Raw genomic sequence first — 56,953 nt, 5'->3', positions numbered from 1 at the left:
AGGCCAGCACGTCGAGCGAGGCGAAGCCGGTGGTCTGCGCGAGCAGCGCGCCCGCCGCGCCGGCAATGCCCGCCGCCACCGTGTAGATGACCGCGAGCCGCGACACCACCGGAATGCCGATGGCCATCGCGCGCAGCCGGTTGTCGCGGATCGCCTTCAACGTCGCGCCGAACGGCGAATGCACCAGCCGGCGCATCACGAGGAACAGCACCAGCATCACCGCGAGCGAATACCAGGCGGCGGTGCGGCCGTAGAGGTCGAACTCGAAGAGACCGAGCACGGGCCCCATCACCACGCCCTGCAGGCCGTCCGCACCGCCGGTGAGCCAGTCGAGCTTGTTGGCCAGTTCGAGCAGCAGCAGCGCGGTGCCCAGCGTGACCATGAGCCGCGTGAGGTCGCTGCCGCGCAGGATCGTCACGCTGGCCACGAGGCCGAGCAGCGCCGAGAGCACGGTCGCGAACACCAGACCCACGGTCGGGTCCGGCATCACCAGCTTGGCGAACAGCGCCGCCGCGTACGCGCCGAAGCCGAAGAACGCGGCATGCCCGAGCGAGACGATGCCGGTGTAGCCGAGGATCAGGTCCAGCGACATCGCGAACAGCGCGACGATGGCGATCTCGTTGACCAGCAGCGAGTGCGAGGGCACCACCAGCGGCAGCGCGAACGCCACCGCCCAGACCACGAACTCCCATGGCCGCCAGCGCGCGGTGCGCAGCAGGGCCGACTCGTAGGTTGCGGTGGTGGAGGAAGAAGGCGTGCTCATCTCAACGCCCTCCCTTGCGCGTGAACAGCCCTTGCGGCCGCCACATCAGGATCAGGATCATCAGCAGGTAGACCGTGAACGCGCCCATCTTCGGAATGAAGTACTTGCCCGCCACATCGGCAATGCCGAGCAGCAGCGCGGCCGCGAGCGGCCCGGTGATCGACGAGGTGCCGCCCACCGATACCACGATCAGGAAATAGATCATGTACTTGAGCGGAAAGGTCGGATCGAGCCCGAGGATCTCCGCGCCCAGCGCACCGCCCAGGCCCGCCAGGCCCGAGCCGACGGCGAAGGTCATGAGAAACACGATGTTCACGTTGATGCCCAGGCCCGCGGCCACGCGCGGGTCGTCCACCGCGGCGCGCAGACGGCTGCCGAAGCGCGTCTTCGAGAGGATGAGCTGCAGCACGACGGTGAGCACCGCGCACACGCCGATGATGAAGAGCCGGTAGTGCCCCATGCCCAGCAGCAGCGCGCCGTCGCCGATCTCGGTGCGGCCGCGCAGCCACTCGGGCAGCTGCACGTTCTGCTGCGAGGAGCCGACGAAGTAGTCGATGGCGGCCACCGCCATGAACGCGAGGCCGATGGAAAAGAGCACCTGGTCCAGGTGCGGCTTGCCGTACATCGGCCGGTAGAGCGTGCGCTCGAGCAGCGCGCCAGCCAGCGCGACGACGATGAACGCGAACGGCAGGCAGGCCAGGAACGGCATGCCGAGCTTCTGCATCGCGAACACGGTGAGGTAGCCGCCCGCCATGGCGAATGCGCCGTGCGCGAGGTTGATGAAGTTCATCAGCCCGAGCGTCACGGCCAGGCCGACGGCGAGAACGAAGAGCAGCATGCCGTAGGCGATGCCGTCAAAAAGAATGGTCAACATATTTGTTTGTTCGGGTGCTGGCGTTCAGGGCACATGCGCAGGGCATCGGGTACTCCCCTCCGCGAATGTCCCCCGGAGCTTCGCCCCTCCTCCTTGATTTCGCTGCGGGGAGCACCCGATGCCCTGCGCATGCAGAGCGCTGTCGTGGTGCTGGCCAATCAACGACTGCACTGGATAACGAGCACGCCGACGGGGTGCCTTGCGCAGCGAAATCAAGGAGGAGCCCGAAGGGCGGGGGACATTCGCGGAGCAAGGTACCCCGTCGGCGGGATCGCACCCTGAACAACGATGCACCTCATGCCCCCGGGAAGCGCCTTACTTCGCCTTGCCCGGGTCCTTCACGCCCTTGATCACATCGAACTCGATGTTGTAGAGCTGCCCATCCTTCTTCTCGACCTTGCGCAGGTACACGTCCTGCACGATGTCGCGCGTCTGCGCATCGATCAGCACCTGGCCGCGCGGGCTCTCGAAGACCTGGCCCTTCATGGCCGCCAGCAGCGCTTCGCCGCCGCCCTGGCCCTTGGTGGTCTTGAGCGCTTCGTAGATCACGCGCATGCCGTCATAGCCGCCGACGGCCATGAAGTTGGGGCGCATCTTGGGGTTGGCCTTCTGGAAAGCGTCGACGAACTTCTTGTTCGCGGCCGAGGGGTGCGCGGCCGAGTAGTGGTGCGAGGTGACCACGCCGAGCGCGCCGTCGCCCATGTCGTTCAGTTGATCGTCATCGGTCACGTCGCCGGTGGCGATCATGCGGATGCCGGCCTTGTCCATGCCGCGTTCGAGAAACTGCTTCATCACCGCCGCGCCCGCGCCCGAGGGCACGAAGACGAACAGCGCATCGGGCTTGGCGTCGCGCACCTTCTGCAGGAACGGCGCGAAGTCGGGGTTGCGCAGCGGCACGCGCAGTTTTTCGATCACCTTGCCGCCATTGAGCTGGAAGCGCTCGCTGAAGAACTTCTCGGCATCGTTGCCGGGGCCGTAGTCGGCCACCAGCGTGACGACCGTCTTCACGCCGTTCTTGGGCGCCCAGTCGCCCATGGCGACCGACACCTGCGGCAGCGTGAAGCTCGAACGCACGATGTAGGGCGAGGCCTCGGTGATGCTGGAGGTGGCCGCGGCCATCACCACTTCGGGGGTCTTGGACTGCGTGGCGATCGGAGCCACGGCCAGGGCCAGCGGCGTGAGGCCGAAGCCGGCCAGCACGTTGACCTTGTCGTTCACCACCAGCTCCTGCGCGAGGCGCTTGGTCACGTCGGGCAGGCCCGTGTCGTCCTTGACGATGAGCTCGACCTTCTTGCCGGCCACGGTGTCGCCGTTCTGCGCCATGTACAGGCGCGCGGCGGCTTCGATCTGGCGGCCGGTGGAGGCCGACTGGCCCGTCATCGGGAGGATCAGGCCGATCTTGAACTTGTTGTCTTGTGCGCTGGCCAGCGGCAGCGTGAGCGCGGTTGCGAGCGCAATTGCCGAGAGGCCCGCGGTCTGGATGAGATGGCGTCTTTGCATGAGGTTTTCCTTGGAGGGACGGAATGCGAAACCGGGGCTATTTTCAACACTTTGCAACATTCGGCGGAGCAGGCAATCACCTAGCCGGCCCCTGTCGCGGGGCTTTGTTGCGCGATCAATAAATGAACTGCGCGATCATCGCGCAAGGCGCCTCAGCTGTCGGCGCGGTAGGCGGAATCGAGCGTGAGCGTACCCACGGCGCGTGACACGCAGGCGCAGATGCGGGTGGTGGCTGCTTTCTCGTGGGCGCTCAGGAACACGTCGCGGTGATCGACTTCGCCATCGACCGCGAGCACGTCCATGGCGCAGAGGCCGCATTCGCCGCGCTTGCAGTCCGAGAGGGTCTGCACGCCGGCAGCGTCGAGCGCCTCGAGCAACGTGCAGTCGGCGGGCACGGTGATCGCCAGGTCGTGCCGGGGAATGCGCACCGTGAAGGCCTGCGTCGCGAGGCGGCCGCTGCTGCCGAAGGTTTCGAAGCGCAGGTCGGCCGGGGCGCGGCCGGCAGCCTCCCAGGCGCGCTTGACGGCTTCAAGCATCGGCACCGGGCCGCAGGTGTAGAGCTGGCCGCCGGGCGGCAGCGCGGCAATGGCGCCAGCGAAGTCGATGGGCGCCGAGCCTTCGTGGGCGACGACGCTCTCGCCCAACGCCGCCTGCAAGTGCGGGAGGTAACCGAACTCGCCGGCATGGCGGGCGCCGTAGAGCATATTCACGGGCACGCCGCTGCGCTTGGCATGCGCGCCCAGGCGCTGCGCCATCAGCACCAGCGGCGTGATGCCGATGCCGCCCGCCACCAGCAGGTAGCCGGGCGCCGAAAGGTCGAGCGCAAAGTGGTTCTGCGGCGCGCTCACCTGCAGCCGGTCGCCGGTCGCCAGTTGCCACATCGCGAGCGAGCCGCCGCGGCCGTCGTCCAGGCGCTTGACCGCGATGCGCCAGCACTGGTCATCGCCCTCGCCGACCAGCGAGTACGAGCGCGTCTGCAGCCTGCCCTGCGCGGTCATCACCTGCACCTGCAGGTGGGAGCCGGGTTCATACGGCGCGGCAAAGCCCGATTCGGGCCGCAGTTCGAACTCGCGCACCGTGGGCGTGACACCGCGCAGCGCAACCACCTGCGCCTGCATCCATTGAAGATCGCTTTTCATCGGGGAACACCAACAAGGAAAAAGAGAAGTCGATCAGCCGCGTCGGCGGATCAATTGCACGCCGGGCAGCGCGCGCTGCTCGGCGCTCGGCGTGCCATGCAGCGCCTCGCGCAGGTTGCGGCGCGCGATGCGGCTGTGCTCGCGCATCAGCGCCTCGGCGCGCGAGCCCTCGCCGGATTCGATGGCGTCGAGCACCTGCAGGTGCTGGTCCTGCGCGATCACCAGCATGTCGCGCGCGGCCGGCGAATTGGCCTGCACGATGACGAAGCCCGAGGGCGATGCGAACGGCAGGTTGACCACGCGCTCCAGCTGCTGCGCGATGACCGGGCTGCCGGCCATCTCGCACAGCAGCGCATGGAATTTCTCGTTGTGCGTGACGTAGCGCGAGAACGCCGCGTCGTCGAGCGCGGGCTCGCGCAGCAACTCGTCGATGCGCGCGAGACAGGCGCGCGCTTCGCGCAGCACCACGGGTGCGGCGCCGCGCTCGGCCGCCAGGCGCGCGACCAGCCCTTCGAGCGTGCCGCGCAGCTCGATCGCATCGGCCACGTCGCGCTCGGAAAACGTGCGCACCGCGTAGCCGCCGTTGGGCAGCGCTTCGAGCAGGCCTTCTTGCTCGAGCCGCATCAGCGCGCTGCGCACGGGCGTGCGCGAGACGCCGAGCTGTTCGGAGATCGCGACCTCGGCGATGCGCGCGCCACCGGGCAGTTCGCCCGCGAGGATCATTTCGCGCAGCCGCAGCTGCGCCTTCACGGCCTGCGAGCTGCCGGTGTCGCCGGGCTCGAGGGGGGAAACCACCGCGGCCTTCATGCGGCCCGCTTTTCTTCGACGGGACGGATCGGGATCGCGGCGCGCGCGGGCTTTTCCTTCTCGACCATGCGGTCGATCAGCCGTCGCGCCCACATCGAGCCGGCGTCGATGTTGAGGTTGTAGAACTGGTGGTCGGGGTGGTCGTCCATCGCCTTCTGCTGGGCTTCGAGCACGAGCTCGTCCTCGCGGAAGATGCCGGCCACGCCCTCGCGCAACTCGTGCGTGAGGCGCTGCTCGCCGAGGCAATAGTTGCGCGCGAACGCCCAGAAGTACAGGCACGTCTTGTCGGTCTCGGGCGTGATGGTGTTGAGCACGTAGCCGTTGACGCCCTTGCTGCGGTCGCCGGGGTTCTCGCCATGGGGCACCGCGCCGCTGCCCGCCTCGGCCACGCCCACGTCGATGTTCACCGTGCACGGGCCCTCGAAGCGAATGATCTGCCAGCGATCGACCTTGCCCGTGTAGCCGCGTGCATGGCGGATCTGGCCGCCCCAGAACGGCGGTGCGTCGATGCCTTCCATCCAGCGCGTGACGGTGGCCGAGCGGTCGCCGTGCGTGGCGACGAAGGGCGCCTCGGCCACTTCGCGGTTGCCGATCGAGGAGCCGTGCACGAAGGTCTCGTGCGTCAGGTCCATGAGGTTGTCGACCACGAGCCGGTAGTCGCAGTTGACGCGGATCATCTTGCCGTCGCCGGCCCAGGCGGAGTCGTCGTTCCAGTGCATGTCGGGCACGAGCGCGGGGTCGGCCTTGGCCGGATCGCCGGGCCAGATCCAGATGAAGCGGTGCTTCTCGACCACCGGAAAGTTGCGAACGCACGCCGACGGGTTGAGCGTTTCCTGGCTCGGCATGTGGGTGCAGCGGCCCTGGCTGTTGTAGACCAGGCCGTGGTAGCCGCAGACCAGCTCATCTCCTTCGAGGCGGCCGAGCGAGAGCGGCATGAGGCGGTGCCAGCAGGCGTCTTCGAGCACGGCCACCTGGCCGTCGGTTCGGCGGAACAGCACCACCTTCTGGTTGCAGATCGTGCGGGGCAAGAGGGCGTGGCGCACTTCGACGTCGTAGGCGGCGGCGTACCAGGCGTTCAGGGGAAAAGCGGTCGTGGGCGTTTTCATGAATACCCAATGTATACAGAAATCAGGAAATATCCAGATCAAAGCGACTGAATCAAGGGTAAATACCGACGTCAACGTATACAAACAAGCCGCTTTCGAAGGCGCTAGGATGCTCCGTTCGTTATCAGCCAAGACGGAGTTCACCCCATGTCCCAGCACGCCGCCCTGCCCGCACGCTACGACCACGTCGGCAGTTTCCTGCGCCCCAAGTACCTGCTCGAAGCGCGCGAGCAGAAGGCCAAGGGCGAGATCACGCCCGAGCAACTGCGCACGGTCGAAGACAAGGCCATCACCGAGATCGTCCGCTTCCAGGAAGACATTGGCCTGAAAAGCATCACCGACGGCGAATTCCGCCGCACGTACTTCCACATCGACTTTCTCGACCAGCTCGGCGGCGTGAAGACCGACATTCCGGTCACCATCCGCAAGCCCGACGGCACCGAGGAACTGGCGCCGCCCGCGATGCGCGTGATCGACAAGGTGCGCCACGTCAAGGACATCCAGCTGGCCGATTTCCAGTATTTGAAGAGCCAGGTCTCCGCGGGCCGCACACCCAAGGTGACGATCCCTTCGCCGACGATGCTGCACTTTCGCGGCGGCCGCGCCGGCATCAGCAAGGACGCGTACCCCGAGCTCGACCCGGTGTTCTACGACGACGTGGCCAAGGCCTACGGCGACGAGCTGCGCTCGCTCGCTGCCGCCGGCTGCACCTATGTGCAGATGGACGACACCAACCTCGCGTACCTGTGCGACGAGCACATGCGCGAAGCCGCCCGCAAGCGCGGCGACGACCCGAACGAGCTGCCCCACCGCTATGCGGCCTTCATCAACAAGGTGGTCGCGCAGAAGCCGCCGGGCATGCTGCTGGCGATGCACCTGTGCCGCGGCAACTTCAAGAGCACGCACGCCGCGGCCGGCAACTACGAGCCGGTGGCCGAGGCGCTCCTGAAGGAGATGGACCTGGACGCCTACTTCATGGAATACGACGACGCCCGCTCGGGCGACTTCAAGCCGCTGCGCTACCTGCCCAAGGGCAAGACGGTGGTGCTCGGCCTGGTGACCACCAAGTTCGGCGAGATGGAAGACAAGGACGAGCTCAAGCGCCGCATCGAGGAGGCCGCCAAGTACGCGCCGCTCGAGCAGCTCGCGCTCTCGCCGCAGTGCGGCTTCTCCAGCACCGTGCACGGCAACAACATCGCGGTGGAAGCGCAGCGCAACAAGCTGCGCCTGGTGGTCGAGACGGCGCAGGAGGTCTGGGGCTCGACCTGACGCGCCGTTTCTGGTGAAGTCGGGGGCATGACGACTCACATCTATTCCGGCCCCCTCAGCATGTTCGGCGCCAAGGTCGAGATCGCGGCACGCGAAAAAGGCATCGCCTTCGACCTCGTCATGGTGCCGTTCACCAAGGACGACGCCTACGACCCGAAGCACCCCGAGGTGCTTCGGGTCAATGCCGTCAAGCAGCAGGTGCCCGTGCTGGTCGACGACGCGGTGGCGCTGTTCGACTCGACGCAGATCTTCGAGTACCTCGAAGACCGTTATCCCCCACCCACATCGCTTGCCCTGTGGCCCGAGGGCATCGCCGAGCGGGCGCGGGCGCGGCAGCTGGAGCAGAAGTCCGACGAGGTGTTCTTTCCGAACGTGATCAAGCTCTTCGGCCTGCAGAACGCCATGCAGAGCGCTCCGGCGGTCGCGGCATGCGCCGCCTGCGCGCGCTTCTACGAAGAGATCGACGGCCTGCTGGCCACGCGCGATTACCTCGCGGGCCCCTATTCCTTCGCGGACATCGCCTTCTACATGGCCCACGTGTTCGCCGACCGCAAGGGCGCCGGCATGACCGATGCCACGCCGCGTCTGGTGGCCTGGCGCGACCGCGTGCGCGACCGGCCCGCCGTGCATGCGGTGGTCGATCCGATGATGAAATTCCTCGCCTCCGAGGGCCGGGGCGTGCCGGCCTTCCTGCAGCGCTGACCGCACGCAGACGCGCTGAGGCATCATCAGCCCCATGCCGACTCCTGCGTTCGACTGGCTGCCCTCTCCTTCGCAGCATTTCCTCGTCGTCACTTTTGCGCTGCTCGTCTACGTCCTCACCACGCGCGCACGCCGCGAGCAGCGCGCCCCCACCACCGCCATCGCGTGGGTGATGGGGCTGGTGCTGATGCCCTACCTGATCCTTCCGATGTACCTGCTGTTCGGGCAGCGCAAGCTCCGCCCGGCCGGCTCGCCGCGGCCGCCGCGCTCGGTGCCGCCGGGGCACTGGGCGGCCGACCTGATCGAGAGCTTCGGCCTCGCGCCGCCCGGGCGCTGCGCGGTGCGCCTGCATGCCGACGGCGAGGCCGCGCGCGAGGCGCTGTGGCAGGTGATCGACGGTGCGCGCGAGCGCATCGACGTGTGCACCTTCATCATTGGCGACGACGCGCTCGGCCATGCGGTGATCGCGCGGCTCGCGCAGCGCGCGCGCGAAGGCATCAAGGTGCGCGTGCTGCTCGACGGCTTCGGCGCGCTGTCGCTCCCGCGCCATCACTTCGACCTGCTGCGCGCGGCGGGCGGCGAGGTGGCGGTGTTCCGCCCCTTCTTCAGCCTGCGCCGCACCGGGCCGCGCAACCTGCGCAACCACCGCAAGTTCACCATCGCCGACGACGGCTGGCTCTGGTCGGGCGGGCGCAACCTCGCGGGCGAGTACTTCACCGGCAACGACAAGCACCCCGAGGCGTGGCGCGATCTCTCGTTCGACCTGCGCGGCAACGTGGCGGCCGCCGCGGCCCGCCAGTTCGACCACGACTGGAGCTCGGTGCGCTCGCGCAAGGCGCGCGCCATCAATTGCGACGACGTGCTCGAAGGCCCCGGCACCGCGATGGCCCAGTTCCTGCCGAGCGGCCCCGACCAGACCGAGGACACCGCGCACGCGCTCCTCATCGACGCGTGCTTTCGCGCCGAGCACCGCATCCTCGCAATCACGCCCTACTTCGTGCCCGGCGACGGCCTGCGCGATGCGCTGCGCCTGGCCGCGCGGCGCGGCGTGCAGGTGACGATCGCGATGCCCGCGCAGTCGAACCACCGCCTGGCCGACTTCGTGCGCGCCCGCGCCATGCGCGACCTGGCGCGCGCGGGCGTGAGCTTTCGCATGCTGCCCTTCATGGCGCACGCCAAGGCGGTGGTGGTCGACCACGAACTGGCGATCTGCGGCTCGATCAACCTGGACCTGCGCAGCCTGCTGCTGAACCACGAGGCGGCCGTGGTGTTCTACGGCCCGCACGAGATCGACTGGCTCGCCGAGTGGATCGACACCACCGCCTCGGCCGGCGAGCCCTACCGCGCGCGGCGCCCGGGGTTGATGCGCGACGTGGCCGAGGGGCTGCTGCTGACGGTGGCCTTCCAGCTCTAGCCGCCGACCGGTTTGAAGGCGGCCGTCATCGCACGTTGAAGCCGATCACCGTCAACAGCACGAAAACCGCGCCCAGAAAGCCGAAGGCGAAGGCCCCGATCCAGTAGGGCGACGTCTGCCAGCCATCGGCCTTGATGGCGGGTCCGGTTGCGGGCTGGGTCGCCTGGTCGTCCTGCAATTCGCCGCATGCCTTGGCAAAGGACAGCGCGCTGCCGATGACCGCCGCCACGACGAAACAGATGCGCAAGCGGTGTTCCTGTACGGCTTCGAGCGAAAACGCCGACATGGCGAAACCGCCGATCAATGTGTAGAAGCCGCCGAAGATCGCAGCGGCCGAAAACCAGACGCCCCACAGGCCCACGACACGCCACAGCATCTTGTTGTTCTTGTCCTTTCGCAATGCGACTTCGCTGCGCGATTCCGCAATGGCGGCATAAAAGAATCCGCCGAGCATGATGAACGTCATCAGGGGCGTCACCGAAATTTCGGAATTCAACGCCGGCGAATTCGAATACACATGACCGACCAAGAAGAAAAGAACCAAGCCGGCCAGGAGCCGCGCCCATCTTCCGGCCAAATGCTTCTTCTCTCCAAAGGCGATGGCGAGCAGCACGAATACCGCGGCGTCCATGACGATAGGAATCGCGCCGTATATCGTGGCTTCCGTCAGGCTCATGCTCATGATCACCACGCCGAAAGTGGCGAGGTAATAACTGATTGACAAAGGATTTCCCGCGTGAGCAATGAATCCTGTCCAGAATAGATTGGCGCCGCTTTGTTTGGCAATTTCCCGGTCATCCCGGTGCGTGATGAATTGAACCACCGCGGACAGCAATCGCCTCGAAGCCAGATAAACGAGATAGGCGGCGCCGAAATACTTGATGAACGGACCAATCCATTCGCCGAACCATTTCGCGTCGGCCAGGAAAAGAAGCAGGACACAGGCGACCCAGACGATATTCGCGACCGTGATTCCCGCCACCGTCAGCAACGCACCTCGTATGCCGGCGCTGGTGCGCGTCTCCAGGACAAGCGCCATCGTGGGCCCGGGCGTGACGGCTTCGAAGAAAGCCGCGAGGGCAAAGATCAGGATCAGTTTCGAGTCCATGAAATCACGCCTTTCGGATTAGAATCGCCGCCCGCCCGTCTGGAGCGTGCCGCAGCAAACCGCTTATTTACATCCACGTATGTACGCCACTGCAGACAATTTCCCATCGCCACTTTGGGAGCGCGCCAATTGCATCGATCCTTCGTTGCACATCCATCCAGGAAATCTTGCGAGCCTGGCGGCCAAAAGAGTAGGGTCGATTTCCTTTTCCCGCGCCCGCCTGTTTTCGCGAATGCTCGCCGGCGAGCCCGGCCTGTACACCGGATTTCCCATTTCGGTTCGCAAGTCCAATTCTCGCAATCGCCCCGATGCAGCGGTAATTTTGGGCGAAATACGCGCCGGTTTTCCGGCCGCCAAACGTGCCCGGGTGCGCAACCGGAACTCCATCGTTTATTTATCCGTCCCCCAGGTTGCGGATAAATGGGCGGGAGGCAGATCCAATTTCGGTGTTCCGGATCTTCACTATGTCGGTACGCGCTTCGACCGGCGGCTCGACACCACTGCGCTAAACGATTTCAACCTGCTGCCCCGCGGCGTGCACCCTTTTCAGTCGCAGGATTCACTGGTCATCAGTTCCTGCGGCACATTCACCGACTCCCATTCCGACGACCACGCCGGCAGCAATCATTGTTTTGCCGGCAGCAAGCTCTGGCTGATGTGGGACACCCTCGAAGGATTCAGGCACGGCCTGGAAGACGTGGAACGCTGCGAGGTGACCGACCGCGCGAAATTCGACATGCCGCAATTCCTTCGGATGAAGTCGTCGCGCTGGCTGGTGATCGGCCCCGGGCAGACCATGTTCATTCCCGCGAATCTGACACACAAAGTCATCACGCTGGAACATTATTTGGGGCTGGGCAGTTTCCACGCCGGATTTCCCAGCCTTGTCGATGCATTGCTGCATTGGGCGCGGCTCCCGCCACTGTGGGCCCGTAATGCAGCGAGCCCATCCGAATCCTCGGTCGAACACCTGGCGCGCCGGGCCGCGCGCAAATTGCGCGCCCTCGGGAACGCCGACGCTGCCGAGCGCGCGCGCTGGGGGGTGCCGTCGCTCGGAATCCGGCTGGCGCGCTTGGGCGCCAGCAAGGAAGCCGCATCCACCGCGGCGCGGGACCCCAACGTCCAGCGCCTGGTGCGCGCGCTCGAGCGTTTTTAGCGCTGCCGCTTCGCAGCCTTGGCCGACACGGGAGGCGCGGGTGGCGCGGGTGGCGCGGGTGGCACGGGTGGTGCAGGTGAAGCCGCATCCTTCGCGATGGCATCCAGCCCCGCGAGCACATAGCGCATCAGGTCGTCCGCCAGCGCCTTCGTGTCCTTCAACGCCGGCAGCACCTTGTTGCCCAGGTCCTTGGGCGCGACCATCATCACGATGCACGGCAACACGGTGAACAGCAGCGCGCGCTGCACCGAAGGGTGGTCGTCGGGCAGCCCCACGATCGCGCCGATCAGCCCGCGCAGCAGCTTGGTCTTGGGCAGCACCGCGCGCTTGATCATCATCGGCATCGCCGGCGACGGCGACAGCGCCTCGCGCAGCACCACGCGAAATCCCCAGGGCGCCTTGGGCTGGCCGCCGACCTCGATCAGGTGCGTCAGCAGCGCGCGCAGCTTCTGCCGCGGATCGTTCGACACGCTGGCCAGGCCGACCAATTCGTCGATGCTGACCAGCTGGCTGTGCGCCTCGATCAGCACCGCCTCGTAAAGCCCGTCGCGCCCGTTGAAGTGGTAGTTGATCGCGGCCATGTTGGTGCCCGCGCGGGTGCAGATTTCCTTGCTCGTGGCTTCGGCGAAACCGCGCTCGGCGAACAGCCGGCCCGCGGTCTCCAGGATGTGCAGGCGCGTGGCGTTGCCGTCGGTGCGCTGGGTGCGCACCGAAGCGCTGGAGGGAGCGGAGGTACTGGAAGAGCGGGTGGCCATGGGCCAAGGTTAATCGAATTGAAAAATTACTTCAAATTCAAATTTCAATTTGATATCATCCGGCCGAACCCCGTTCTGGAAACCGCCAGGAAACCCGCCCATGAACAAGAAACCCCTCATCGCCGTGGCCGTCGTCGCGCTCCTCGCCGCGGCCGGCGGCTGGTGGTACGTCAGCCGCTCGGCGGCGCCCACCGACCAGATCGTGCTCTACGGCAACGTCGATGTGCGCCAGGTCTCGCTCGCCTTCAATGCCAATGACCGCGTGGCCGAACTCGCGGTGCGCGAAGGCGACCACGTGCGGGCCGGGCAACTGCTCGGCAAACTGGACACCCGCACGCTCGCGCTGCGGGTGGCGCAGTCGCAGGCGCGCATCGGCGTGCAGGAGCAGGCCCTGCTGCGCCTGAAGACCGGCAGCCGCCCCGAGGAAGTGGCCCAGGCCGGCGCGCAGGTGGCCGCCGCGCGGGCCGATGCCGACCTCGCGCAGCAGCAGCTCGCGCGCCTGCAGGGCATCAGCCAGACCACCGCAGGCCGCGCGGTGAGCCAGCAGGACCTGGACAGCGCGCAGGCCCGGCGCAAGGTCGCGCTCGCGCAGCTGGACAACGCGCGCAAGGCGCAGCAGCTGGTCGTCAGCGGCCCGCGCAAGGAAGACATCGCGCAGGCGCAGGCCCAGCTCGAATCGGCGCGCGCCGACCTCGCGCTCATGAACCACCAGCTCACCGAGGCCGAGCTGAAGGCGCCCATCGACGCCGTGGTGCGCGCCCGCCTGCTCGAGCCCGGCGACATGGCCTCGCCGCAGCGCCCGGCCTTCACGCTCGCGATCACCGATCCCAAGTGGGTGCGCGCCTATGTGGCCGAGGCCGACCTCGGCCGCGTGAAGCCGGGCCAGGCCGCGCGCGTGACCACCGACAGCCGGCCCGGCGAAGCCATCGCCGGCAAGGTCGGCTACATCGCGTCGGTGGCCGAGTTCACGCCCAAGACCGTGCAGACCGAAGAGCTGCGCAGCAGCCTCGTCTACGAGATCCGCGTGATGGTCGACGACAAGGAGGATCGCCTGCGCCTGGGCATGCCGGCCACCGTGCGGCTGCAGCTTTCCGACACCAACGGCAAGCGCTGATGGCCACCTCCGAGCCGGCCGTGGCCGGACGCTCCCTGCGCAAGCGCTTCACGCTCAAGTCGTCGAAGCAGCCGGTGCACGCGCTCGACGGCGTGTCGCTCGAGATCCCCGCGGGCACGCTCACCGCGCTGGTCGGGCCGGACGGCGCGGGCAAGACCACGCTGCTGCGCCTCATGGCGGGCCTCATGCGCGCCGACGAAGGCGAGCTGCGCGTGCTCGGCATCGACGTCTCGGCCGACCCGCAGGCGGTGCAGGACCGCATCAGCTACATGCCCCAGCGCTTCGGCCTCTACGACGACCTGAGCGTGCAGGAGAACCTCGACCTCTACGCCGACCTGCACGGCGTGTCGAAAGACAAGCGCCGCGAGCGCTACGCGCGGCTCATGGAGATGACCGACCTCGGCCGCTTCACCGACCGCCCCGCGGGCAAGCTCTCGGGCGGCATGAAGCAGAAGCTCGGCCTCGCGTGCACGCTGGTGCGCTCGCCCGACCTGCTGCTGCTGGACGAGCCGACCGTGGGCGTCGATCCGCTCTCGCGGCGCGAGCTCTGGCAGATCGTGCAGCAGCTGGTGGACGACGAAAAGCTCTCGGTCATCGTGAGCACCGCCTACCTGGACGAGGCCGAGCGCTGCAGCCATGTGTTCGTGCTGCGCGAGGGCAAGCTGCTCGCGGAGGGCGCGCCGGCCGAGATCCGCGACCATGCACAAGGCCTGTGCTTCGTCGCCGCGCCGCCGGAGGGCGAGCCGCCGCGCCTGATGCAGGCGCGCCTGCTCGATGCGCAGCAGGACATCGTCGATGCCGTGCCGCAAGGCGGCGAGGTGCACTTCATCCGCCGCAAGGACACCGACGATGCAACGCTCGCCGCGCTGCTGGCCGGCGCGCACGCGGAGCCGGTGCCACCACGGCTCGAAGACGGCTTCATGACGCTGCTGCGCACGCAGCAAGCAACCGCAACGAACACCACCGCGGCCACGGCCTCCAGTCCCGCCAAAGGCGACCCCGACGAAGTCGTCATCGAAGTGAAGGACCTCGTGCGCCGCTTCGGCGATTTCGTCGCCGTCGCGAGCACCAGCTTCTCGGTGCGGCGCGGCGAGATCTTCGGGCTGCTCGGACCCAACGGCGCGGGCAAGACCACCACCTTCCGCATGCTCTGCGGCCTCCTGCCCGCAAGCGGCGGCCAGCTGCGCGTGGCCGGCGTGGACTTGCGCCATGCGCGCGCGCAGGCCCGCCAGCGCATCGGCTACGTCTCGCAGAAGTTCGCGCTCTACGGCAACCTTACGGTGCGCGAGAACCTGTCGTTCTTCGGCGGCGCCTACGGCCTGCGCGGAGAGCGGCTGCAGGCGCGCATGCAGACGGTGCTGCGCCAGTTCGACCTCGAACGCGAGCTCGACACGCCCAGCGGCCAGCTGCCCGGCGGCTACCGCCAGCGCCTGGCGATGGCCACGGGTCTCCTGCACGAGCCCGAGATCCTGTTCCTGGACGAGCCCACGAGCGGCGCCGACCCGCTCGCGCGCCGCGAGTTCTGGCGCCGCATCACCGCGCTGGCCGAAGGCGGCACCACCATCGTCATCACCACGCACTTCATGGAAGAGGCCGAGTACTGCGACCGCATCGTGATCCAGGACGCGGGCAAGGTGCTCGCCATCGGCACGCCGCAGGAAGTGCGCGCGCAGGCGCTCGACGGCGAAGACAGTGGCAAGCGCATCGACATGGAGCAGGCCTTCATCGGCATCGTGGAGAAGGCGCGGCGCAAAGGGAGAGACGCGGCATGAGCGGCTTCTGGTCCCGGTTGATCTCCCTCACGCGCAAGGAATTCCGCCAGCTGCTGCGCGACCGCAGCAACCTGGCGATCGGCATCCTGCTGCCGATGGTGCTGATCCTGATCTTCGGCTACGGCATGTCGCTCGACGTGAAGAACGCGCCGGTGGCCGTGGTGATGGAAGACGCCTCGCCCACGGCGCACGAAGCCATCGCGGGCCTGCAGCTCTCGCCCACCATCGCGCCGGTGCTGCTGGGCTCCATGCACGACGCCGAAGAACTGATGCGCGAGCGCAAGGTCGACGGCATCGTGCGCATCCCGAGCGATTTCTCGCGCGCGCTGGCCGCGGGAAACGCGCGCGTGCAACTGATCGTGCACGGCGCCGATGCGGGCCGCGCGACCATCATCCAGGCCTACGTGAGCGGCGCCCTGGCCCAGACGGCCGTGCGGCAGGCCGATCGCCTGGGCAGCACCTCGGGCGCCGACGCGCCGCCCGTGGGCCGCGTCACCGTCGAGCAGCGCATGTGGTTCAACGCCGCGAACACCAGCACCTGGTACCTCGTGCCGGGGCTCATCGTGCTGATCATGACGCTGGTCGGCGCCTTCCTCACCGCGCTGGTGATGGCGCGCGAATGGGAGCGCGGCACGCTCGAGGCGCTGTTCGTCACCCCGGTGCGGCCCGTCGAGATCCTGCTGGCCAAGATCATTCCGTACTTCGGTGTCGGCATGCTGGGCCTGGCGCTGTGCCTGCTGGCCGCGCGCTTCCTGTTCGCGGTGCCGATGTACGGCTCGCTCGCCGTGGTGGTGTTCAGCTCGATGCTCTACCTGATCGTGGCGGTGAGCCTGGGCCTCGTGATCTCGTCGGTCACGCGCAACCAGTTCCTCGCGAGCCAGATCGCGCTGATCGCGACCTTCATGCCCTCGATGATGCTGTCGGGCTTTCTGTTCGACCTGCGCAACGTGCCGACGGCCGTTCGCGTCATCGGGCATGTGCTGCCGGCCACCTACTTCATGGACCTGATCAAGACGCTGTTCCTCGCGGGCGACGTCTGGCCGCTCGTCTGGCGCAACTGCGCCATCCTGCTGTGCTACGCCGTCGGCCTGCTGCTGGTCGCGCGCGCGGTCACGCGCAAGAGCCTCGATTGAGACGCGAAGGAACCAGACCATGATCGACTTCCTGCTGCGCATCGCCAACCTCTGCAAGAAGGAGCTGCTCGCGATCCTGAAGGACCCGGCCACGCGCACCATCCTTTTTGCGCCTGCGCTGCTGCAGAGCCTGATCTTCGGCTACGGCGCGACCTACGACCTGGCGAACGTGCCCTATGCGCTGCTCGACCAGAGCCGCACGGGCGCCGCGACCGAACTCATCGCGCACCTGGACAGCACGGGCGTCTTCCACCGCGTGGCCACGCTGCGCACGCAGGCCGACATCCGCGAGGTGATCGACACCGAAAAGGCGCTGCTCGTGATCCAGATCGCGCCCGACTTCGAGCGGCAATTGAGCGCCGGGCAGCCCGCGGCGATCCAGCTGATTCTGGATGCCCGCAACTCCAACACCGCGGGCTCGGCCGCAGGCTACGTGGGCGCGGTGGTCGAGCGCTACAACGCCGAACTGCGCACCCGCGCGGGCGCACCGCCGGCGCCGCTGGTCATCGAATCGCGCGCCTGGTTCAACCCGAACCTGGAGACGCGCTGGAACCTTCTGCCCGGCATGATCGCCGCGCTCAGCATGCTGCAGACGCTGCTGCTCACCGCGCTCTCGGTGGCGCGCGAGCGCGAGCAAGGCACCTTCGACCAGCTGCTGGTGACGCCGATGTCGCCGCTCGAAATCATGATCGGCAAGGCGCTGCCGCCCGTGCTCGTGGGCCTTGCGCAGTCGTCGCTGATCCTCGTGGTGGCGATGTTCTGGTTCGGCATTCCGATGGCGGGCTCGCTCGTCACGCTCTACACCGGGCTCATCTTCTTTACGGTCGCGAGCGTGGGCATCGGCCTGTCGATCTCGGCCGTGTCGGCCAACATGCAGCAGGCCATGCTCTACACCTTCGTGCTGCTGATGCCGATGATGCTGCTGTCGGGCCTGACCACGCCGGTGCGCAACATGCCGCACGTGCTGCAGGTGATCACCATGGCCAATCCGCTGCGCTTTGCCATCGACCTGGTGCAGCGCGTGTACCTCGAAGGCGTGGGGCTGGGCACGGTGTGGCACAACCTCATTCCGCTCTCGATCATCGCGGTCGTCACGCTGCCGCTGGCGGCGTGGCTCTTTCGCAATCGTCTTGTCTGATACGGGAGCACCTCATGCCTCTCACTTTCCATTTCACATGCAACGCGGTGGCCGCTGCCGCGCTCGCACTTCTCGTCGGCGGTTGCGCCGTGGGCCCCGACCACAAGCCCACGGAACCGCGCACGCCCGCCGACTGGTCCACATGGCACGGCGGCTCGCCCGCGTTGCTCGGTGCCGAGCGCAGTGCCGCGCCCGCGACGGCCTCCCTCGCGCCCGGCGACTGGAAGGCCTTCAACGACCCGATGCTCGACCGGCTGCAGTCCATGGTGCGCGCCGCCAACCCCGACCTGCAGACCGCCGCGCTGCGCTTCGCGCAGAGCCGCGTGCAGCGCGCCACCGCGGCCGCCCAGCGCGGCCCGCAGGTCAACGCCAGCGCGGGCGTCACGCGGCAACGGCAAAGCGAGAGCGGCGCGGCCACGCGGATGATCGATGCGCTCGGCTCCTCGGTTGCCAACAAGGACCAGCTGATCCGCACGCTCAGCGAACCCTACAACCTCTACCAGGCCGGCTTCGACGCGTCGTGGGAAATAGACCTCTGGGGCCGCGTGCGGCGCGCCGTGGAAGCGGCCGATGCCGATGCGGCCGCCTCCGCCGCGATGCTGCAGCAGGCCGAGCTCAGCGTGCAGGCCGAGCTCGCGCGCAACTACTTCGAGCTGCGCGGCACGCAGCGCGAACTGCGCATCGCGCGCGCCGACATCGCGGCCGCCGCCGAATCGCTCGAACTCGTGCAGGCGCGCGCCGATGGCGGGCTCGTCACGGACCTCGACCCCGTGCGCCAGCGCACCCTGCTGGCCGAGCTGCGCGCGCGCGTCCCGTCGCTGCTGCAGCAGGAGGCCGATGCGATGAACCGCATCACGCTGCTGATCGGTGCGGCGCCCGGCGCGCTCAACGCCGAACTGGCCGATGCGACCACCGACAGCGCAACCGATGCGCCGCCGCTGCCCGACCTCGCGCTCGGTCTCCCCGCGGACCTCGCGCGGCGCCGCCCCGACATCGCCGCGGCCGAGGCGCAGTTGCATGCCGCCACCGCGCGCGTCGGCGTGGCCGTGGCCGATCTCTATCCGCGCGTCACGCTGGGCGCGGGCTTCGGCTACGAGTCGGTGGGGAGCGATCGCTTCGGCGATTGGGGCAGCCGGCAATGGCATGTCGGCCCGTCCCTGAGCCTGCCGATCTTCGACAACGGCCGCCGGCGCAGCACCGTGGACCTGCGCGAGCTGCAGCAGCAGGAGGCGGCCGTCGCCTTCCAGCAGACGGTGCTCAAGGCCTGGCACGAAATAGACGGCGCGCTCAACGCGTACAGCGCCGAACGCCAGCGCCATGTCGAACTCATCGAGCGCGAGCGCCAGAGCCGCGATGCGCTCACGCTCGCGCATGCACGCTATGCCAACGGGCTCACCGATTTCGGCGTCGAACTCGATGCGCGGCGCGCGCTCTTGCAGGCCCGCCGCGACCACGCGCAGAGCACGAGCCGGCTGTCGGTGAGCCTGGTCGGTGTCTACAAGGCGCTTGCGGGCGGCGTGCCGCCCCGTGAACTCAGGGCAGGTTCGTGAAACTCGCGTTGCCCAACCCGGTGCCGATGGTCAGCACGCCCCAGTGCTTCACGTCGCGCATGAAGGGCAGTTCGCTCAGGCCCTGCACCACCGCATCGTTGTGCATCAGCACCAGCGTCGGCCCCGAGCCGATCATCGGCATGCGGCGCCACACTTCGCTCGGCAGATGGAAGGCATGGCTCTCCCAGTCGCCCGGCAGGTTCTGCGCGCCGCGCGCGATGGAGCCGTCCTGGCGGATGAGGCCCGGGCAGCCGATGCCGATGAAGGGCGCGAGGCGGATCTTCTTGCGCTCGCTGTAGAGCACCATCTCTTCCAGCATCTGGGCGATGTGCTCGACGATGCTGCCGCGGTTCGGGCCGTCGTCGGCGTGACGCCACTTCATGCGCCGCACCACCTTCGCGAGCGAGAAGTCGCGTGCCTTGCGGTGGCGCGTCTTGACGATGCCGCAGCGGATGTTGGTGCCGCCGATGTCCACCGCAAGGATGGCATCGTGCCCCTTGAGCATCTCCGGCGGCGTGAGGTGCACCCAGCCGATGAGGCCGCCGTCGTCCACGTTGTGCGAGAGGCGGCCCAGCTGCGCGTGCACGCCCATCTCCTCGAGGATGGCGCTGGCCTGCAGGATGGCCCGCTCGCCCACGTCGCTCTCGGGAAAGCCACCGCCGATCACGATCCGCTGCACCTTCTCCCACGAAGGCTGGCGGGTGAAGCGCTGGATCACATAGGCCAGCTCCTCGGCGAATTCCTCGATGGCGCCATGCATCACGTCGGCGGCTTCGGAGGCCTTCTTGGCCTGCAGCGCGTGGTCGAGTTCCTTCTTGCTGAGGTTGCGCGAGTGCGAGAGGCCCAGCGGGTCGCGTCCTTCCTTGCGGCGGCGCTTGCGCCAGCGTTCGAGCAGTTCCCTGAAGGCGGTCTGGCTGGCCTGGTCGCCGACGAAGCCGTCTTTGTCGCGCAGCTGGAGGCTGTAGCCGTCGACCTGCAGGCCCGGGAGTTCGCGCAGGCCGTGGACTTCGGAGCCGGGCAGGCCGCCCCTGGCGTCCTTGGTGTCCTTGGCGGTGACGGAGGAGGATTTCTTCTTCGAGGGCTTGGTCTTCATGGCGCTCGACTATGAGGCTCGCCGCACCCCGACTGCATCGGCTCCGCGCACCATGCCGTGTAGGAGATTGGCGGGTACGCCGAACGAAGCGTTGTCTATACACTGGCCCGGATGCACCTGCTCCGCAGCCTCTGGCGCGCCGCCCTGTTGGTCTCGATGGCCTGGCTTGCCGCCGCCCCCGCGCAGGCCGCGGACGAGGCGCTGCGCATCGGCTCCAAGCGTTTCACCGAGTCGTACATCCTGGCCGAGCTGCTCGCGCAGACGGCCGCGCCGCACACCGCGTCGCCGCCCGTCGTGCGGCAGGGCCTGGGCAACACGGCCATCGTCTACGAGGCGCTGCGCTCGGGGGCCATCGATCTCTATGCCGAGTACACCGGCACCATCGCGCTGGAAATCCTCAAGGGCTCGCCCGCGGACACGCGCGAGGCGATGAACGCGGCGCTCGCGCCGATGGGCCTGGGCATGGCCATTCCGCTCGGCTTCAACGACGGCTATGCGCTGGCGGTGCGCGCGGCCGACGCGGAGCGGCTCGGGCTTCGCACGCTGAGCGATCTGGCCAAGCACCCCGAGCTCAAGCTGGGCCTCTCGAACGAATTCCTCGGCCGCGCCGATGGCTGGAAGGGCCTGGCCGCGCGCTACGGCTTCACGCAGACGCCCACCGGCCTGGACCACGGCCTGGCCTACGAAGCGGTGGCCGCCAAGCAGATCGATGCGATCGACATCTACACCACCGACGCGAAGATCGACCACCTCGGCCTGCGCGTGCTCGAGGACGACAGGAAGTTCTTCCCGCGCTACGACGCGGTGGTGCTCTACAAGCTGGACCTGCCCACGCGCTTGCCCAAGGCGTGGGCCGCGCTGCAGGCGCTCGAAGGCAAGGTGGACGAGCACGCCATGATCGCGATGAATGCGCGCGCCGAGTTGCAGAGCGTGCCCTTCGATGTCATTGCGCGCGACTTCATCGCCAGCACCGGTGCATCCGGCATATCCGGCACGGCGGGCGCCGCGCAGCCGCAGGAGGCCCGGCGCGGCTTCACCGCCAAGCTCTTCGGCCCCGACCTCTGGAAGCTCGCGCGCCAGCACCTGCTGCTGGTGGCGGTGTCGGTGGGCATCGCGATATTGATCGGCGTGCCGATCGCGATCCTGGTGTTCTCGCATGTGCGCCTGCGCGCCGTGGTGCTGGGCATCGCGAGCCTGATGCAGACGGTGCCCTCGCTCGCGTTGCTGGCGGTGCTGATCTCGATGCTCGGCGCGATCGGGGCGCTGCCCGCGCTCATCGCGCTCACGCTCTACTCGCTGCTGCCGATCATGCGCAACACGGTGACGGGCCTGGCCGAAGTGCCGAACGGGCTGCGCCTGGCGGGCACCGCGCTCGGCATGACGCCGCCGCAGAGCCTGCGGCTCGTGCTGCTGCCGCTCGCGCTGCCCACGCTGCTGGCGGGCGTGCGCACGGCCACGGCGATCGCCATCGGCACGGCGACGATTGCAGCATTCATCGGCGCGGGTGGATTCGGCGAACGCATCGTGACCGGCCTTGCGTTGAACGACCGCGAACTGCTGCTGGCCGGCGCGCTGCCGGCCGCGGCGATGGCGCTCGTCAGCGAAGGGATCTTCGAGCTGATCGAGTGGACGATGCGCCGCCGCCGCAGCACACCGCCATCTTCGCTTTCGCCATGAAGCAGTCGCGCCGCCAGTAGCCGTTCACGCTGAGCCTGTCGAAGCGCCGCGCGAGGCTTCGACAGGCTCAGCCCGAACGGTTTTGCGGATCAGGCCAATGTGTAGGCCGTCTTCACCGTGGTGAAGAACTCCTGCGCGTACTTGCCCTGCTCGCGCGGACCGTAGCTCGAGCCCTTGCGGCCGCCGAACGGCACGTGGTAATCGACACCCGCCGTCGGCAGGTTCACCATCACCATGCCGGCCTGGCTGTGGCGCTTGAAGTGCGTCGCATACTTGAGCGACGTGGTGGCGATGCCGGCCGAGAGGCCGAACTCGGTGTCGTTGGCCGTGGCCAGCGCTTCCTCGTAGTTCTTCACGCGGATCACGCTCGCGACCGGGCCGAAGATTTCTTCCTTGTTGATGCGCATCGCGGCGGCCGATTCGCTGAAGAGTGCGGGCGACATGTAGTAGCCGTCGGTCTCCAGCTTCAGCAGCTCGCCGCCGGCGGCCAGCGTGGCGCCTTCGCCCTTGCCGATGGCGATGTATTCCATGTCCTGGTTCAGCTGCGACTTCGAGGAGACCGGGCCCACGTCGGTGCCCTGCGCGAGCGCGTCGCCGACCTTGATCTTCGCCATGCGCACCTTCATCGCCTCGATGAACTTCGGGTAGATGCCTTCGGTGACGATCAGGCGGCTCGATGCGGTGCAGCGCTGGCCGGTCGAATAGAACGCGCTCTGCACGCTGAGCTCCACGGCCTGCGCGAGGTCGGCATCGTCGAGGACGACTTGCGGGTTCTTGCCGCCCATCTCCAGCTGCACCTTCTTGTGGTTGGTGACGCACTGGATCGCGATGTTGCGGCCCACGCCCACCGAGCCGGTGAAGCTGATCGCATGGATGCCGGGGTGGTTGACCAGCGCCTCGCCGATCACGCTGCCGCGGCCCATCACCAGGTTGAACACGCCCGCCGGAATGCCCGAGCGGCTGATGATTTCACTCAATGCCCAGGCACTGCCCGGCACGAGGTCCGCGGGCTTCAGGACCACGCAGTTGCCGAAGGCGAGCGCGGGCGCGATCTTCCACGCGGGAATGGCGATCGGGAAGTTCCATGGCGTGATGAGGCCGACCACGCCGACCGGCTCGCGCGTGATTTCCACGCCGATGTTCGGGCGCACCGAGGGCAGCAGCTCGCCCGACAGGCGCAGGCACTCGCCCGCGAAGAACTTGAAGATCTGGCCCGCGCGCGTGGCTTCGCCGATGCCTTCGGCTTTCGTCTTGCCTTCTTCGCGCGCGAGCAGCGTGCCGAGCTCTTCCTTGCGCGCGAGGATCTCGGTGCCGATCTTGTCGAGCGCATCCGAGCGCGCCTGGATGCTGCCCGTCGCCCAAGCCGGGAAGGCGGCGGTGGCGGCGGCCACGGCGGCATCGACATGCGCCGCGTCGCCCTGCGCGTACTGGCCCAGCACGTCGGCCAGGTTGCTGGGGTTGACGTTGGGGCTGTAGCTCTTGCCGGCCAGCCATTCGCCATTGATGAGGTTGTTGAATTCAGTCATCGTCGATGTCCTTCGTTTGCCTGTTGCGGTGATGGGGATTTGGAGAATCAAAAGGCTAGGTTGCGCCTTCGGACTCCACGTAGAGGGCGTACAGCGAGTGGCTGGCCGCCATGTAGAGGCGATTGTTCTTGGGGCCGCCGAACGTGAGGTTGGCACAGCGTTCGGGCAGGCGGATGAAACCGATGGGCAAGCCTTGCGAATTGAAGATCTTGACGCCATCCATGTCTTCGGACTTCGCCTGCGGCTGATAGACCTTCATGCCGTTGCCGGCATCGGTGGGCTCGGCGGCCAGCGCGCCGTTCCAGCCCCAGCCCATCCAGAGGTTGCCGTCGCGGTCGACGCGAAAGCCGTCCAGCGCCGCGGCACCCACGCCGTCGATCAGCTTGGCCTTGTTCGACACGCTGCCGTCGGCCGCCACGTCGTAGCTCCAGAGGCTGCGGTTGGGCGTGCCCTTCCATTCGATGACGTAGAGCTTCTTCTCGTCCGGCGAGAAGGCCAGGCCGTTCGGGTTCACCAGGTCGGTGATCACCGCCGAGAGCTGGCCGTCGGGCGTGAGGCGGTACACGTTGGTGGTCGCCTGCTCGGGCGTGGCCCGCTCGCCTTCCCAGGTGCCCGAGATGCCGAAGAGCGGATCGGTGAACCACACGGTGTCGTCCGACTTCACCACCACGTCGTTCGGTGAATTCAGGCGCTTGCCCTGGAAGCGGTCGGCCAGCACGGTCACGCGGCCGTCGTGCTCGGTGCGCACCACGCGCCGCGTCAGCGAGTGCTCGCAGCTCACCAGGCGGCCCTGCCGGTCGCGCGTGTTGCCGTTGCAGTGGTTCACGTTCGACTTGTGGACCTTGAACTCGCCGGTCTTTTCCTCGTAGCGCATCAGCCGGTTGTTGGGGATGTCGCTGCACACGAGGTAACCCTCGCGCGGCAGGTACACCGGCCCTTCGGCCCAGCGCATGCCCGTGCCGACCTGCTCCAGCGTGCTGCTGTAGAGGCGGTATTTGGCAAAGCTGGGGTCGAGGATCAGCACCGCGGGGTCGGGGTAGCGCTGCTGCGGCTTGTAGGGGAACGATTGCGCGCCGGCAGCTGCGGCCATTGCGCCGAGTGCCGAGCCGGCCGCCGCCTGGAGCAGGCGACGACGGTCCATGTGGTTGTTCATGCAGTCTCCTTGACGATGTCTGTGCTTGCAGCGGGCCCCGCCCGTTCACGCTGAGCTTGTCGATGCGCCGCGCGAGGCTTCGACAAGCTCAGCCCGAACGGTGGTTGCCCATCAGCGGACCATGCAGGGCCGCTTGTTGTCGAAGGTCCAGTCGGGAATCAGGTACTGCATCGCCTGCGCATCGTTGCGCGCGCCCAGGCCGTGCTTGAGGTACAGCTGGTGCGCCTTCTCGACCTCGGCCATGTCCAGCTCGATGCCCAGGCCCCCGCGCGTGGGCACCTTCACGAAGCCCTCTTCGATCTGCAGCGGCGACTTCGTCAGGCGCTGGCCGTCCTGCCAGATCCAGTGCGTGTCGATGGCCGTCACCTTGCCGGGCGCGGCGGCGGCCACGTGCGTGAACATCGCGAGCGACACGTCGAAGTGGTTGTTCGAATGCGAGCCCCAGGTGAGGCCCCAGGCCTGGCACAGCTGCGCCACGCGCACCGAGCCCTGCATGGTCCAGAAGTGCGGATCGGCCAGCGGAATATCGACCGACTGCAGCGAGAGGCTGTGCACCATCTCGCGCCAGTCGGTGGCGACCATGTTGGTGGCGGTGGGCAGGCCCGTCGCGCGGCGGAACTCGGCCATCACCTCGCGGCCCGAGAACACGCCTTCGGCGCCGCACGGGTCTTCGGCATAGGCCATCACGCCGTGCAGGTCGCGGCACAGGCGTATCGCATCGGCCAGCAGCCAGCCGCCGTTCGGATCGAGCGTGACGCGCGCCTTCGGAAAGCGCTCGTGCAGCGCGCGGATCGCCTCGACCTCTTCTTCGCCGCGCAGCACGCCGCCCTTCAACTTGAAGTCGGTGAAGCCGTAGCGTGCATGCGTTGCTTCGGCCAGGCGCACGATCGCCTCGGGCGTCATGGCTTCTTCGTGGCGCAGGCGAAACCAGTCGTTGTCCGCGCCGGGGTCGGTCTCGTACGCCAGGTCGGTCTTCGTGCGGTCGCCCACGTAGAAGAGGTAGCCGAGCATCTGCACCGCATCGCGCTGCTGGCCTTCGCCGAGCAGGGCCGCGACCGGCACTTCGAGGAACTGGCCCAGCAGGTCGAGCAGCGCGGCCTCCACGGCCGTGACCGCATGGATGGTCACGCGCAGGTCGAAGGTCTGCTGGCCGCGGCCGCCGCTGTCGCGGCCCGCGAAGGCGCTGCGCAGGCTGTTGAGCACGGCGTTGTGGCGGCCGATGGGCTGGCCCACGATGAGATCGCGCGCGTCTTCCAGCGTCTGGCGGATCTTCTCGCCGCCCGGCACTTCGCCCACGCCGGTGTGGCCGGCGCTGTCGGTCAGGATCAGGAGGTTGCGCGTGAAGAACGGGCCGTGCGCGCCGCTCAGGTTCATCAGCATGCTGTCGTGGCCCGCGACGGGGACCACGCGCATGCCGGTGACGACGGGCGCGCCCGACACGACTTTGGAAACGGATTCAGGACTTGTCATCTTCGGGCTGGAGCCTCAGTCGGCGGTGATGTGGCGGGTGTCGATGAGCGTCTTCCATCGCGTCCACTCGCGCAACTGGAAAGCGGTGAAATCCTCGGGCGTGCTCGCGACGATCTCCAGGCCCTGGTCGAGCATGCGCTTCTTCGTCTCGGGGTCCTGCATCGCGGCGATGACGGCGTCGCCGAGCTTCTTCTTGAGCGCGGGCGGCAGGCCCTTCGGCGCAGCCACGCCTTGCCACGAGTAGACCTCCGCACCCTTCACGCCGGCCTCGGCGAGCGTGGGCACGTCGGGTAGCACAGGCGAGCGCTTGTCGCCGGTGACGGCGATCGCGCGCAGCTTGCCCGCGCGGATGTGCGGCAGCACGGCATTGACGTTCTGGAACGAGAAGTCGACCTGGTTGCCCAGGAGGTCGTTCACCGCGGGCGCGCCGCCCTTGTAGGGCACGTGCACGCCTTCGGTCTTGGTCTGCTGCCAGAAGAGTTCGGCCGACAGGTGGTCGGACGAGCCGTTGCCCGAACTCGCGAACGAGACCTTGCCCGGCGTCTTGCGCAAGAGCGCGAGCACGTCGGCCACCGTGTGCTCGGGGCGCGCGACATTCGCGACCAGCACGTTGGGCGCCTGCACGGGCACGCTGATGTAGTCGAAGTCTTTCGTCGCGTCGTAGGGCACGCTCTTCTGCAGGTGCGGCGTGACGACGAATGCGCCCAGCGACGACACCAGCAGCGTGTAGCCGTCGGGCGCTGCGCGCTTGACGAAGCCGGTGCCGATGGTGCCCGTGGCACCGGGACGGTTGTCCACGACGAAGCTGCCGCCCAGCTTGGTCTGCAGCTGCAGCGCCAGCGCGCGCGCCACCATGTCGGTGGAGCCGCCGGCGGGGAACGGCACGATGATCGTCACGGGTTTCTGCTGCGGCCATGCGTCGGCTTGCGCCGAGGCATGCAGGGGCAGCATCGCGGTGGCGGCGAGCACGAGGCCCGTCGCAAGAAGCGCTCGTCTCTGCATCCGTGCTCCAGATCAGGGGTTGACGCGAACCGCCTGGCGCGCGAGCAGCTTCCAGTTGCCGCCCTGCTTTTGCCAGACGCCCAGGATCTTCAGCGCGACCTTGCCGGGCTTGCCCGAGTCGTTGGTGTCGGCCGCGAGCGTGTGGCGCACGATGGCGGTGTTGGCATCGACCACCTTGATGGTCTGCTCGGTGATCGTGATGGTCACGAAGTCCGACTTGCCGTCCAGCAGGTCGCTGATGAAGCTGGCCTTGGTGTCCACCTTGCCGCCCGAGTGGCCGTAGCTCAGGTCGTCGGCCACCAGCGCGCCGAGCGCGGCGGCGGTCGGATCGACCATCGCGATGCGCAGGCGCTCAGCGGCCGCGGCCACCGCGGGCTGGTCCGATGCGCCGCCGCCCGCCGGCACCATCGCGCAGCCGGAGAACACGGCGGCCGAAGCGGCGATGAGGAAGAGTTTCTTGATGAGCATGTCGTTGCCTGCGTTGTTGTTGATTGATGTTGTCGACTGCGAGACTGCGAGACCGCGGAACGCGGCGCCGTTTACTGCGGGCCGAGCGTGGCGATCAGCGCCTTGAGCTCTTCCATCTCTGCGGGCTTCAGATCGGTCAGCGGTGCGCGCACCGGGCCCGCGTCGTGGCCGACGATCTTGGCGCCGGCCTTGACGATGCTCACGGCGTAGCCCGGCGTGCGGTTGCGCAGCTCCAGGTAGGGCATGAAGAAGTTCTTCAGCAGGCGGTGCTGCGTGGCGAGGTCGTCGTTGGCCACCGCGTGATAGAAGTCCATCGCCGTCTTGGGGATGAAGTTGAAGACGGCCGACGAGTACACCGGCGTGCCCATGGCCTTGTAGGCCGCGGCATAGACCTCGGCGGTCGGAAGGCCCCCCAGGTACGCGAAGCGGTCGCCCATCTTCTGGTAGATCGCGACCATCGCCTCGATGTCGCCCACGCCGTCCTTGAAGCCGACGAGGTTCGGGTTGCGTTCGGCCAGGCCGGCGAGCGTGTCGGGCTTCAGGCGGCTCGAGGCACGGTTGTAGACGATCACGCCGAACTTCACGCTCTTGCACACCGCTTCCACGTGCGCGGCCAGGCCTTCCTGCCCGGCTTCGGTGAGGTAGTGCGGCAGCAGCAGGATGCCGTGCGCGCCGGCCTTCTCTGCCGCCTGCGCGCACTGGATGGCAAAGCGCGTCGGACCGCCGGCGCCGGCAATGATCGGCACCACCCCGCGGCAGGTGTCCACGGCGGTCTTGATGATGCCGGGGTACTCGTCGCCCGTCAGCGAGAAGAACTCGCCCGTGCCGCCCGCGGCGAACAGCGCGCTCGCGCCGTAGGGCTGCAGCCATTCGAGGCGCTTGATGTAGCCCTGCGCGTTGAAGTCGCCGTTGCTGTCGAAGTCGGTCAACGGGAACGAGAGCAGGCCGGAGCCCATGATGGTCTTGAGTTCTTGCGGGTTCATCGGGAAACGTCCAGTGAAAATTTGAGAAAGAAAAATGAGGGTGGATGAGCCGCCGGTCAGTCGAGCTTGACGCTGGCCTCTTTGATCACTTGCGCCCAGCGCGCGCGCTCCTTGGCGAAGAACTGGTCCTGCTCGGGCGCGGTCATGGTCACGACCTCGGCGCCCTGCCCTGCGAGGCGGGCGCGGATGTCGGGGGTGCGGATGATGCGGGTGAGCTCGCGGTTCAGGCGCGCGATCACCGCATCGGGCACGCCGCGTCCGGCGACCACGCCCTGCCAGGTTCCCGACTCGTAGCCGGGCGCGCCCTGCTCCGCGATGGTCGGCACGCTGCCGATCAGCGGCATGCGCGTGGCCTTGGACACGGCGATCAGCTTGAGCTTGCCGGCCTGCACCTGCGGGTAGGTGGCCAGCATGCCGTTCATCAGCACCTGCGTCTGGCCCGAGACGGTGTCCAGCACGGCCTGCACGCCGCCCTTGTAGGGCACGTATTCCCACTTCGCGCCGACCTTGCGCTGCAGCTCGATGCCGGCCAGGTGCGCGGTGCTGCCGCTGGCGGTGACGGCGAAGTTGAGATCGCTTTTCCTGGAGAGCTCGACCAGTTCCTTGAGCGTGCTCGCCTGCACCGAGGGATGCACCACCAAGAGGTGCGGCGAATAGGCCAGCATGCCCACGCTGCGCAGGTCCTTGGACGGATCGAACGGCAGCTTGGGATAGAGCGAGGGGCTGATGGCCAGCGCGCCCAGGTCGCACAGCATCAGCGTGTAGCCGTCGGCCGGCGCCTTGGCCAGCAGGTCGGCGCCCAGGTTGCCGTTGGCGCCCGCGCGGTTGTCGATGATGACCGACTGCCCCAGCGCTTCCGACAGCGGCTGGCTGATGGCACGCGCAATGATGTCGGACGAGCCGCCCGGCGGGTACGGAACGATGATCTTGATCGGCTTGGACGGCCAGTTGCCGCTGCCGCTGGCGCCCTGTGCGAACGCGCGCACCGGCAGGCTGGCGGCCAGGGTCGTGGCCAGGGCGGCGCCGAGTGCGCCGCGTCGGTTGATGGTCATGCGGATGCCTCCAGTTGTTCGATGTGCCCCATGGCTTCGCCCGGATGCCCGAGCGAGTGATCAGTCATCGTACAACTACAAAAACAACTTGTCCAGACTTGGACCCAAAAAATTCGACGAAGGGGTTAGTTGTCGGACGAAGCGGCGCCCGCGCCGCCGCCCTTGCCCGCCGCGCCCGCACCCGCGCCACCATCGGCTTTCGCCTTCTGCTGCTGCGCGGCCTCCTGCGCGATGCGCAGGCGCTCGCGGCTGTTGGTCAGGTGGATGCGCATGGCGGCGCGCGCCGACTCGGGGTCGCGACGCGCGATGGCCGCATAGATCTCTTCATGCTCGCGGTTCACGCGGCTCAGGTACGCCCCGCCGTCCTGGATGCGGATGGCGCTGATGCGCGTGCGCGGAATGATCGTGGTGCCCAGGTGCCGCATGATGTCGGCGAAATACGGGTTGCCGGTCGACTGCGCGATCTGAAGGTGAAAACGGAAATCGGGCGCAACGGTGTCACCGGCGATCGTCACGTTGTGCTCGAAGTCGTCCAGCGCCTGGCGCATGGCCACCAACTGCTCCTCGGTGCGCCGGCTCGCGGCGAGCCCGGCCGATTCGGTCTCCAGGCTGATGCGCAGCTCCAGCACGGCCAGCACGTCGACCGACGCGGCGATCTCGCCCGGATCGAGGCGAAACACCCCGCCCGGCCGCGGCTGCAGCACGAAGGTGCCGACGCCGTGCAGCGTTTCGACCAGCCCGCCGGCCTGCAGCTTGGAGAGCGCCTCGCGCACCACGGTGCGGCTCACGCCGTAGGCCTGCATGATGGCCGACTCGGTGGGCAGCTTGTCGCCCGGGCGCAGCGACTGGCTGCGGATCTTGTCGCCCAGGTCTTCCACCAACCCGTGCGCCAGGCCCCGGGCACGCTGGCGCGGCCGCCCCACGAAGGCCGCGGGGCCGGCTGCCGGACCGGCTTTCGCCGGCGCATCTGGAACCAAGGGATTACCCGCAGTCGTCTGAACCATGGCCACGATGATAATCTCCAATTAGTTGTACGACAACCGATAACTTAACACTCTGACATCTTCTGAAGCCGCTTCGCAAGCCTCTTGAGGGCATTGCGGTCTCTTCGGCACTCACATGAAGTATTCCCTCGACTTCGCTCCGCTGGCATCGTACTGGCCCGTTTTCATCAACGGCGCATGGCTCACGCTCAAGATGACCGCTTTGGCGGTCGTTGTCGGCGTTTGCGTCGGAACACTGGTCGCGTTCGCCAAGCGCAGCCAGATCAAGCCCCTCGCCCGTGCCTGCACGGTCTACATCGAGATCGTGCGCAACACGCCTTTCCTGGTGCAGATCTTCCTCCTGTACTTTGGGCTGGCGAGCTTCGGCGTTCGCATGCCGACCTTCGCGGCCGCGGTGCTGGCGATGGTGATCAACATCGCGGCCTATGCCGCGGAGATCATCCGCGCGGGCCTCGAATCGGTGCCGCGCGGGCAGATCGAGGCGGCCGAGTGCCTGGGTCTTTCGAAGTGGCGCATCGGCTGGCATGTGATGCTGCAGCCGTCCATCGAGAAGGTGTACCCCGCCCTCACGAGCCAGTTCCTCTTGATGATGCAGGCCTCGGCCATGGCCTCGCAGATCTCGGCCGAAGAGCTCACCGCCATCGCCAACACCGTGCAGTCGGACACCTTTCGCTCGCTGGAGACCTACATCGTGGTCGCGGCGCTGTACCTGGTGCTCTCGCTCTTCATCAAGCTGGTGACCTGGGCGCTCGGCGAGTACATGTTCCGCCGCCGCCGCGTGGTGCGCCGCGCGGCCGCGCAGGCCGGCAAGGCGCAGCCGGTTGCATCGACGGCGGCCGTCGCGATCCACGGGGGCGCGGCATGAGCCTCGGCCATTTCACCTTCACGCACCTGATGTACCTGGTGCAGTCGATCGGCTGGACGCTGCTGCTTTCCGCGCTCGCCTTCGTGCTGGGCGCCATCGGCGGCTTCGGGCTGATGCTCGCGCGCATCTCGCCGCGCGCGTGGCTGCGCTGGTTCGCGGTGGTCTACATCGAATGCATCCAGGGCATTCCGCTGCTGATCCTGCTGTTCATCGTGTACTTCGGGCTCTCGGTGTACGGCCTCTCGCTGCCCTCGCTGGTGGCCGCGGGCATCGCGATGATGATCTACGTGAGCGCGTACCTGGGCGACATCTGGCGCGGCTGCATCGAGGCCATGCCCAAGCCGCAGTGGGAAGCCTCCGAGTGCCTGGCGTTCTCGCGCTGGCAGACGCTGCGCCTGGTGATCATTCCGCAGGCCGTGCGCCTCTCGCTGCCGCCCACGGTGGGCTTCCTGGTGCAGATCATCAAGATGACATCGCTCGCCTCGGTGATCGGCTTCGTGGAGCTCACGCGCGCCGGCCAGATCATCAACAACACCATCTTCCAGCCCTTCCTGGTCTTCTTCCTGGTCGGTGCTTTCTATTTCGCCTTGTGCTATCCGCTGTCGCGTTGGAGCGAAGCGATGGAGAAGAAACTCAATGTCGCCAATCGATAAGCCGTCGCCGAGCCGTTCTCAAGTCGGCTTTGCCGCCCCCTCGGGGGGTGGCGAAGCACACGAAGTGGCAAGCCGGGGGGCCATAGTGAAGCTGGACCACGTCTACAAGAGCTTCGGGGCCAACCAGGTCTTGAAGGGCGTGTCCTTCGAAGTCGCCAAGGGCGAGATGATCGCCATCATCGGCGCCAGCGGCTCGGGCAAGAGCACCGCGCTGCGCTGCATCGACCGGCTCGAGGTGATCGACAAGGGCACCATCGAGGTCTGCGGCATCCGCGTGGACAGCCCCAACGTCGACCTGAAGCGGCTGCGCCTCGAAGTGGGCATCGTGTTCCAGAGCTACAACCTGTTCCCCCACCTCACGGTGCAGGAGAACATCATGCTGGCGCTGCGCCACGTGAAGAAGCAGTCGCGCGGCGAAGCGGCCGACGTGGCGATCCGCGTGCTCGACCAGGTGGGCCTCAAGGCCAAGGCCGACGCCTATCCCGAACAACTCTCCGGCGGCCAGCAGCAGCGCGTGGCCATCGCGCGTTCGCTCGCGATGTCGCCCAAGGTCATGCTGTTCGACGAGGTGACCTCCGCGCTCGATCCGCAACTGACCGGCGAAGTGCTGCGCGTGATGGAAGACCTCGCGGCCGGCGGCATGACCATGCTGCTGGTCACGCACGAAATGGCTTTCGCCAAGCGCGTGGCCGACCGGATCATCTACATGCACCAGGGCACCGTGTGGGAAACCGGCCCCGGCGAAATGCTCGACGCGCCCAAGACGCCGGAGCTGCATGCCTTCCTGAACAACGGGCTGTAAGCAGGCAGCCCGGGCCCCTTTTCTCGCTACTCCCATACCAACTTACACCAGGAGACATTCATGAAACTCGGCACCACCTTCACCCGCACCTGCATCGCGCTGGCCCTCGTGGCCGGCGTTGCGCAGGCCGCCATGGCCGACCAGCTGGACGACATCAAGAAGGCCGGCAAGATCCGCGTGGCCATCGCGATGGGCACGCCCCTGTTCAGCTTCGCCGACGCCAACCTGCAGCCCACCGGCTCCGACGTGGACACCGCCACGCAACTGGCCAAGGACCTGGGCGTGAAGCTGGAGATCGTCTCCATCACCAACGCCGCCCGCGTGCCCACGCTGCAGGCCCAGCGCGCGGACCTGGTGATTGCCGACCTCTCGATCACGCCCGAGCGCGAGAAGGTCGTCGACTTCTCTACGCCCTACGCGGTCATCAGCATCATCGTGGGCGGCCCCAAGAGCATCAAGGTGGCCGACTACGCCGACCTGAACGGCAAGCGCATCGGCTTGACGCGCGCGACCGTGAACGACTCGCTCACCACGCAGCAGGCCAAGGGCGCTGAGATCGTGCGCTACGAGGACGACGCCACGCTCATCACCTCGATGGTCACGGGCCAGATCGACCTCTTTTCCAGCACGCCCTCGAACCTGAGCGAAATGATCAAGCAGGCCCCGGCCAAGAACCTGGAGCTGAAGTTCTCGCAGAAGGATTTCGACCTGGGCATCGCGCTGAACAAGGAGCAGCCCAAGCTCAAGGAATGGGTCAACAACTGGGTCGTGGCCAACCAGAAGAGCGGCAAGCTCAACGCCATCTACAAGAAATACCACGGCCGCGACCTGCCGGAACGCATCACCAAACTGTGAATGGACGAGTGACGATGGAAGCTTCGAACAAGAAACTCAACCGGCTGCTGCTGACCGGCGCGGCCGGGGGCCTGGGCAAAGTGCTGCGCGAACGGCTCAAGCCCTGTGCGAACGTGCTGCGCCTCTCGGACATCGCATCGCTGGCGCCAGCCACCGATGCGAGCGAAGAGGTGGTGCCCTGCGACCTCTCGGACAAGGCCGCGGTGCATGCGCTGCTGCAGGATTGCGACGCGATCGTGCACCTGGGCGGCGTGTCGGTCGAGCGGCCGTTCGAGGAGATTCTCGAAGCTAACATTTTGGGCATCTTCAACGTCTACGAAGCGGCGCGCCGCCACGGCGTCAAGCGCGTGGTGTTCGCGAGCTCCAACCACGTGATCGGCTTCTACAAGCAGAGCGAGCACATCGATGCGCACGCGGCGCGCCGGCCCGACGGGTATTACGGCCTCTCGAAATCGTTCGGCGAGGACATGGCGCAGTTCTACTTCGACCGCTGGGGCATCGAGACGGTGAGCATCCGCATCGGCTCCTCGTTCCCCGAGCCGCTCAACCGCCGGATGATGAGCACGTGGCTGAGCTACCGCGACCTCACGACGCTGATCGAGAAGTCGCTCTTCACGCCCGACGTGAAGCACACCGTCGTCTACGGCAGGTCGGCCAACCGCGACGTGTGGTGGGACAACAGCGCCGCCGCGCACCTGGGCTTCGTGCCGCAGGACAGCTCGGAGGTGTTCCGCGACAAGGTCGAGGCGCAGCCGCCCGTTGCGCCCACCGACCCGAACGCCATCTACCAAGGCGGCGCCTTCACCGCTCAGGGCCCCTTCGGCGATGAAGGCTGAGCTCGTTCTCGACGCGCGCAACGGCACCGGCGAAAGCCCGGTGTGGCACGCCGGGGAGCAGGCGCTCTACTGGGTGGACATTCCCGCGCGCACGCTCAACAGCTGGCACGCAAGCGAGGGCCACACGCATTGGCAGGCCGATGAAATGATCGCCTGCATCGCACCGCGCGCCGACATTCCCGGCGCATGGATCGCGGGCATGGAAAGCGGCCTCTTCTCGCTGCTGCCGCAGGCCGACGGAACGCTGGCGAGCACGCTAATCGCGCCCGTCGCGCACGCGGCGCCGGCCATGCGCTTCAACGACGGCCGCTGCGACCGCCGGGGCCGCTTCTGGGCCGGCACGATGCTGCTGGACATGGCCGCGGGCGCACGCGTGGGCCGCCTGTACAGCTACGGCAAGGACAGCGACACCGCCACCCTGCAGCTGGACGATCTCATCGTGCCCAACGGCCTGGCCTTCAGCCCCGACGGCCGCACGATGTACCTCTCGGATTCGCACCCGAGCGTGCAGGCGATCTGGGCCTTCGACTACGACACCGACAGCGGCACGCCGAGCAACCGCCGCCTCTTCGCCGACATGAAGCCCCTGCCCGGCCGCCCCGACGGCGCGGCGATCGACGTCGATGGCTGCTACTGGATCTGCGGCAACGACGCGGGCCTGGTGCACCGCTTCACGCCCGACGGCCGCCTGGACCGCTCGCTCGAAGTGCCGGTGAAAAAGCCCGCGATGTGCGCCTTCGGCGGCCCCGCGCTCGACACGCTCTTCGTCACCTCGATCCGCCCCGGCGGCATCGATCTCTCGGACCAGCCGCTGGCCGGCGGCGTGTTTGCCCTCCGGCCCGGCGTGGCGGGCATGCCCGAGCCGGCGTTCGGCGGCTGAGCTTTTCTTTTCACGTTTTCGATAACCACCAAGCAGAGGAAGAGACAAATGAAACTCCACAAGACCCTGATCGCACTTGCCGTCGGCGCCGCAGCCGCGCTGTCCTCACTGGCTGCCAGTGCCACCGAGTTCCGCTCGGCCGACATCCACCCCGACGACTACCCGACCGTGACCGCGGTCAAGTTCATGAGCGAACGCCTGAAGGCGCTGTCGGGCGGCAAGCACACCATCAAGGTGTTCAACAACAGCTCGCTCGGCAGCGAGAAGGACACCATCGAGCAGACCAAGATCGGCGCGCTGCAGATGGTGCGCGTGAACATCGCCCCCATGAACAACATCTGCGCCGAGACGCAGGTGCCGACCATGCCCTTCCTGTTCCGCTCGGTCGATCACCTGCACAAGGTGCTGGACGGCCCGATCGGCGAGGAGATCCTCAAGTCGTGCGAGAAGCAGGGCTTCATTGGCCTCGCGTACTACGACAGCGGCGCGCGCTCGATGTTCACCGCCAAGAAGCCGGTGCGCACCTTCGCCGACATGAAGGGCCTGAAGGTCCGCGTGCAGCAGTCGGACCTGTGGGTATCGATGCTCGAAGCCATGGGCGCCAACGCCACGCCGATGCCCATGGGCGAGGTGTACACGGGCCTGAAGACCGGCCTGATCGACGCGGCCGAGAACAACTACCCCACCTATGAAAGCGCCCGCGCCTTCGAAGTGGCCAAGTACTACAGCAAGACCGAGCACTCGATGGCGCCCGAGATGCTGCTGTTCTCCAAGCGCGCGTGGGACAAGCTCTCGCCCGAAGAGCAAGGCTGGATCCGCCAGGCCGCCAAGGAATCGGTGCCCTACATGCGCAAGCAGTGGGAAGAGCGCGAAGTGAAGTCGCTCGCCACGGTGAAGGCCGGCGGCGCCGAGATCATCGAAGTGGACAAGGCCCCGTTCCAGGCCGCGATGAAGCCGGTGTACGACAAGTTCATCACCGACGCGAAGCTCAAGGACCTGGTCAAGCGCGTCCAGGAAACGAAGTAACGCAAGCAAGTCAGTTGCATTGGCTCCTTCCCCTCTGCGGGAAGGTCGGGATGGGGGCACGACGGCGCGGGAGCAGATACGCCGCTGGCCCCCACCCCCGCCCTCCCCCGGAAGGGGAGGGAGAAAGACAAAGAGAAGAACTCACATGTACACCAAACTTTGCCGCACCCTCGCCCGTGCCTGCATGTGGTTGGGCATCCTCGGTCTCGTCGCGGTAATCTGCGCGGTGAGCTGGCAGGTGTTCGGCCGCTACGTGCTCAACAACACCCCGACCTGGGCCGAGAGCCTGGCGCTGCTGCTGGTGCTCTACGTCACGATGTTCGGCGTGGCCGTCGGCGTGCGGGACGCGGGCCACATCGGCCTGGAATCGTTCCTCGTGCTCGCGCCCGACTGGCTGCGCCTGAAGATGGAATACCTCATCCACGCACTGATCCTCGTCTTCGGCCTGGCCATGGCGTGGAATTGCGCCTCGCTCGCCGAATCGGTGTGGGACTACCGACTGCCCACGCTGTGGATTTCGGAAGGCTGGAAATACGTGCCCGCGTCGATTGCCGGCGTGCTCATCGTGATGTTCTCCATCGAACACATCATCGCCCTGGCCCAAGGCCGCGAAGTCGAACCCGCCTGGGGCTGAAACCGCATCATGACGATCCCTCTCCTCATTCTCTGCATCTCGTTCACGGTCTTCCTGCTCCTGGGCGTGCCGGTCGCTTTCTCGATCGGGCTGTCGGCCCTGGCCACGCTCCTGTATGAAGGCCTGCCGCTTGCGGTGGGCTTCCAGCAGATGACCTCGGGCATGGGCATCTTCTCGTTCCTTGCGATTCCGTTCTTCATCTTCGCCGGCGAGCTGATGCTCTACGGCGGCATCGCGGACCGCATCGTCAACTTCGCGCGCAACCTGGTGGGCCATGTGCGCGGGGGCCTGGGCATGTCGAACGTGGTGGCCTGCACGCTCTTTGGCGGTGTCTCGGGCTCGCCCGTGGCGGACGTCTCGGCCATGGGCGCCGTGATGATCCCGATGATGAAGAAGGAGGGCTACCACGCCGACTACGCAGTCAACGTGACGACCCACGCGGCCCTGGTCGGCGCGCTGATGCCGACCAGCCACAACCTCATCATCTATTCGCTGGCGGCGGGCGGCAAGGTGTCGATCGCGGCGCTGATCCTGGCGGCGCTGCTGCCGGCGGCCGTGCTCACCATCAGCAACCTCGCGGCCGCCTACCTGGTAGCGGTGAAGCGCGGCTATCCGGCCGGCAAGTTCCCGGGCTGGGACATCGTGGCGCGCTCGTTCGCGGCGGCGCTGCCGGGCCTCTTCATCGTGGTGCTGATCCTCGGCGGCATCCTGTCGGGCATCTTCACGGCGACCGAATCGGCCGCGGTGGCGGTGCTCTATGCGCTGGCGCTCACCATCTTCGTGTACCGCACGCTGAAGTGGGAGCACTTCATCAAGGCCGCCTCGAAGGCGGTGCGCACCACGGGCGTGATCCTGCTTTTGATCGGCATCTCGAGCACCTTCGGCTACCTCATCAGCCTGTACGGCGTGGCCGAGCTCACGGGCCAGATGTTGTCGCAGGTGACCACCACGCCGTGGATGATCTTCCTGCTCATCAACATCATCCTGTTCGTGCTGGGCACCTTCCTGGACATGGCCGCGACGATCCTCCTGTGCACGCCGATCTTCCTGCCGATCGCCCAGCACTACGGCATGACCTCGGTGCAGTTCGGCGTGGTGATGCTGATCAACTGCGCGCTGGGCCTGAACACCCCGCCGGTGGGCACCACGCAATTCGTGGGCTGCGCGATCGGCGGCGTCTCGGTGGGCACGGTGATGAAGACCATCTGGCCGTTCTACGGCGCACTGATCTTCGCGCTCGGCGTGGTCACCTTCGTGCCCGCGTTCTCGACCTGGCTGCCCGGCCTGTTCATGGTCGTGAAGTAAGCAAAGAAGCCAAGAAGGAAAGGGCCCCGCGATGGCCGATACGAACACCCGCCCCCCGCTCTACATCCGCATCCACGCGGCCGACAACGTCGCCATCGTCGCGAACGACGGCGGCCTGAAAACGGGCGCGGCGTTCGCCGACGGCCTGGTGCTGGTGGACAACGTGCCGCAAGGCCACAAGGTGGCGCTCGCCGACTTGGCCGAAGGCGACGCCATCGTTCGCTACAACGTGGTGATCGGCTATGCGCAGAAGGCGTTGCCGCGCGGCAGCTGGGTGCACGAGCGCGTGATGCGCATGCCCACGGCGCCCGAGCTCGAAGGCCTGCCCATCGCGACCGTGAAGCCGCCCGCCATGCCGCCGCTGGAGGGCTACACCTTCGAGGGCTACCGCAATGCCGACGGCTCGGTGGGCTCGCGCAACATCCTGGCCATCACGCAGACCGTGCAGTGCGTGGCCGGCGTGACCGAGTTCGCGGTGCAGCGCATCAAGTCCGAGCTGCTGCCGAAGTATCCCAACGTCGACGACGTGGTGGCGCTGGAGCACAGCTACGGCTGCGGCGTCGCCATCGACGCGCCCGACGCGATCGTGCCGATCCGCACGCTGCGCAACATCAGCCTCAACCCCAATTTCGGCGGCGAGGTCATGGTGGTGAGCCTGGGCTGCGAGAAGCTGCAGCCCGAGCGCCTGCTGCCGCCCGGCACCATTCCCATCGCCGACCAGCGCGGCGAAGGCGCCGCGTCCAATGCGGCCGATGCGGCGCTCGACGTGGTGTGCCTGCAGGACGACGCGCATGTCGGCTTCATGTCGATGATCGATTCGGTGATGCGGCAGGCCGAGGTGCATCTCGCGCGGCTGAACGCGCGCCGCCGCGAGACCGTGCCCGCGAGCGAGCTGGTGGTGGGCGTGCAGTGCGGCGGCAGCGATGCCTTTTCCGGCGTGACCGCGAACCCGGCCGTCGGCTTTGCCACCGACCTGCTGGTGCGCGCGGGCGCCACCGTGATGTTCTCGGAGACCACCGAGGTGCGCGATGGCATCGATCAACTCACCTCGCGCGCGTCGTCGCCCGAAGTGGCCGAGGCCATGATCCGCGAGATGGCCTGGTACGACGCCTACCTGCAGAAGGGGCGCGTGGACCGCAGCGCCAACACCACGCCGGGCAACAAGAAGGGCGGCCTCTCCAACATCGTGGAGAAGGCGATGGGCTCGATCGTGAAGTCGGGCTCCGCGCCGATCTCGGGCGTGCTCTCGCCGGGCGAGAAGGTCAGGCAGAAGGGCCTGATCTACGCGGCGACGCCCGCCAGCGATTTCATCTGCGGCACGCTGCAACTGGCCGCGGGCATCAACCTGCACATCTTCACGACCGGCCGCGGCACGCCCTACGGCCTGGCCGAAGTGCCGGTCATCAAGGTCGCCACGCGCAGCGACCTTGCGCGCCGCTGGCACGACCTGATGGACGTGAACGCGGGCCGCATCGCCGACGGCGACGCCACCATCGAGGACGTGGGCTGGGAGCTCTTCCGGCTGATGCTCGACGTGGCCAGCGGCAAGAAAAAGACCTGGGCGGAGCACTGGAAGCTGCACAACGCGCTCGTGCTCTTCAACCCCGCACCCGTGACCTGATGAGGAGGTGACGGCGGCAACCTGATCCGGATGGCGCGGCGGAGGAGCCGGGCCTGGTTTTTTTCTTACAACAGAAGGAGATAGAGGATGCAGAAACCCAAGCTGGTAGTGAGCCTGATCGCGGGTGCCGCCCTGCTCGCCGCGTGCGGCGGCGGAGGTGGTGGGGGCGGCGTGTCTTTCCCGCCCATCGCGGTGAATCCGTCGGCCCCTGCGCCGGCGCCGCCCGCCGAGACGCCCGTGGACCCCGAAGTGCTCGCGGCCCAGCCGAAGTTGTCGAACAAGCCGATGGACGACATCGTGCGCGAGAACCTGCTGCCCACCATCGACCGCCTCTTCGAGCAGGTGCGCGCGCAGGGCATCAAGACCGTGATCCAGGGACAGGAGGTGTTCGCGCCCACGAGCGGCGACAAGTTTCTTCCGGGCAAGGTCGCCATCGGTTTCTCGTACCTGCTGCTGAACACCCCGCCCTCGGACCCGAAGTACCAGACCTACCTGGACGGCTACCGCGAGATCGCGGACATCACCATCGATTCGACCAACGACAGCTGGGGCATCTACTACTACATGTCGGCGCTGTGGAAGCTCAAGAAGGCGGGCCTCCTGGACGGCGCGAGCCCCGCGATCAACGCGGGCACGCTCGACAAGCTCAAGGTCAAGCTGGACTGGCGCGCCTTCGTCAACCCGGCCGACTATTCGCTGATCAACCTGCCCACCAACTACTACGGCGTGGCCTTCAGCATCGCGCGCCTGCGCTTCCTCATGGGCTGGGAAGGCCCCGAGGCCAGCGAGGCGCTGCTGCAGAAGATGATCAACCACTACAAGACCTTCTCGGCCTTCGGCTTCTCCGACGAGACCGACGGCAGCGGGCGCTTCGACCGCTACAGCATCTTGCTGATCGGCGAGATCATGCAGCGCCTGATCGAGACCGGCATGACGGTCTCGGCCGAGGACGAGGCGTCGCTCAAGGGGTGGCTGCGCCAGTCGGTGGACGTGATCAAGGCCCGGCTCAACCCGGCCGGCAACGGCGTGGACTTCGGCCGCAGCCTCGCGGGCTACGCCGACACGGCCTTCGCCGAAGTGCTCTCGGCCGCCGAGCACGAGAACGTGCTCAGCGCCGAGGAAAAAGACATCGCCTACGCCTTCGCCACGCGCATCACGGCCAAGTACGTGGAGTTCTGGTACGACGCCGAGGCGGGCTCGCTCAACATGTGGAACAAGGGCCGGCGCGTGGACAGCTACCGCGGCATCGCGCGCATCCTGGGCGAGAACCTGAGCCTGTCGCACCAGCTCATCTACACCAACAACCTGTGGAAGAGCGCGGGCTATGCGCAGAAGCCGCCGGTCTCGACGCAGACATTCCTCGCCTACCTGGACAAGCTGCCGCGCTCGACGCTCACCAAATTCGCCGGCTTCGACGGCCAGCCCGCCACTTATGACCGCGGCCTGGTCACCTACCGCGACGGCCTGCGCGTGATCAGCCTGCCGGTGGTGAACGGCGCGGCCACCTACCACCGCACCAACCCGTACTTCGCGGTGCCCTTCTCGTACAACATGCTCTCGGGCGTGGCCGACACCCGCTGGCCGCAACTGCAGCCGCAATTCACCTTCGTGAATGCCGGCACGCCGCAGGTGCTGATTCCGGCGTCCTACCAGAAGAACCTGAAAGTGCTCGATGCCGGCAAGGTGCTGGTGGTGAACTACGAGCAGGACGCGATGGACCGGGTGGTGGGCACCAGCAGCGGCGGCAATCCGTTCAAGGACGCACGCATCACCTCCTCCACCGCCTACACCTTCGAGCCGGGCCGGATCACCCGCGTCGATACCTACACGCCCGTGGGCACGCTGGACATCGGCAAGGTCGAGATGGAGTTCGGCTCGTACTCGGACGGCGTGACCGCGCTGGGCAACAACAGGTTCAGCTACGCCAACGGCGACGTGCAGGGCTTCGAGGTCGAGGGCCTGCAGGACTGCGCGCCGGTCGACGTGAGCGCCAACGCGGACTACAACACGCCCACCGGCGCGCTCAAGACCAGCATCCGCTGCAGCGCGCCGGCCTTCAGCTTCAGCACGCCGCTCACCATCAAGTGGGTGCTGAAGTACCGCTCGCCCAGCGTGGCGTCCATATCGCCGCGCTGACCTTCTTCTTTCGCTCTCATCAACGGAACCCCTCATGGAAGACCTCAAGGACAAGACCGCGCTCGTCACCGGCGCCAGCACCGGCATCGGCGCCGCTGTGGCCATCGCCTTCGCCGCGCGCGGCATGCGCGTGGCGGTGCACTACAACAGCTCGGCCGATGCGGCGAACCAGGTCGTCGCGACGATCCGCGCCGCCGGCGGCACTGCGTTCGCAGTGAAGGCCGACGTGCGCGACACCGGCGCGATCCGCGATTGCGTGAAGCAAACCCAGGCGGAGTTCGGCCGCATCGACGTGCTGGTGAACAACGCGGGTAGCCTGGTCAAGCGCGTGCCCATTGCCGAGTTCGACGATGCGCTCTTCGACGAGGTGATGCACATCAACGCGCGCTCGGTGCTCGCGTTCTGCCGGGAGGTGGTTCCCCTGATGCGCACGCAAGGCGGGGGCAACATCATCAACGTGACCTCGGTCGCGGCGCGCACCGGCGGCGGTCCGGCCGCGTACCTGTACGCGGGCTCCAAGGGCTTCGTGAGCACCGCGACGCACGGCCTCGCGAAAGAGCTGGTGGGCGACCGCATCCGCGTGAACGCGGTGGCGCCGGGCGTGATCCAGACGCCCTTCCAGGACCGCTTCTCGACGCCCGCGATGCTTGAGAACTTCAGGGCGAGCATTCCGATGGGGCGCATCGGCGAGCCCGAGGAATGCGTCGGTGCGTTTCTTTACCTGGCCTCGAAGCAGCTCTCGGGCTATGTGACGGGCCAGGTCATCGAGGTGAATGGCGGGCAGTACATGCCCTGACATTTTTTGGAGAGACGGCCCCGTCGCGGGGCCGTTCGTGGATCAGATCAACAAACGGAGACAAGAGACATCATGAAAAGAAGCGCATTCATCCGCGGCCTCACGGCCCTCTCGGCCACAGCCACCCTTTCGCTCGGGTTGGCCTCGACGGCCTTCGCGCAGGCGGCCAACGACTTTCCGAACCGCTCGATCGAACTGCTGGTGCCCTACCAGCCGGGCGGCGGCACCGACGGCCTGGCGCGCGCGTTCTCGGAAGCCAGCCGCAAGCACATCTCGCAGAGCATCGTGATCGTCAACCGCCCCGGCGCGGGCGGTGCCATCGGCTGGACCGAGGTGATCAACGCCAAGCCCGACGGCTACAAGCTCGCGGTGCTCACGGTCGAGCTGCTCACGCTGCCGCACCTGGGTCTTGCGAAATTCAACTACGACGACTTCCAGCCGATCGCGCAGCTCAACGCCGATCCGGCCGCGATCACGGTGAAGGCCGATGCGCCGTGGAACACCATCGAGGAGTTCCTCGCCGCCGCGAAGAAGTCGCCCGAGGGCATCCGCGTGGGCAACTCGGGCAACGGCTCGATCTGGCACCTGGCGGCCGCCGCGCTGGAAGACAAGACCGGCACGAAGTTCGGCCACATTCCGTTCCAGGGCGCGGCGCCCGCGGTGCTCGCGCTCCTGGGCGGCCACATCGAGGCCGTGGCGGTGAGCCCGGCCGAAGTGACGACGCACGTGCAGGGCGGCAAGCTCAAGGTGCTGATGGTGATGGCCGACAAGCGCGTGAAGGGCTTCGAGAAGGTGCCCACCGCCAAGGAGCGCGGCATCGACCTGTCGATCGGCACCTGGCGCGGCATCGGCGCGCCGAAGAACACGCCGCCCGAAGTGATGGCCAAGCTGCGCGAGATGACCGCCAAGACGGCCGCCGAGCCGCTGATGCACGAAGTGATGGACAAGCAGAACCTGGGCTACGTCTACACCGACGGCGCCGTGTTCAAGGAGACGCTGGCCAAGGACAACGTGTACTTCAAGCAGCTGATCACCAAGCTGAACATCAAGCCATGACCCGGCCCTCGGAGACCCACGACATGCAACGCCGAACACTGATCCGAACCGCCCTCGCCGCTTCGCTGGCGACCGCCCTGCCCGCGTTCGCGCAGAGCAGCAACGCCTGGCCCACGGGCAAGGCCATCACCTACCTCGTGCCCTTTCCCGCGGGCGGCACCACCGACGTGCTGGGCCGGCTGATCGGCCAGAAGCTGGGCACCGTGCTGGGCACGAGCGTGATCATCGACAACAAGGGCGGCGCCGGCGGCAGCGTGGGCTCGGAGATCGGCGCGCGCGCCGCGCCCGACGGCTTCACGCTGGTGGGCGGCACGATCAGCTCGCACGCGATCAACGTGAGCCTGTATCCCAAGATCGGCTACGACCCGCAGAAGTCGTTCGCGCCGGTCACGCTCATCGGCACCAACCCGGTGGTGCTGGTGGTGAACCAGGCGAGCCCCTACAAGACGCTCAAGGACGTGCTGGATGCGAGCAAGGCCAAGTCGGGCGGGCTCTCGTCGGCCTCGGCCGGCACGGGCACCTCGCAGCACCTGGCGCTGGAGCTGCTGGCGTTCAAGTCGGGCGTGAAGTTCACGCACATCCCGTACAAGGGCAGCGGCCCGGCGATCCAGGACGTGATCGGCGGCCAGGTCGACATGATGTTCGACACCACGGTGGTCGCGGGTCCGCACATCCAGAGCGGCAAGCTGCGCGCCATCGCCGTCACCTCGGCCAAGCGCCTGGCCTCGATGCCCGACGTGCCGACGGTGGCCGAATCGGGCATCGCGGGGCTGAAGGATTTCGAGGTGGTGTCGTGGCAGGCGATCTTCGTGCCCGCGGGCACGCCGGCGCCGGTAGTCGAACGCCTCCACACCGAGATCCGCAAGGTCCTCGCGACGCCCGAGATGCAGGACAAGCTCAAGGGCTTCGGCATGGAGCCGGCCGATCTGTCGACCGCGCAAATTGCCGCGTTCCAGAAGGCCGAGGTGGAGAAATGGGCCGCGGTGATCAAGGCGGCGGGCATCAAGGCAGAGTAGCCGGCCGGTCGAGCCTCGGGGCCAACTTGAACCGAGGGAAGCTTCCTACGTCTCGCGAGGAAGGCGCTTTATAGAATGCCCTTCCGACCCCCATTCGAGGCTTCCCCCAACGTGTCCGACCGCTCCGCAGTTCTGCCCCAATACCTGTTCCCCAAGCAGGCCCTGACCAATTTCGCCGGCTGGGTCGCGGGGAAGGAACGCGGTGCCGTCACCACATGGATCATTCGCCGCTTCGTCGCCAAGTACGGCGTGGACATGGGCGAGGCGCTCGAGTCGGACATCGAGCACTACAAAAGCTTTAACCAGTTCTTCACGCGCGCGCTCAAGCCGGGCATGCGCCCGCTTGCGCAGGCCGACCTGGTGTGCCCGGTGGACGGCGCGATCAGCCAGTTCGGCGCGATCGAGGGCGACCAGATCTTCCAGGCCAAGGGCCACAACTACACGACCACCGCGCTGGTCGGCGGCGACGCCGCGCTGGCCGCGAAGTTCGCGCACGGCAGCTTCGCCACGCTCTACCTGAGCCCCAAGGACTACCACCGCATCCACATGCCGTGCGACGGGCGGCTCGTGCGCATGATCCACGTGCCCGGCGACCTGTTCTCAGTGAACCCGACCACCGCGCGCGGCGTGCCCGGGCTCTTTGCGCGCAACGAGCGTGTGGTGTGCGTTTTCGAATCGGCGCGCGGGCCCTTCGTGCTGGTGCTGGTGGGCGCCACCATCGTCGGCAGCATGGCCACCGTGTGGCACGGCGTGGTCAATCCGCCGCGCGTGGGCGAACTGCGCGAGTGGCACTACAACGACCAGCAGATCGACATCAAGAAGGGCGACGAGATGGGCCGTTTCTTGCTCGGCTCCACCGTCGTCATGCTGTTCCCGGCGCCTGCGCTGGCGTTCAACCCCGACTGGTCGCCCACCCGCGCAATCCGTCTGGGCGAAGCCATGGCCGACTACACGAATTTGTGAGGCTTTGTCTCACAGCCCGCATGCAGCATGCCCTTATAGCTATAAAACTAGTAGCATCCACATCGTTTGCGCTATAGTCGCCGGCCGGCAGGACGGTCCATAACCGATCACAAACAAGAGCGCGCGGCATCGGCCACCCACAGGCCCGCAGCCCGCCCAGCTTCGAGGAGATGATGTCGATGAGTACCAAGGAAAACGCAGCCGTCAGCCAGTTGCTCGCACTGCTGGAAGCCCGCTATGCGCTGCGTGTGCTCTGGGCCCTGCGCGACGGCCATGCCCAGACCTTTCGCCTGCTGCAGGACAGCGTGGGCGGCATCACTCCCAACACCCTGAACACCCGCATCAAGGAACTGCGCGAAGCCGGCATCGTGAGCCATGGCAGCGACGGTTATTGCCTCACCTTGAGCGGGCAGGACCTGCTCAAGCGGCTGTCCGACCTGCAGGCCTTTGCCGGCAAATGGCAGTTGGGCCAGTTGAAGAAAGCGGCCGCGCCGGCGGCAGTTGCGGCCAGTGCGCCAACTGTGCCCGTCGCGCCTCCGGCCCCTTCCTCGCCGCCTCCGCCGCCCCCTGCGCCGCCTGCCGATACGACGGGCTGAGCGGGCCGCCATCCGGCATCGGTAAACTTCGCGCCTTCGATCCAATTCACCATTCATCGACGCAAGGAGCGTTTCCCATGCCTACCACCCCCTCCGGCCTGCAGTACGAAGACACCGAAGTCGGCACCGGCGCCGAAGCCAAGGCTGGCCAGCACGTGCATGTGCACTACACCGGCTGGCTCTACAACGACGGCGTGCAAGGCGCCAAGTTCGATTCGAGCCGCGACCGCAACGACCCCTTCGCGTTCTCGCTGGGCGCCGGCCAGGTCATCAAGGGCTGGGACGAAGGCGTCGCCGGCATGAAGATCGGCGGCAAGCGCACGCTGATCATTCCCGCATCGCTGGGCTATGGCGCCCGCGGCGCCGGCGGCGTGATCCCCCCGAACGCCACCCTCAAGTTCGACGTCGAATTGCTCGACGCGCACTGATCGCTCCCCAGCCAAGTCTTGGCACACAGGCCCGGTTTCGGGCCTTTTTCATGCCTCGACGGGCCCTTTTTCCGCATTTTTTCGCTTGAAATGCCCCTGGCCAGCCCCAAGTGGCTGGCTATCGTTTGTTTTCCGGCGCACGCCGTTCTTTGAAAAATGTCTGACCCGCAACAATCCGCACAGAATTCGCAAATGCTGCAAGGCGAGCCCAGTCCCGAAGAACTGGAGGCCGCGCAGGCCGCCAATGAAGCCGACGCATTGGCCGCGGCGCAAGGCGAGTTGGCCGCGCTGCAGGCCAAGAACGCCGAATTGGCCGATCAATACCTGCGCGCCCAGGCCGACGTTCAAAACGCCCGCCGCCGCGCCGACGACGAAATCACCAAGGCCCGCAAATTCGCGGTCGAGGCGTTCGCCGAAAGCCTGCTGCCGGTGACCGACAGCCTGGAAGCCGGCCTGGCCATCAAGGACGCCACGCCCGAGCAGATCCGCGAAGGCGCCGAAGCCACGCTGCGGCAGTTGAAGAGCGCGCTGGAGCGCAACAAGGTGATCGAAGTGGCCCCGGCCGCCGGCACCAAGTTCGATCCGCACCAGCACCAGGCCATCTCGGTGGTGCCCGCGCCCGATCAGGAACCCAACACCGTGGTGAGCGTGCTCCAGAAGGGCTACACCATCAACGAGCGCGTGCTGCGCCCGGCGCTGGTCACGGTCAGCGCGCCGAAGTGACCACGGTCCATCGGCACACAAGATTCCCACAGGAAATCCCCGCTTCTTCCCTTGAATCGAGCTGGGTTATCCACAAGTTCATAACAACATATTTTTCAGGCTTTCAGGAGTAAAGAACATGGCAAAGATCATCGGCATCGACCTCGGCACCACCAACTCGTGCGTGTCGATCATGGAAGGCAACACCACGCGTGTGATCGAGAACTCGGAAGGTGCCCGCACCACGCCGTCGATCGTCGCGTACCAGGAAGACGGTGAAGTCCTGGTCGGTGCCTCGGCCAAGCGCCAGGCCGTGACCAACCCCAAGAACACGCTGTACGCGATCAAGCGTTTGATCGGCCGCAAGTTCGAGGAAAAGGAAGTGCAGAAGGACATCGACCTGATGCCCTACACCATCGCCAAGGCCGACAACGGCGACGCATGGGTCGAAGTGCGCGGCAAGAAGATGGCGCCCCAGCAAGTCAGCGCCGACATCCTGCGCAAGATGAAGAAGACCGCCGAAGACTATCTGGGCGAACCGGTGACCGAAGCCGTGATCACGGTGCCGGCCTACTTCAACGACGCCCAGCGCCAGGCCACCAAGGACGCCGGCCGCATCGCGGGCCTGGACGTCAAGCGCATCATCAACGAGCCCACCGCTGCGGCCCTGGCCTTCGGCCTGGACAAGCAGGACAAGGCCGACCGCAAGATCGCCGTGTATGACCTGGGCGGCGGCACCTTCGACGTGTCGATCATCGAAATCGCGGACGTGGACGGCGAGAAGCAGTTCGAAGTGCTGTCGACCAACGGCGACACGTTCCTGGGCGGCGAAGACTTCGACCAGCGCATCATCGACTACATCATTGCCGAGTTCAAAAAGGAACAGGGCGTCGACCTGAGCAAGGACGTGCTCGCGCTGCAGCGCCTGAAGGAAGCGGCTGAAAAGGCCAAGATCGAACTGTCGAACAGCGCGCAGACCGACATCAACCTGCCCTACATCACGGCCGATGCCTCGGGTCCGAAGCACCTGAACATCAAGCTCACCCGCGCCAAGCTGGAGAGCCTGGTGGACGAGCTGGTCGAGCGCACCATCGCGCCCTGCCGCCTGGCCATCAAGGATGCCGGCATCAGCGTGAGCGACATCAACGACGTGATCCTGGTCGGCGGCATGACCCGCATGCCCAAGGTGCAGGAAAAGGTGAAGGCCTTCTTCGGCAAGGAACCGCGCAAGGACGTGAACCCGGACGAAGCCGTGGCCGTCGGCGCCGCCATCCAGGGCCAGGTGCTCTCGGGCGACCGCAAGGACGTGCTGCTCTTGGACGTGACCCCGCTGTCTCTGGGCATCGAGACCATGGGCGGCGTGATGACCAAGATGATCACCAAGAACACCACGATCCCGACGAAGTTCGCGCAGACCTTCTCGACCGCCGAGGACAACCAGCCGGCCGTGACGATCAAGGTGTTCCAGGGCGAGCGCGACATCGCCTCGGGCAACAAGGCGCTGGGCGAGTTCAACCTGGAAGGCATTCCGCCGGCATCGCGCGGCACGCCGCAGATCGAGGTGAGCTTCGACATCGACGCCAACGGCATCCTGCACGTGGGCGCCAAGGACAAGGGCACCGGCAAGGAAAACAAGATCACCATCAAGGCGAACTCGGGCCTCTCCGAAGACGAGATCCAGAAGATGGTGAAGGACGCCGAGCTCAACGCCGAAGACGACAAGAAGAAGCTCGAGATCGTGCAGGCCCGCAACCAGGGCGAGGCCATGGTGCACAGCGTGAAGAAGTCGCTGGACGAACATGGTGCGAGCCTGGAAGCCGCCGAGAAGGAAGCGATCGAGGCCGCGATCAAGGACGTCGAGGAAGCCCTCAAGGGTGAAGACAAGACCGTGATCGAGGAAAAGACCAACACGCTGATGACCGCAAGCCAGAAGCTGGGCGAGAAGATGTACGCCGAATCGCAGGCTGCGGCAGGCGCCTCGGCGGCGAGCGGCCCGGCTGGCGCGGAAGCTGCTGCGCATGCGCAGGCCGACGACAACGTGGTCGACGCCGAAGTCAAGGAAGTCAAGAAGGGCTGATCGCCAGCCGCTTGACCAAGGCTGGAACACCTGAAAGGGTGCTCCAGCCTTTCTCGCTTCCAGTCACCCGAGTTCCCGCTGCCTCCCGAGCCTCCTGATCGACCTGCCATGGCCACCAAACGCGACTATTACGAAACCCTCGGCGTCCCCAAGAACGCGAGCGAGGAAGAAATCAAGAAGTCTTATCGCAAGCTTGCGATGAAGCACCACCCCGACCGCAACCACGGCGACACCAGCAAGGACGCCGAGGCCAAGTTCAAGGAGGTGAAGGAGGCCTACGAGATGCTCTCTGACAGCCAGAAGCGCGCGGCCTACGACCAGTACGGCCACGCCGGCGTCGACCCCAACATGCGCGGCGGCCCGGGCGCGGAAGGCTTCGGCGGTTTCGCGGAGGCCTTCGGCGACATCTTCGGCGACGTGTTCGGCGGCGCGCGCGGTGGCCGCCAGGGCGGCGGGCGCCAGGTGTTCCGCGGCAGCGACCTGAGCTACGCGATGGAAGTCACGCTCGAGGAAGCGGCCGAGGGCAAGGAAGCCCAGATCCGCATTCCCAGCTGGGACAACTGCGACACCTGCAAGGGCTCGGGCGCCAAGCCCGGCACCAAGCCGATCACCTGCACCACCTGCCACGGCGCGGGCGCGGTGCAGATGCGCCAGGGCTTCTTCAGCGTGCAGCAGACCTGCCCCACCTGCCACGGCAGCGGCAAGATCATTCCCGAGCCCTGCACCGTGTGCCATGGCCAGGGCAGGATCAAGAACAACAAGACGCTCGAGGTGAAGATCCCCGCCGGCATCGACGACGGCATGCGCATCCGCAGCACCGGCAACGGCGAGCCGGGCACCAACGGCGGGCCGCCGGGCGACCTGTACATCGAGATCCGCCTGAAGAAGCACGAGCTCTTCGAGCGCGACGGCGACGACCTGCACTGCGTGGTGCCGGTCAGCGTGACGACGGCCGCGCTCGGCGGCGAGATCAGCGTGCCCACGCTCAAGGGCGCCGCGGCCATCGACATTCCCGACGGCACGCAGAGCGGCAAGCAGTTTCGCCTCCGCGGCAAGGGCATCAAGGGCGTGCGCTCGAGCTATCCGGGCGACCTGTACTGCCACGTGCGCGTGGAGACGCCGGTCAAGCTCACCGAGCACCAGCGCAAGCTGCTCAAGGAGCTGGACGAATCGCTCAAGAAGGGCGGCGACAAGCACAGCCCGACCGACAAGGGCTGGTTCGACAAGGCCAAAGAATTTTTCAGCTGAGCTGAGTCGAGCTGAAAGACGATCATCCCGCCGGGCACCAAAGACGTGCGGGAACGTGCAAGGCCCCGAGCCTCTGCGTGCACCGGTTGCCGCAGGGCCTCGGGGCTTTTCTTCGCCTGGGGCCGAAGCAGGAGCGCCAGCGCCTTCCATTCGACGCTCGGCCCCCGCTCCTCGGGCCGGTGCATCCAAGCCTCTGCGAGCGCCGTAAAGCACTGAGCCGGTGCCCGCCGCACCGTGCCGGTACGCACCGACTGGCGCCTGCGCTGCTTTCCCACGCGCACACGCGCCAGCCGCTCATGAAAAAGTGGCGCGAGGATTGCTTTTAGATATTTTTCGGATGTGCAATAAACCAAACGACAGATCGCGCGTTATTGCAGAGGAGCGTATGTTTTTATTGAGCCGAGGTGCTCAATAGGCGCGGTGTTCTCGGGAAAACACCAATGCCGTTCGATATAGGCATTTCACCCGGAGAGAATTGCGCGAGCGAGCCTTTTAATTTATCTGAAATTCTGAAAACCAGTTTGTATTTTTTTGGAACTTTACTCAGGAGTGGGGTCCCCAATAAATAAAACATTTGCCGCATTGAATGTTTGCTTTATCCTGATTGTTAGCAGGACGTTGTAGGGAGTTTTTTCACCGCATGCAGCGGGGGCGGGCACCTTTTAAATGCGCGCATTGCCTTTGCTGCAGGCTCCGGGGCCAAAAGCCCCACTGACCTGATGGAGGCGTGACCATGGATGTGATCAGCAACTTTGCCGCCCGTTACGAGCGCACCCGCGAGGAGGTGATCTCCCTGCAGGAATACCTGGATATCTGCAAGCGAGACGCCACCGCCTACGCCACCGCCTCCGAGCGCATGCTCAAGGCCATTGGCGAGCCCGAGCTGGTCGATACGCGCAACGACCCCCGGCTTTCGCGCATCTTCGCCAACAAGGTCATCAAGATCTATCCGGCGTTCAAGGAGTTCTACGGCATGGAGGACGCCATCGAACAGGTGGTGTCCTATTTCCGCCATGCCGCCCAGGGGCTGGAAGAAAAGAAGCAAATCCTTTACCTCCTGGGCCCGGTCGGCGGCGGCAAGAGCTCCATCGCGGAGCGCCTGAAGCAGCTCATGGAGCACGTGCCCTTCTATGCGATCCACGGCTCGCCGGTGAACGAATCGCCCCTGGGGCTCTTCGACACCCTGGAAGACGGCGAGATCCTTGAAAAGGAATACGGCATTCCGCGCCGTTACCTGAACCGAATTCTCTCCCCTTGGGCCGTCAAGCGCCTGGAGGAATACGGCGGCGACATCCGCCAGTTCAAGGTGGTCAAGCGCTTCCCCTCGGTGCTGCGGCAGATCGCGGTCGCCAAGACCGAGCCGGGCGACGAGAACAACCAGGACATCTCCTCGCTGGTCGGCAAGGTCGACATCCGCAAGCTGGAGACCTATGCCCAGGACGACCCGGACGCCTACGCCTACTCCGGGGGCCTGTGCCTGGCCAACCAGGGCCTGCTGGAATTCGTGGAAATGTTCAAGGCGCCCATCAAGGTGCTGCACCCCTTGCTCACGGCCACGCAGGAGAGCAACTTCAAGGGCACCGAAGGCTTCGGCGCCATTCCCTTCGACGGCATCGTTCTGGCGCACAGCAACGAGAGCGAGTGGAAGGCCTTTCGCAACAACAAGAACAACGAGGCTTTCCTCGACCGGATCTACATCGTCAAGGTGCCCTACTGCCTGCGCGCCTCCGAAGAAATCAAGATCTACGAGAAGCTGGTGCGCAACTCGTCGCTCGCGCAAGCGCCCTGCGCCCCCGGCACGCTGCGCATGATGGCCCAGCTGTCGGTGCTCACGCGCCTGAAGGAGCCCGAGAATTCCAGCACCTTCAGCAAGATGCAGGTGTACGACGGCGAGAGCCTGAAGGACACCGACCCGAAGGCCAAGTCGATCCAGGAGTACCGCGACTACGCGGGCGTGGACGAAGGCATGAGCGGCGTCTCCACGCGCTTCGCCTTCAAGATCATCTCCAAGGTCTTCAACTTCGACAGCTCCGAGGTCGCCGCCAACCCGGTGCATCTGATGTACGTGCTCGAGCAGCAGATCGAGCGCGAGCAGTTCCCGCCGGAGGTCGAGCAGAAGTACATCAGCTACATCAAGGAGCTCCTGGCGCCGCGCTATGCCGAGTTCATCGGCAAGGAAATCCAGACCGCCTACCTGGAGAGCTACAGCGAGTACGGGCAGAACATCTTCGACCGCTACGTGACCTACGCCGACTACTGGATCCAGGACCAGGAGTTCCGCGACGTGGACACCGGCGAAGTGTTCGACCGCGCCTCGCTCAACGCCGAACTCGAGAAGATCGAGCGGCCCGCAGGCATCGGGAACCCGAAGGACTTCCGCAACGAGATCGTCAACTTCGTGCTGCGCGCACGGGCCGGCAACGCGGGGCGCAACCCGGCGTGGACCAGCTACGAAAAGCTGCGCGCGGTGATCGAGAAGAAGATGTTCTCCAACACCGAGGAGCTCCTGCCGGTGATCAGCTTCAACACCAAGAGCAGCGCCGACGAGCAGAAGAAGCACGAGGACTTCGTCACGCGCATGGTCGAGAAGGGCTACACCGCCAAGCAGGTGCGGCTGCTCTGCGAGTGGTACCTGCGCGTGCGCAAGAGTTCGTGATATGGCACACCCCCAGGCTTCGCGCACTTCGTGTCGCTTCGCCAACCCCCTTGCAGGGGGCAACGCCAGCGGCCCGGCGGAGCCGGTTCCGCGGCGTTTCACGACGGCACGCATCTTGATTTGATATTGAACGGAGGCTTTCCCATCGTGGCCATCCTGCAGCAGATCATCGACCGCCGGCTCTCGGGCAAGAACAAGTCCATCGGCAACCGCGAGCGCTTCCTTCGGCGCTACAAGGGACAGATCCAGGAGGCGGTGCGGCGTGCAGTGAGCGGCCGCAACATCCGCGAACTGGAGCAAGGCGAAGACGTGACCCTGCCGCGCCACGATGTGTCCGAACCGGTGTTCGGGCATTCCCGTGGCGGCGACCGCGAGTACGTGCATCCGGGCAACCAGGAGTACCTGAAGGGCGACCGCATCGCGCGCCCCGAAGGCCAGGGTGGCGGCGGCTCCGGGAGCGGCGAGGCGGGCGACGGCGGCGAAGGCGAGGACGACTTCGTCTTTCGCCTCACCCGCGAGGAATTCATGCGCGTCTTCTTCGACGACCTGGCGCTCCCGCACCTCATCCGCACGCAGATCGCCGACGTGCCCGAGTGGAAGAGCCACCGCGCCGGCTTCACGAGCGACGGCTCGCCCAACAACCTGCATGTGGTGCGCTCGATGCGCGGGGCGCTCGCGCGCCGCATCGCGCTCGGCGGCGAACCGCGCAAGGAACTCAAGCGCCTGGAGGCGCACCTCGTGCACCTGAAGGCGCATCCGCAGGCCACGACGGCGCTGATCGAGAAGGAAATTCGCGAGACCGAGGAGCTCATCGCCGAGCTGCGCCGCACCATGCGGCACGTGCCCTACATCGACCCCATCGACCTGCGCTACCGCAACCGCGTGAAGACGCCGGTGCCCAGCGCCAAGGCCGTGATGTTCTGCCTCATGGACGTGTCGGGCTCCATGGACGAAGCGCGCAAGGACATGGCCAAGCGCTTCTTCATGCTGCTCTACATGTTCCTCACGCGGCACTACGAGACCATCGACCTCGTGTTCCTGCGCCATCACACGCAGGCGCAGGAAGTGACCGAGGAAGAGTTCTTCCACGCCACCGAAACCGGCGGCACCGTGGTCTCCAGCGCGCTGGTGCTGATGGACGAGATCATCAAGGCGCGCTACCCCAGCGGCGAATGGAACGTCTACGGCGCGCAGGCCAGCGACGGCGACAACTGGCACCAGGACAGCGGCCGCTGCCGCGAGCTGCTGGTCAACGACATCCTGCCGGTGGTGCGCTACTACGCCTACGTGCAGGTGGCCGAGACCGAGCAGAACCTGTGGCAGGAGTACGCGCAGCTCGAAGGCGTGCAGCCCAACTTCGCGATGCGCAAAGTCTCCGACGCGCAAGACATCTACCCTGTGTTCCGCGACCTGTTCAAGAAGGAAGGGGTCACCTCATGAACACCACCGCCACCGATCGCCCGCCCGCCGACGGTACGTCGGAGCGCCTGGAGCGCCTTCCGAGCCCCTCGGACTGGACCTTCGAGCTGATCGAGACCTACCACACCGAGATCGCCAAGACCGCCAAGGGCTTCGGCCTGGACACCTACCCCAACCAGCTGGAGGTGATCACCGCCGAGCAGATGATGGACGCCTACGCCAGCGTGGGCATGCCGATGATCTACCGCCACTGGTCGTACGGCAAACAGTTCATCGCCACCGAGAAGAACTACAAGCGCGGCCACATGGGCCTGGCGTACGAGATCGTCATCAACTCCGACCCGTGCATCGCCTACCTCATGGAAGAAAACACCATGGCCATGCAGGCCCTGGTGATCGCGCATGCGGCCTACGGCCACAACAGTTTCTTCAAGGGCAACTACCTGTTCCGGATGTGGACCGATGCGTCGTCCATCATCGATTACCTGGTCTACGCGCGCCACTACATCGCCGAGTGCGAGGAGCGCCACGGCCTCGACGCGGTCGAGGAACTGCTGGACTCCTGCCACGCGCTGATGAACTACGGCGTCGACCGTTATCGCCGTCCGCAGAAGCGCTCGCTCGCGCAAGAAAGCGTGCAGCGCGCGGACCGCGAGCGCCACATGCAGCAGCAGGTCAACGACCTCTGGCGCACGCTGCCCAAGCGCGCCGAGCAGGCAGCCGAATCCGATGCCACGCGGCGCTTTCCCTCGGAGCCGCAGGAGAACCTGCTCTACTTCATCGAGAAGAACGCGGCGCTGCTCGAACCCTGGCAGCGCGAAGTGGTGCGCATCGTGCGCAAGATTGCGCAGTACTTCTATCCGCAGCGCCAGACGCAGGTCATGAACGAAGGCTGGGCCACCTTCTGGCACTACACGCTGCTCAACACCATGTACGAGCGCGGCCAGCTGGCCGATGGCTTCATGATGGAATGGCTCAGTTCGCACACAGGCGTGATCTTCCAGCCGCCGGTGGGCCACCGCGCCTACAGCGGCATCAACCCCTATGCGCTGGGTTTCGCGATGTTCACCGAGCTGCGCCGCATCTGCGAGAAGCCCACCGAGGAAGACCGCCGCTGGTTCCCCGACTTCGCCGGCAGCGACTGGGTCAAGACGCTCGACTACGCGATGCGCAACTTCAAGGACGAGAGCTTCATCGGCCAGTTCCTGAGCCCCAAGACGATGCGCGATTTCCGCCTGTTCTCCATTCGCGATTACCAGAGCGAGTCGGAGCTCGAGGTGTCCGCCATCCACGACGACAGCGGTTACCAGTCGCTGCGCGAATCGCTGTCACGCCAGTACGACATCAGCAGCCGCGAGCCCGACATCCAGGTGTGGAACGTGGCCACGCGCGGCGACCGCTCGCTCACGCTGCGGCACACGCAGCGCAACAACCTGCCGCTACACGACGGCGCGGAAGAGGTGCTCAAGCATGTCGCGCGGCTCTGGGGCTTCGACGTGCATCTCGAAAGCATCGACAGTGCGGGGCGTATCAGCCGCAGTTGGAAGGCCACTGCGCCCAAGCAGATGTACTGACACTGCCTGCTGGTTCGGGGCGGCACTCACGCCGACGGTGGGCTCTGTTTCGCGAATGTCCCCCGGCTTCGCCTCCTCCTT

50 protein-coding genes (1 of these 50 cut by a window edge) are annotated in these 56,953 nt (G+C 66.6%); 33 read left to right on the top strand and 17 right to left on the bottom strand.

What is annotated here, in order from left to right; genetic code table 11:
- From JC881_RS20995 to JC881_RS20970, 6 genes are all read right to left on the bottom strand, one after another.
- Window positions 1-763, bottom strand: the 5' portion of a protein-coding gene (locus JC881_RS20995) for a branched-chain amino acid ABC transporter permease (protein ID WP_198787632.1). 242 nt of this gene lie to the left of the window's left edge; only the first 763 of its 1,005 coding nucleotides appear in the window; its start codon is at window positions 761-763; the stop codon falls past the left edge of the window.
- 1 nt (window position 764) lies between these two features.
- Window positions 765-1,637: a branched-chain amino acid ABC transporter permease gene (locus JC881_RS20990; RefSeq protein WP_198787631.1), complete on the bottom strand. Its 873-nt coding sequence runs from the start codon at window positions 1,635-1,637 to the stop codon at window positions 765-767.
- A gap of 315 nt (window positions 1,638-1,952) precedes the next feature.
- Window positions 1,953-3,137 carry an ABC transporter substrate-binding protein gene (locus tag JC881_RS20985; protein ID WP_198787630.1) on the bottom strand — a complete coding sequence of 395 codons (1,185 nt, stop codon included), beginning with the start codon at window positions 3,135-3,137 and terminating at the stop codon, window positions 1,953-1,955.
- 152 nt (window positions 3,138-3,289) lie between these two features.
- Window positions 3,290-4,276, bottom strand: coding sequence for a PDR/VanB family oxidoreductase (locus JC881_RS20980; RefSeq protein WP_198787629.1), 987 nt, complete (start codon window positions 4,274-4,276; stop codon window positions 3,290-3,292).
- Window positions 4,277-4,309: 33 nt separating this feature from the next.
- Window positions 4,310-5,083 (bottom strand): GntR family transcriptional regulator, encoded by a 774-nt coding sequence (locus JC881_RS20975; RefSeq protein WP_198787628.1) that lies wholly within the window; start codon window positions 5,081-5,083, stop codon window positions 4,310-4,312.
- Window positions 5,080-6,189, bottom strand: coding sequence for an aromatic ring-hydroxylating dioxygenase subunit alpha (locus JC881_RS20970; protein WP_198787627.1), 1,110 nt, complete (start codon window positions 6,187-6,189; stop codon window positions 5,080-5,082). Before JC881_RS20970 ends, JC881_RS20975 begins: the two co-directional genes overlap by 4 nt.
- 147 nt (window positions 6,190-6,336) lie before the next feature.
- On the opposite strand from JC881_RS20970, the gene JC881_RS20965 reads away from it, so the two are divergent.
- Genes JC881_RS20965 through JC881_RS20955 form a run of 3 tightly spaced genes read left to right on the top strand, consistent with a single transcriptional unit; the run spans window position 6,337 to window position 9,574 of the window.
- On the top strand, window positions 6,337-7,458 hold the full coding sequence (locus tag JC881_RS20965) for a 5-methyltetrahydropteroyltriglutamate--homocysteine S-methyltransferase (protein WP_198787626.1): 1,122 nt from the start codon (window positions 6,337-6,339) through the stop codon (window positions 7,456-7,458).
- Window positions 7,459-7,485: 27 nt separating this feature from the next.
- Window positions 7,486-8,160 carry a glutathione S-transferase family protein gene (locus tag JC881_RS20960; protein ID WP_198787625.1) on the top strand — a complete coding sequence of 225 codons (675 nt, stop codon included), beginning with the start codon at window positions 7,486-7,488 and terminating at the stop codon, window positions 8,158-8,160.
- 34 nt (window positions 8,161-8,194) lie between these two features.
- Window positions 8,195-9,574 carry a phospholipase D-like domain-containing protein gene (locus JC881_RS20955; RefSeq protein ID WP_198787624.1) on the top strand — a complete coding sequence of 460 codons (1,380 nt, stop codon included), beginning with the start codon at window positions 8,195-8,197 and terminating at the stop codon, window positions 9,572-9,574.
- Window positions 9,575-9,599: 25 nt separating this feature from the next.
- On the opposite strand, the gene JC881_RS20950 is transcribed toward JC881_RS20955, so the two are convergent.
- Window positions 9,600-10,682: a LysE family translocator gene (locus tag JC881_RS20950; RefSeq protein ID WP_198787623.1), complete on the bottom strand. Its 1,083-nt coding sequence runs from the start codon at window positions 10,680-10,682 to the stop codon at window positions 9,600-9,602.
- A 79-nt stretch (window positions 10,683-10,761) separates the two neighbouring features.
- On the opposite strand from JC881_RS20950, the gene JC881_RS20945 reads away from it, so the two are divergent.
- Complete coding sequence (locus JC881_RS20945) at window positions 10,762-11,838, top strand: hypothetical protein (protein ID WP_198787622.1); 1,077 nt, start codon at window positions 10,762-10,764, stop codon at window positions 11,836-11,838.
- On the opposite strand, the gene JC881_RS20940 is transcribed toward JC881_RS20945, so the two are convergent.
- Window positions 11,835-12,593 (bottom strand): TetR/AcrR family transcriptional regulator, encoded by a 759-nt coding sequence (locus tag JC881_RS20940; RefSeq protein ID WP_198787621.1) that lies wholly within the window; start codon window positions 12,591-12,593, stop codon window positions 11,835-11,837. The genes JC881_RS20945 and JC881_RS20940 overlap by 4 nt on opposite strands.
- A gap of 100 nt (window positions 12,594-12,693) precedes the next feature.
- On the opposite strand from JC881_RS20940, the gene JC881_RS20935 reads away from it, so the two are divergent.
- From JC881_RS20935 to JC881_RS20915, 5 genes are read left to right on the top strand one after another with little or no spacing between them, the layout of a single operon-like run.
- Window positions 12,694-13,707, top strand: coding sequence for an HlyD family efflux transporter periplasmic adaptor subunit (locus JC881_RS20935; RefSeq protein ID WP_198787620.1), 1,014 nt, complete (start codon window positions 12,694-12,696; stop codon window positions 13,705-13,707).
- Complete coding sequence (locus JC881_RS20930; protein ID WP_198787619.1) at window positions 13,707-15,479, top strand: ATP-binding cassette domain-containing protein; 1,773 nt, start codon at window positions 13,707-13,709, stop codon at window positions 15,477-15,479. Before JC881_RS20935 ends, JC881_RS20930 begins: the two co-directional genes overlap by 1 nt.
- On the top strand, window positions 15,476-16,612 hold the full coding sequence (locus JC881_RS20925; protein WP_198787618.1) for an ABC transporter permease: 1,137 nt from the start codon (window positions 15,476-15,478) through the stop codon (window positions 16,610-16,612). Before JC881_RS20930 ends, JC881_RS20925 begins: the two co-directional genes overlap by 4 nt.
- Window positions 16,613-16,631: 19 nt before the next feature.
- Window positions 16,632-17,750, top strand: coding sequence for an ABC transporter permease (locus tag JC881_RS20920; RefSeq protein WP_198787617.1), 1,119 nt, complete (start codon window positions 16,632-16,634; stop codon window positions 17,748-17,750).
- A 14-nt stretch (window positions 17,751-17,764) separates the two neighbouring features.
- Window positions 17,765-19,300, top strand: a complete 1,536-nt coding sequence (locus JC881_RS20915; RefSeq protein WP_198787616.1) for an efflux transporter outer membrane subunit — start codon at window positions 17,765-17,767, stop codon at window positions 19,298-19,300.
- On the opposite strand, the gene JC881_RS20910 is transcribed toward JC881_RS20915, so the two are convergent.
- Window positions 19,284-20,393 carry an ROK family protein gene (locus JC881_RS20910; RefSeq protein WP_233101942.1) on the bottom strand — a complete coding sequence of 370 codons (1,110 nt, stop codon included), beginning with the start codon at window positions 20,391-20,393 and terminating at the stop codon, window positions 19,284-19,286. The genes JC881_RS20915 and JC881_RS20910 overlap by 17 nt on opposite strands.
- Before the next feature lie 111 nt (window positions 20,394-20,504).
- On the opposite strand from JC881_RS20910, the gene JC881_RS20905 reads away from it, so the two are divergent.
- A complete protein-coding gene (locus JC881_RS20905) occupies window positions 20,505-22,070 on the top strand; it encodes an ABC transporter permease/substrate-binding protein (protein ID WP_198787615.1) in 1,566 nt (521 codons plus the stop codon).
- A gap of 89 nt (window positions 22,071-22,159) precedes the next feature.
- Here JC881_RS20905 and JC881_RS20900 read toward each other — a convergent pair whose 3' ends face one another.
- From JC881_RS20900 to JC881_RS20865, 8 genes are all read right to left on the bottom strand, one after another.
- Entirely contained in the window at window positions 22,160-23,596 is a 1,437-nt protein-coding gene (locus JC881_RS20900; RefSeq protein WP_198787614.1) for an aldehyde dehydrogenase family protein, read from the bottom strand.
- Between the two features lie 55 nt (window positions 23,597-23,651).
- The gene (locus JC881_RS20895) at window positions 23,652-24,749 is read right to left on the bottom strand and encodes an SMP-30/gluconolactonase/LRE family protein (protein WP_198787613.1); all 1,098 of its coding nucleotides are present in this window, start codon (window positions 24,747-24,749) and stop codon (window positions 23,652-23,654) included.
- A gap of 111 nt (window positions 24,750-24,860) precedes the next feature.
- Entirely contained in the window at window positions 24,861-26,219 is a 1,359-nt protein-coding gene (gudD, locus tag JC881_RS20890) for a glucarate dehydratase (RefSeq protein WP_198787612.1), read from the bottom strand.
- A 15-nt stretch (window positions 26,220-26,234) separates the two neighbouring features.
- Window positions 26,235-27,221, bottom strand: coding sequence for a Bug family tripartite tricarboxylate transporter substrate binding protein (locus tag JC881_RS20885; protein WP_198787611.1), 987 nt, complete (start codon window positions 27,219-27,221; stop codon window positions 26,235-26,237).
- 12 nt (window positions 27,222-27,233) lie between these two features.
- The gene (locus tag JC881_RS20880; protein WP_198787610.1) at window positions 27,234-27,689 is read right to left on the bottom strand and encodes a nuclear transport factor 2 family protein; all 456 of its coding nucleotides are present in this window, start codon (window positions 27,687-27,689) and stop codon (window positions 27,234-27,236) included.
- A 71-nt stretch (window positions 27,690-27,760) separates the two neighbouring features.
- Window positions 27,761-28,672 carry a 5-dehydro-4-deoxyglucarate dehydratase gene (gene kdgD, locus JC881_RS20875; protein WP_198787609.1) on the bottom strand — a complete coding sequence of 304 codons (912 nt, stop codon included), beginning with the start codon at window positions 28,670-28,672 and terminating at the stop codon, window positions 27,761-27,763.
- A gap of 56 nt (window positions 28,673-28,728) precedes the next feature.
- The gene (locus tag JC881_RS20870) at window positions 28,729-29,724 is read right to left on the bottom strand and encodes a Bug family tripartite tricarboxylate transporter substrate binding protein (protein ID WP_198787608.1); all 996 of its coding nucleotides are present in this window, start codon (window positions 29,722-29,724) and stop codon (window positions 28,729-28,731) included.
- Window positions 29,725-29,849: 125 nt separating this feature from the next.
- Window positions 29,850-30,728 (bottom strand): FadR/GntR family transcriptional regulator, encoded by an 879-nt coding sequence (locus JC881_RS20865; RefSeq protein ID WP_198787607.1) that lies wholly within the window; start codon window positions 30,726-30,728, stop codon window positions 29,850-29,852.
- A gap of 115 nt (window positions 30,729-30,843) precedes the next feature.
- Here JC881_RS20865 and JC881_RS20860 point away from each other — a divergent pair, with 115 nt between their 5' ends.
- The 23 genes from JC881_RS20860 (at window position 30,844) to JC881_RS20750 (ending at window position 56,872) form a co-directional block, all read left to right on the top strand.
- On the top strand, window positions 30,844-31,593 hold the full coding sequence (locus JC881_RS20860; protein ID WP_198787606.1) for an amino acid ABC transporter permease: 750 nt from the start codon (window positions 30,844-30,846) through the stop codon (window positions 31,591-31,593).
- Window positions 31,590-32,246, top strand: coding sequence for an amino acid ABC transporter permease (locus tag JC881_RS20855; protein WP_198787605.1), 657 nt, complete (start codon window positions 31,590-31,592; stop codon window positions 32,244-32,246). The genes JC881_RS20860 and JC881_RS20855 overlap by 4 nt, the downstream gene beginning before the upstream one ends.
- A complete protein-coding gene (locus tag JC881_RS20850; RefSeq protein WP_443083364.1) occupies window positions 32,230-33,048 on the top strand; it encodes an amino acid ABC transporter ATP-binding protein in 819 nt (272 codons plus the stop codon). Before JC881_RS20855 ends, JC881_RS20850 begins: the two co-directional genes overlap by 17 nt.
- A 60-nt stretch (window positions 33,049-33,108) precedes the next feature.
- The gene (locus JC881_RS20845; protein ID WP_198787604.1) at window positions 33,109-33,903 is read left to right on the top strand and encodes a transporter substrate-binding domain-containing protein; all 795 of its coding nucleotides are present in this window, start codon (window positions 33,109-33,111) and stop codon (window positions 33,901-33,903) included.
- A 14-nt stretch (window positions 33,904-33,917) separates the two neighbouring features.
- Window positions 33,918-34,739 (top strand): NAD-dependent epimerase/dehydratase family protein, encoded by an 822-nt coding sequence (locus JC881_RS20840; protein ID WP_198787603.1) that lies wholly within the window; start codon window positions 33,918-33,920, stop codon window positions 34,737-34,739.
- Window positions 34,729-35,619: an SMP-30/gluconolactonase/LRE family protein gene (locus JC881_RS20835; protein ID WP_198787602.1), complete on the top strand. Its 891-nt coding sequence runs from the start codon at window positions 34,729-34,731 to the stop codon at window positions 35,617-35,619. Before JC881_RS20840 ends, JC881_RS20835 begins: the two co-directional genes overlap by 11 nt.
- A 48-nt stretch (window positions 35,620-35,667) precedes the next feature.
- Window positions 35,668-36,645 carry a TRAP transporter substrate-binding protein gene (locus JC881_RS20830; RefSeq protein ID WP_198787601.1) on the top strand — a complete coding sequence of 326 codons (978 nt, stop codon included), beginning with the start codon at window positions 35,668-35,670 and terminating at the stop codon, window positions 36,643-36,645.
- Window positions 36,646-36,790: 145 nt separating this feature from the next.
- Complete coding sequence (locus JC881_RS20825) at window positions 36,791-37,279, top strand: TRAP transporter small permease (RefSeq protein WP_176658555.1); 489 nt, start codon at window positions 36,791-36,793, stop codon at window positions 37,277-37,279.
- A gap of 9 nt (window positions 37,280-37,288) precedes the next feature.
- Window positions 37,289-38,584 (top strand): TRAP transporter large permease, encoded by a 1,296-nt coding sequence (locus JC881_RS20820; RefSeq protein ID WP_198787600.1) that lies wholly within the window; start codon window positions 37,289-37,291, stop codon window positions 38,582-38,584.
- 31 nt (window positions 38,585-38,615) lie between these two features.
- Complete coding sequence (gene garD, locus JC881_RS20815; RefSeq protein ID WP_198787599.1) at window positions 38,616-40,205, top strand: galactarate dehydratase; 1,590 nt, start codon at window positions 38,616-38,618, stop codon at window positions 40,203-40,205.
- Window positions 40,206-40,292: 87 nt separating this feature from the next.
- Complete coding sequence (locus tag JC881_RS20810) at window positions 40,293-42,341, top strand: hypothetical protein (RefSeq protein ID WP_198787598.1); 2,049 nt, start codon at window positions 40,293-40,295, stop codon at window positions 42,339-42,341.
- A 34-nt stretch (window positions 42,342-42,375) separates the two neighbouring features.
- Window positions 42,376-43,137 carry an SDR family NAD(P)-dependent oxidoreductase gene (locus JC881_RS20805; RefSeq protein ID WP_198787597.1) on the top strand — a complete coding sequence of 254 codons (762 nt, stop codon included), beginning with the start codon at window positions 42,376-42,378 and terminating at the stop codon, window positions 43,135-43,137.
- Window positions 43,138-43,209: 72 nt separating this feature from the next.
- Entirely contained in the window at window positions 43,210-44,193 is a 984-nt protein-coding gene (locus JC881_RS20800; protein WP_198787596.1) for a Bug family tripartite tricarboxylate transporter substrate binding protein, read from the top strand.
- 23 nt (window positions 44,194-44,216) lie between these two features.
- Window positions 44,217-45,209, top strand: coding sequence for a Bug family tripartite tricarboxylate transporter substrate binding protein (locus JC881_RS20795; protein ID WP_198787595.1), 993 nt, complete (start codon window positions 44,217-44,219; stop codon window positions 45,207-45,209).
- A 111-nt stretch (window positions 45,210-45,320) separates the two neighbouring features.
- The gene (asd, locus tag JC881_RS20790; protein ID WP_042578644.1) at window positions 45,321-46,172 is read left to right on the top strand and encodes an archaetidylserine decarboxylase; all 852 of its coding nucleotides are present in this window, start codon (window positions 45,321-45,323) and stop codon (window positions 46,170-46,172) included.
- 179 nt (window positions 46,173-46,351) lie between these two features.
- Window positions 46,352-46,768, top strand: a complete 417-nt coding sequence (locus JC881_RS20785; RefSeq protein WP_198787594.1) for a winged helix-turn-helix transcriptional regulator — start codon at window positions 46,352-46,354, stop codon at window positions 46,766-46,768.
- Between the two features lie 77 nt (window positions 46,769-46,845).
- Entirely contained in the window at window positions 46,846-47,196 is a 351-nt protein-coding gene (locus JC881_RS20780) for an FKBP-type peptidyl-prolyl cis-trans isomerase (protein WP_013540334.1), read from the top strand.
- A 156-nt stretch (window positions 47,197-47,352) separates the two neighbouring features.
- Window positions 47,353-47,919, top strand: a complete 567-nt coding sequence (gene grpE, locus JC881_RS20775) for a nucleotide exchange factor GrpE (protein WP_198787593.1) — start codon at window positions 47,353-47,355, stop codon at window positions 47,917-47,919.
- 118 nt (window positions 47,920-48,037) lie between these two features.
- On the top strand, window positions 48,038-49,975 hold the full coding sequence (gene dnaK, locus JC881_RS20770) for a molecular chaperone DnaK (protein ID WP_198787592.1): 1,938 nt from the start codon (window positions 48,038-48,040) through the stop codon (window positions 49,973-49,975).
- 108 nt (window positions 49,976-50,083) lie between these two features.
- A complete protein-coding gene (gene dnaJ / locus JC881_RS20765; protein ID WP_198787591.1) occupies window positions 50,084-51,223 on the top strand; it encodes a molecular chaperone DnaJ in 1,140 nt (379 codons plus the stop codon).
- A gap of 733 nt (window positions 51,224-51,956) precedes the next feature.
- Entirely contained in the window at window positions 51,957-53,879 is a 1,923-nt protein-coding gene (locus tag JC881_RS20760; protein WP_198787590.1) for a PrkA family serine protein kinase, read from the top strand.
- Between the two features lie 147 nt (window positions 53,880-54,026).
- Entirely contained in the window at window positions 54,027-55,319 is a 1,293-nt protein-coding gene (locus tag JC881_RS20755) for a YeaH/YhbH family protein (RefSeq protein WP_198787589.1), read from the top strand.
- Complete coding sequence (locus JC881_RS20750) at window positions 55,316-56,872, top strand: SpoVR family protein (protein ID WP_198787588.1); 1,557 nt, start codon at window positions 55,316-55,318, stop codon at window positions 56,870-56,872. Before JC881_RS20755 ends, JC881_RS20750 begins: the two co-directional genes overlap by 4 nt.
- The last annotated feature ends 81 nt before the right edge of the window (window positions 56,873-56,953 follow it).

It is taken from the genome of Variovorax sp. IB41 (assembly GCF_016405905.1).
Lineage (GTDB): Bacteria > Pseudomonadota > Gammaproteobacteria > Burkholderiales > Burkholderiaceae_C > Variovorax.
The sequence above is the reverse complement of the archived record's forward strand: the minus strand, read 5'-3'. Positions and strand labels throughout refer to the sequence as shown.

Coding starts and splice junctions, on each gene's coding strand:
- JC881_RS20970 (WP_198787627.1), bottom strand. CDS start 6,189: ATGAAAACGCCCACGACCGCTTTTCCCCTGAACGCCTGGTACGCCGCC.
- JC881_RS20905 (WP_198787615.1), top strand. CDS start 20,505: ATGCACCTGCTCCGCAGCCTCTGGCGCGCCGCCCTGTTGGTCTCGATG.
- JC881_RS20950 (WP_198787623.1), bottom strand. CDS start 10,682: ATGGACTCGAAACTGATCCTGATCTTTGCCCTCGCGGCTTTCTTCGAA.
- JC881_RS20840 (WP_198787603.1), top strand. CDS start 33,918: ATGGAAGCTTCGAACAAGAAACTCAACCGGCTGCTGCTGACCGGCGCG.
- JC881_RS20795 (WP_198787595.1), top strand. CDS start 44,217: ATGCAACGCCGAACACTGATCCGAACCGCCCTCGCCGCTTCGCTGGCG.
- dnaJ (WP_198787591.1), top strand. CDS start 50,084: ATGGCCACCAAACGCGACTATTACGAAACCCTCGGCGTCCCCAAGAAC.
- JC881_RS20925 (WP_198787618.1), top strand. CDS start 15,476: ATGAGCGGCTTCTGGTCCCGGTTGATCTCCCTCACGCGCAAGGAATTC.
- JC881_RS20975 (WP_198787628.1), bottom strand. CDS start 5,083: ATGAAGGCCGCGGTGGTTTCCCCCCTCGAGCCCGGCGACACCGGCAGC.
- JC881_RS20910 (WP_233101942.1), bottom strand. CDS start 20,393: ATGAAGACCAAGCCCTCGAAGAAGAAATCCTCCTCCGTCACCGCCAAG.
- JC881_RS20800 (WP_198787596.1), top strand. CDS start 43,210: ATGAAAAGAAGCGCATTCATCCGCGGCCTCACGGCCCTCTCGGCCACA.
- JC881_RS20980 (WP_198787629.1), bottom strand. CDS start 4,276: ATGAAAAGCGATCTTCAATGGATGCAGGCGCAGGTGGTTGCGCTGCGC.
- JC881_RS20920 (WP_198787617.1), top strand. CDS start 16,632: ATGATCGACTTCCTGCTGCGCATCGCCAACCTCTGCAAGAAGGAGCTG.
- JC881_RS20960 (WP_198787625.1), top strand. CDS start 7,486: ATGACGACTCACATCTATTCCGGCCCCCTCAGCATGTTCGGCGCCAAG.
- JC881_RS20760 (WP_198787590.1), top strand. CDS start 51,957: ATGGATGTGATCAGCAACTTTGCCGCCCGTTACGAGCGCACCCGCGAG.
- JC881_RS20885 (WP_198787611.1), bottom strand. CDS start 27,221: ATGCAGAGACGAGCGCTTCTTGCGACGGGCCTCGTGCTCGCCGCCACC.
- JC881_RS20935 (WP_198787620.1), top strand. CDS start 12,694: ATGAACAAGAAACCCCTCATCGCCGTGGCCGTCGTCGCGCTCCTCGCC.
- JC881_RS20940 (WP_198787621.1), bottom strand. CDS start 12,593: ATGGCCACCCGCTCTTCCAGTACCTCCGCTCCCTCCAGCGCTTCGGTG.
- JC881_RS20930 (WP_198787619.1), top strand. CDS start 13,707: ATGGCCACCTCCGAGCCGGCCGTGGCCGGACGCTCCCTGCGCAAGCGC.
- JC881_RS20915 (WP_198787616.1), top strand. CDS start 17,765: ATGCCTCTCACTTTCCATTTCACATGCAACGCGGTGGCCGCTGCCGCG.
- JC881_RS20945 (WP_198787622.1), top strand. CDS start 10,762: ATGTACGCCACTGCAGACAATTTCCCATCGCCACTTTGGGAGCGCGCC.
- JC881_RS20865 (WP_198787607.1), bottom strand. CDS start 30,728: ATGGTTCAGACGACTGCGGGTAATCCCTTGGTTCCAGATGCGCCGGCG.
- JC881_RS20990 (WP_198787631.1), bottom strand. CDS start 1,637: ATGTTGACCATTCTTTTTGACGGCATCGCCTACGGCATGCTGCTCTTC.
- dnaK (WP_198787592.1), top strand. CDS start 48,038: ATGGCAAAGATCATCGGCATCGACCTCGGCACCACCAACTCGTGCGTG.
- JC881_RS20985 (WP_198787630.1), bottom strand. CDS start 3,137: ATGCAAAGACGCCATCTCATCCAGACCGCGGGCCTCTCGGCAATTGCG.
- JC881_RS20805 (WP_198787597.1), top strand. CDS start 42,376: ATGGAAGACCTCAAGGACAAGACCGCGCTCGTCACCGGCGCCAGCACC.
- JC881_RS20965 (WP_198787626.1), top strand. CDS start 6,337: ATGTCCCAGCACGCCGCCCTGCCCGCACGCTACGACCACGTCGGCAGT.
- JC881_RS20780 (WP_013540334.1), top strand. CDS start 46,846: ATGCCTACCACCCCCTCCGGCCTGCAGTACGAAGACACCGAAGTCGGC.
- JC881_RS20880 (WP_198787610.1), bottom strand. CDS start 27,689: ATGCTCATCAAGAAACTCTTCCTCATCGCCGCTTCGGCCGCCGTGTTC.
- JC881_RS20810 (WP_198787598.1), top strand. CDS start 40,293: ATGCAGAAACCCAAGCTGGTAGTGAGCCTGATCGCGGGTGCCGCCCTG.
- JC881_RS20750 (WP_198787588.1), top strand. CDS start 55,316: ATGAACACCACCGCCACCGATCGCCCGCCCGCCGACGGTACGTCGGAG.
- JC881_RS20830 (WP_198787601.1), top strand. CDS start 35,668: ATGAAACTCCACAAGACCCTGATCGCACTTGCCGTCGGCGCCGCAGCC.
- JC881_RS20825 (WP_176658555.1), top strand. CDS start 36,791: ATGTACACCAAACTTTGCCGCACCCTCGCCCGTGCCTGCATGTGGTTG.
- JC881_RS20785 (WP_198787594.1), top strand. CDS start 46,352: ATGAGTACCAAGGAAAACGCAGCCGTCAGCCAGTTGCTCGCACTGCTG.
- kdgD (WP_198787609.1), bottom strand. CDS start 28,672: ATGAACCCGCAAGAACTCAAGACCATCATGGGCTCCGGCCTGCTCTCG.
- JC881_RS20895 (WP_198787613.1), bottom strand. CDS start 24,749: ATGAACAACCACATGGACCGTCGTCGCCTGCTCCAGGCGGCGGCCGGC.
- JC881_RS20900 (WP_198787614.1), bottom strand. CDS start 23,596: ATGACTGAATTCAACAACCTCATCAATGGCGAATGGCTGGCCGGCAAG.
- JC881_RS20955 (WP_198787624.1), top strand. CDS start 8,195: ATGCCGACTCCTGCGTTCGACTGGCTGCCCTCTCCTTCGCAGCATTTC.
- JC881_RS20820 (WP_198787600.1), top strand. CDS start 37,289: ATGACGATCCCTCTCCTCATTCTCTGCATCTCGTTCACGGTCTTCCTG.
- gudD (WP_198787612.1), bottom strand. CDS start 26,219: ATGACAAGTCCTGAATCCGTTTCCAAAGTCGTGTCGGGCGCGCCCGTC.
- JC881_RS20855 (WP_198787605.1), top strand. CDS start 31,590: ATGAGCCTCGGCCATTTCACCTTCACGCACCTGATGTACCTGGTGCAG.
- garD (WP_198787599.1), top strand. CDS start 38,616: ATGGCCGATACGAACACCCGCCCCCCGCTCTACATCCGCATCCACGCG.
- JC881_RS20845 (WP_198787604.1), top strand. CDS start 33,109: ATGAAACTCGGCACCACCTTCACCCGCACCTGCATCGCGCTGGCCCTC.
- JC881_RS20835 (WP_198787602.1), top strand. CDS start 34,729: ATGAAGGCTGAGCTCGTTCTCGACGCGCGCAACGGCACCGGCGAAAGC.
- JC881_RS20870 (WP_198787608.1), bottom strand. CDS start 29,724: ATGACCATCAACCGACGCGGCGCACTCGGCGCCGCCCTGGCCACGACC.
- JC881_RS20860 (WP_198787606.1), top strand. CDS start 30,844: ATGAAGTATTCCCTCGACTTCGCTCCGCTGGCATCGTACTGGCCCGTT.
- JC881_RS20850 (WP_443083364.1), top strand. CDS start 32,230: ATGTCGCCAATCGATAAGCCGTCGCCGAGCCGTTCTCAAGTCGGCTTT.
- grpE (WP_198787593.1), top strand. CDS start 47,353: ATGTCTGACCCGCAACAATCCGCACAGAATTCGCAAATGCTGCAAGGC.